The following is a 57,671-nucleotide window of genomic DNA, read 5'->3' on the forward strand; positions in this document are numbered from 1 at the left end:
CAGTTGGATGGCGGCCTCGTCAATCACACCGCGATTCTATAGGCTTCAAACCAAAAGGGAATCCCGGCGCCGCAAAAAATCCAAAGCTGCGATTCCTTTATTTATCAACAGTTCCTAAGCTCGAAATAATCCAGCAGGCCGCGTCGGTTCAGCACGCCCGTCAGCGTATCGGTAATGGAGATTGCTCGCCAGCGACGTTCGGATCGTTCCATCATCAGTCTGCCGCTGAGTGCGATTGCCGTGGTGATCAGCAGCGCGCTGCTAAGGGCGGAGTAGCTGCGATAGGTCAGAGCTTCCTCAAGGCTGGGTCGCAGGAGCGTCATCGACATGGCGGACGCGAAGCAGAGGCAGGCGAGCGCCATGAAAACGAAACCGAGCTGCCCGCGCACCCCCTCGCGTCGGCCTTCCGCGGGACGAACCGCAGAGGCGAGCAGCGTCGCGCCGACAGCGCCGGCGAGATCGTAAAGGATGACGCGATTGACGTAGCTCTCGTGAATCCAGGGCAGTTCGACGCCGGCAAACCAGATGAGCGGCGGGAACAGCGCCCGCCAGTCCAGCCTACGATTGTCCAGCCAGTAAAAGCCGGCGATCCAGGCGCTTTCGCCGAGCAGGGCAATGCCGTTGCCGACTTCGATCGACAGGAAATCCGGAATGAAGCCGCGCGCCGCCACCAACGCGAACCCGACGCCGCTGACGGTGAAGCCCATCGCCCACATCAAATAGGCGGGCGTCTGGCGATCATGCCGCCAGGCAAAGAAAAGCACGGTTGCGAGCGTAAACGCTTCGGAACACCAGATGGTGAGGCCCGTGGTGATATTGAGCACGATATGCGTTTCTCCCTTACCGTGGCGCGGATGTCGTCGGCGCAAAGGACACGGTAATGCTTGCAATGGAGGCATCATCGCCGAATAAGATGGTGAGTTCCTTAAGTCGGTTGGTAAATTTTAGCTGTGCATGGGAATGAGGCTGTGCCAACCTCGTCTGCGCTTCATCTTTCCTTCACCCTGCGGTTTGGAAAAGCGGTGGACCGCGCGCAGCGCATCATCAGATCTATTGGCATGGGGAAATCAGCGGTTAGAAACCCTTCCTCAACATCTCCTGAGCCATTAGGCCTTTTTGACGTTATCCTTTCGCGCGTCTTGAAGTGCAGGGCGGTGACACTCTATGTAGGGTAAAGGGATTTTATTCGATTCCCGGCAGTTCGCCGTCGGGGCAAGCTTGGTAAAGGACGCACATGAGAAATCCAGTCGATACAGCTATGGCTCTGGTGCCGATGGTTGTTGAGCAGACCAACCGCGGGGAACGGTCTTACGACATCTATTCTCGCCTGCTGAAGGAACGCATCATCTTCTTGACGGGCCCGGTCGAAGATCAAATGGCGACGCTGGTCTGCGCCCAGCTTCTCTTCCTCGAGGCGGAAAATCCGAAGAAAGAGATCGCGCTCTACATCAATTCGCCGGGCGGCGTCGTCACGGCAGGCATGGCAATTTATGACACCATGCAGTTCATCAAGCCCGCAGTATCGACGCTTTGCATCGGCCAGGCTGCGTCGATGGGCTCGCTGCTGCTCGCGGCTGGCGACAAGGACATGCGTTTCGCTACGCCGAATTCGCGCATCATGGTTCACCAGCCTTCCGGCGGTTTCCAGGGGCAGGCTTCGGACATCGAGCGCCACGCCCGCGACATCATCAAGATGAAGCGCCGCCTGAATGAAGTTTACGTCAAGCATTGCGGCCGAACCTACGAAGAGGTCGAGCAGACGCTCGATCGTGACCATTTCATGTCCTCCGATGAGGCCAAGGAATGGGGTCTGATCGACAAGGTGCTGACCTCCCGTACTGAAATGGAAGGTGAAACCCCCGCCTGAGTTATCCAAGGGCGGTGTCTTCTACGCCACAGTTCTATCCCATTTGTGATCGAATAGGGGTTTAATGTGGTGTAGAACACGGTAATAGTAAGCGTTAATGCTATGTAGCGATTTTATGACATAGCATTGGGCATTCGAAGGGGGATTCGTTGCCACCGCAGCCCGGGTATGTGGTCTGGGCTACGTTCAGTACCCCGAAGAGCGCCGCGATCTGCTGATGAAACGAGGGGCAGGTCCGGCGGGCGCATTGAGTGGACCGCGATTTCAATCTGGAAATCAGCGGCGTGCTGGAAGGAAAATGATATGAGCAAAGTCAGCGGCAGCAACGGCGGCGACTCCAAGAATACCCTGTATTGTTCATTCTGCGGCAAGAGCCAGCATGAAGTCCGGAAGCTTATTGCCGGACCGACCGTCTTCATCTGCGATGAATGCGTCGAGCTGTGCATGGACATCATCCGCGAGGAGAACAAATCCTCGATGGTGAAGTCCCGTGACGGCGTGCCGACACCGCAGGATATCATCAAGGTTCTCGACGAATACGTCATCGGCCAGAGGCAGGCGAAGAAGATCCTGTCGGTGGCGGTTCATAACCACTACAAGCGTCTCGCACATGCGTCCAAGAATGGCGATGTCGAATTGGCGAAGTCKAACATCATGCTCGTCGGCCCGACCGGCTGCGGCAAGACCTATCTTGCGCAGACGCTGGCCCGCATCATCGACGTGCCGTTCACCATGGCTGACGCGACGACGCTGACCGAAGCCGGCTACGTCGGTGAAGATGTTGAAAACATCATCCTGAAGCTGCTGCAGGCTGCCGACTACAATGTCGAGCGCGCCCAGCGCGGCATCGTCTACATCGACGAAGTCGACAAGATTTCGCGCAAGTCTGACAATCCGTCGATCACCCGCGACGTGTCGGGCGAAGGCGTGCAGCAGGCGCTGCTGAAGATCATGGAAGGCACGGTTGCTTCGGTTCCTCCGCAGGGTGGCCGCAAGCATCCGCAGCAGGAATTCCTGCAGGTCGACACGACGAACATCCTGTTCATCTGCGGCGGCGCTTTTGCCGGCCTCGACAAGATCATCTCCGCCCGCGGCGAAAAGACCTCGATCGGCTTCAGTGCTGCCGTCAAGGCGCCTGACGATCGTCGCGTCGGCGAAGTGCTGCGCGAACTGGAGCCGGAAGACCTGGTCAAGTTCGGCCTGATCCCGGAATTCATCGGTCGTCTGCCGGTTCTGGCGACGCTGGAAKACCTGGACGAGGATGCGCTGATCCAGATCCTGTCGGAACCGAAGAACGCGCTCGTCAAGCAGTACCAGCGCCTGTTCGAGATGGAAGACGTCGAGCTGACCTTCCACGAGGATGCGCTGCGCGAAATCGCCCGCAAGGCGATTGTTCGCAAGACCGGCGCGCGCGGCCTGCGCTCGATCATGGAAAAGATCCTGCTCGACACGATGTTCGATTTGCCGGCGCTGGAAGGCGTTCGCGAAGTGGTCATCTCCGAAGAGGTCGTTCGCGGCTCTGCCCGTCCGCTCTACATCTACGCGGACCGGCAGGAAGAAAAGGCCAACGCTACCGCCTGATCGCCAGATTTAAGGCCTAAATCCGGGGCTCGTCGTTGACGGGCCCCTTTCTATTTGAAAAATCGTACAGTTTCCTGATAAAGTCCGGGATAAGCTCACTGGAACGCCGACGAAACCGGTTGTTAAGAGCGCCTGCCGCGGCCATGATGGCGTGATTCTGGGGATCATCGGCGGATATGTGGATTTGCGTCCGGCTTCGGTCCATCGGGAACCGCATTGCCGGCGATGTTCGAGTAGCCGGGGTCCGGTGTTTGTTGTTGCGTTCCTCCTCGTGACATGCGTGTTTCGTGACCCTGCGGCGCGTTTTGCACGACTTGAAATGAATGATGTGAAGCTCCACTTCTAACCCAAGTGAGAGAGCCGGCTAATCCCTCCAAGCCGGCAGAGAGCCCGGGAACGGGACGACGGAAAGGAAATGACATGACTAAGAAAACGTCTGCGGCAAATGAGAGCATTGCCTATCCGGTATTGCCATTGCGCGACATCGTGGTTTTCCCCCACATGATCGTGCCGCTGTTCGTCGGACGGGAGAAGTCCATCCGCGCGCTGGAAGAGGTGATGGGGTCAGACAAGCAGATCATGCTCGTCACCCAGATCAACGCCAGCGACGATGATCCAGCCCCGGACGCAATCCACAGGGTCGGCACCGTAGCCAATGTGCTGCAGCTCCTGAAGCTCCCCGATGGCACCGTCAAGGTGCTGGTCGAAGGCCGGGCACGCGCAGAGATCGATTCCTACACGGCCCGCGAGGATTTTTATGAAGCCCTCGGCCATGTCCTGAATGAGCCGAGTGAAGATCCGGTCGAACTGGAAGCACTGAGCCGCTCGGTCGTTTCGGAATTCGAAAGCTATGTAAAGCTCAACAAGAAGATTTCGCCGGAAGTGGTTGGTGCAGCCAGCCAGATCGATGACTACTCGAAGCTCGCCGATACCGTTGCTTCGCACCTGTCGATCAAGATCACCGAGAAGCAGGAGATGCTGGAAACCACCAGCGTCAAGGGTCGCCTCGAAAAGGCGCTCGGCTTCATGGAAGGCGAGATTTCGGTTCTTCAGGTTGAAAAGCGCATCCGCTCGCGCGTCAAGCGCCAGATGGAGAAGACCCAGCGCGAATACTATCTGAATGAGCAGATGAAGGCGATCCAGAAGGAACTCGGCGACGGCGAGGAAGGCCGCGACGAGATGGCTGAACTGGAAGAGCGCATCTCCAAGACGAAGCTCTCCAAGGAAGCCAAGGAAAAGGCCGATGCGGAGCTGAAGAAGCTGCGTCAGATGAGCCCGATGTCGGCGGAGGCCACGGTCGTGCGCAACTATCTCGACTGGCTGCTGGGCATCCCCTGGCACAAGAAGTCGAAGATCAAGACCGATCTGAACAATGCCGAGAAGATCCTCGAAGCCGATCATTTCGGTCTCGAGAAGGTCAAGGAGCGCATCGTCGAATATCTGGCCGTCCAGGCTCGCGCGACCAAGATCAAGGGCCCGATCCTGTGCCTCGTTGGCCCTCCGGGCGTCGGCAAGACCTCGCTCGCTCAGTCGATCGCCAAGGCGACCGGCCGTGAGTACGTCCGCATGGCGCTTGGCGGCGTTCGTGACGAAGCCGAAATCCGCGGTCACCGCCGCACCTATATCGGCTCGATGCCCGGCAAGGTCATCCAGTCGATGAAGAAGGCGAAGAAGTCCAACCCGCTCTTCCTGCTCGACGAGATCGACAAGCTCGGCCAGGACTATCGCGGCGATCCGTCTTCGGCTTTGCTTGAGGTGCTGGACCCGGCGCAGAACTCGACCTTCATGGATCACTACCTGGAAGTCGAATACGACCTGTCTGACGTGATGTTCATCACGACGGCGAATACGCTGAACATCCCTGCGCCCCTGATGGACCGCATGGAGATCATCCGTATCGCCGGCTACACCGAAGACGAGAAGCGCGAAATCGCCAAGCGGCACCTGCTGCCGAAGGCCATCAAGGAACATGCGCTGCAGCCGAATGAATTTTCGGTCAGCGACGACGCCCTGATGGCGATCAGCCAGCAATATACCCGTGAAGCCGGTGTGCGTAACTTCGAGCGCGAATTGATGAAGCTCGCCCGCAAGGCGGTCACCGAGATCATCAAGGGCAAGACMAAGTCCGTCGCGGTMACCGCTGCGAATATCGACGAATATCTCGGCGTTCCGCGCTTCCGCCACGGCGAAGCCGAACGCGACGATCAGGTCGGTGTCGTAACCGGTCTCGCCTGGACGGAAGTCGGCGGCGAGCTGCTGACGATCGAAGGCGTGATGATGCCGGGCAAGGGCCGTATGACGGTCACCGGCAACCTGAAGGAAGTCATGAAGGAATCGATTTCCGCGGCGGCCTCTTATGTCCGCTCGCGTGCCGTCGATTTCGGCGTCCAGCCGCCGCTCTTCGACAAGAGCGACATCCACGTGCACGTGCCGGAAGGTGCGACACCGAAGGATGGCCCCTCGGCCGGTGTTGCCATGGCGACCGCCATCGTCTCGATCATGACCGGCATCCCGGTTTCCAAGGATGTCGCCATGACCGGTGAAATCACGCTGCGTGGCCGCGTGCTGCCGATCGGCGGCCTGAAGGAAAAGCTGCTTGCAGCGCTTCGCGGCGGCATCAAGAAGGTGCTGATTCCGGAGGAAAACGCCAAGGATCTGGCGGAGATTCCGGACAACGTGAAGAACAGCATGGAGATTGTCCCGGTATCCCGCATGGGCGAGGTCATCAAGCATGCGCTGGTGCGCAGGCCCGAGCCGATCGAGTGGGACGGCACCGTCGAAACACCCGTGATCGCAACGGTTGAAGGTGTCGACGATGTCGGGGCAACTATCGCCCACTAAGCGTGGTTGCGCCTCATTTGCGCCGAATTGACATAAAACCAGAAAAGACCGGCATTTTTGCCGGTCTTTTTTTGTGAAAAGCTTTTGACAGCGCTTGCTTTTCCTTGATTTGCAGGGCTTTTGGGGTTTGCGGCGGGCTGGAGCATTCGTATTCTACGCCCCGCTTACAAGATGAGTCGTTTCATACCAAGAAAGGGGTGGAAACATGAATAAGAATGAGCTCGTGTCGGCAGTGGCCGAGAAGGCCGGTATTACGAAGGCTGACGCTGCTTCCGCTGTTGACGCTGTTTTCGATACCGTCCAGTCTGAACTGAAGAAGGGCGGCGACATTCGTCTCGCAGGTTTCGGCAGCTTCACCGTTTCTCACCGTGCAGCCACGAAGGGTCGTAACCCGTCCACCGGCGCTGAGGTTGATATTGCGGCTCGCAACGTGCCGAAGTTCACGCCCGGCAAGGGCCTGAAGGACGCCGTCAACGGCTGATATCTCGTTTTCACCCGCCTATCGAGGCTTTAGCTCGATGGTGGAGGATATGGGGGGTTCGAAGTATTTCGGACCCCCTTTTTCGTTCTTGTCTGGCAAATGCCATCAATGACGACTTTCGGCCCGAAGCCGACTTTCATTCCTGGATTTTCGCACCAAGTACGCCGTCGAAACTTGTGCAATTGAAAACTTCCAAAGAGCGTACGGCTCATCGAATGAGGGCGACATGGGTGTCAGAAACTATCTGATCGAGGGTGTTTCCGGGACTGGCAAGACCTCGGTCGCCACCGAACTGCAGCGGCGTGGTTATCACGTCATTCATGGTGACCGTGAATTGGCCTATGAAGGCGATCCCGTGACGGGCGAACCGCTGGATAGCTCTGCATTAGACCAGAATATTCTGGATGTGGCCTTCCGGCACAGGCTCCACCTTTGGGACGTCGACAAAGTCAAATCTCTGCTGGCGGACAAAAGCCATCCGATCTCCTTCTTCTGCGGCGGCTCAAGAAATTTTCATCGCTTTATTGATCTGTTTGACGAGGTATTTGTTCTCGATGTTGACGCCGTCACTTTAAAGAGGCGGCTTGCGGAGCGACCTGAAGACGAGTTTGGCGGCAAGCCGGCCGAACAAGAGCTAGTCTTGCAACTGCACGCATCGAAGGAAGACGAGCCCAGGAACGCGAGGATCATTGATGCCACTGCACAGCTCTCCTCCGTTGTCGATGACATTCTTTCGAGCTGCGGAGAACTCAATCAAAACCGGCGATGACCGTCTGGCGCATCTAAGCCACGGGCTGTGTTCGGCCCGAAGCGCGACTCGCGATCATAAAAGGGCTTTAGGCAGGGACGCCTATTCGTCCTCGCGGGGACGATCATGACCGGACACTAGCCCGGTCGAAACCACGGTCTCGAAATACTCGACCTTCAAATCGAAGGAGCGCAAAAGCTTCTGCGTACTCGGCTTCACCACCGCATCGTCAAAATCGCCTTTGCCAAAATGACCAGCGGAAGCCATATCGGCCCAAAAGCTCATCACCACCAATTCATTGTCGTTGCCTCGAACCTTGCGGGCGAGGGTCGCCCCGAGATGGCCGGGAAGCTGCGCCATTTCAACAAAAGTGGTCGTCTCAAGATGCTTCGCATAGGCTGCCAGCACCTCGTCAGAGCCAGCGACGGCCCGCCAGGAACGAACGATCATATCAACTCCCTATTCCGCCTGGAGGGTGCTTGTAGCCCCCATCGCCCGATGTCCGATCGTGATTTATGCACCGCTTTCGTTGCCCGGCAATCTCAATTGCGTGTGTATTGGAGGCTCGAAATTCCAGAGGGTGGTCAAAGCAGCGTCCGCCCGCCATTGGACAAAAAATCTATGGCCGGATCTGCATCCGGCCACAGATTTTCCCGGAAACGCCTGCCGTTACCAGCGGTGATGGACGTGCGGGGCAATCAGGCGTTCGTAGATCTCCCGCGTTGCCGCCATGACATCGGCCGAAAGCGGTGCAAGGTCGGCGGCGGCCGCGTTGGCCTTGGCCTGCTCGGCATTGCGGGCGCCGGGGATGACGACCGTGACTGCGTCGCTCATCAAGATCCAGCGCAGTGCAAAAGCGGCCATACTAGCGCCTGCGGGGATAAGCTTGCGGACTTCTTCGACCGCCTGCAGGCCGACATCGAACGGCACGCCGGCAAAGGTCTCGCCGACATCGAAGGCTTCGCCGTGGCGGTTGAAGTTGCGATGGTCGTCGTTGGCAAACTGGGTATCGCGGGTGATCTTGCCGGAAAGCAGACCGGAGGCCAGCGGCACGCGGGCAATGACCGCGACATTCCTGCGTCTGGCTTCCTTGAAGAACAGGTGGTCGGGACGTTGACGGAAGATGTTGTAGATGATCTGGATGCTAAGCACGCCCGGATATTCGATCGCCTTGAGGGCTTCCTCGACGTTCGAGACACTGACGCCGTATCCTTTGATCTTTCCGGCCTTCTGCAGCTCATCGAGTCCGACGAAGACCTCTGGGCGGTAGAGCACCTCTGTCGGCGGGCAATGCAACTGCACCAGGTCCAGGCTGTCGACGCCGAGGTTTTTCAGGCTGCGGTCGATKAAGCCTTCGAGATTGGCCTTGGTGTAACCGTCAGCGACGTGCGGGTTGAGCCGCCGACCGGCCTTGGTCGCGACCATCGGGCGCGTGCCGCCACGAGCTTTCAGTACGTCCGCGATGATCTTTTCGGAGCGGCCATCGCCATAGACGTCGGCCGTATCGATGAAGGTCATGCCGGCGTCGAGCGCGGCGTTCAAGGCGGCGCGGCCGTCGGCCTCGCTGACATCACCCCAGGCGCCGCCGATCTGCCAGGCGCCGAAGCCGACATTCGTAACGACAAAAGGCGTGCGGACGAAAGCATCATGTTTCATGGAATTGTCTCCGTTCGTAATGAAATGCCAAGGCACTACCAGCCGCTCAGAGTGCCGACAAGCCTCAGCATGTCGCGCAAAGTGCGTAGCGGTTTTGCGATAACGACATGCGCAAAATCAAGAGCCTAAAGCGCAAGGAGCGAATCCAAGAGATCGCAATGCGCTTTAGGACGAAGTTGCAGGATCGCAATCGCGTGACATAGGAGGATGACAGGGCGTGGCAATAGACGAAAGCGTTGGATGACTTCTGCCGCACGGTATTCATCGGCTCCGTATTTCCCTAAAAGAAGATGCCAGATATCTGACGAAGACCGGAGCTTATGCCCTCTTTCAGTTTCATCCACGCCGCCGATCTGCATCTCGGCAGTCCTTTTCAGGGACTGGCGTTGAAAGATGCTTCTGTCGCCGCTGTCTTCGTGGAAGCGAGCCGCAAGGCCTTTTCGACGCTGGTGGGGCTGGCGATCGAGAAAGCGGTCGATTTCTTCCTCATTGCCGGCGATGTCTATGACGGCGATTGGAAGGACAACAAGATCGGCCTGTTCTTCAATCGGGAAATGGCGCGGCTGGAGCGGGCCGGCATCCGGGTCTATCTGCTGCGCGGCAATCACGACGCGGCGAGTGTCATCACCAAGACCATTACGCTGCCGGCCAATGTCCATGAATTCCCCACCAACAAGCCTGGCTCCGTTAAGCTGGATGCCTTGCAGGTGGCGCTGCACGGGCAGGGCTTTGCCGAACGCTCTGCCAACGACAATCTGGCGCTTGCCTATCCCGCGCCCGTGTCCGGCTGGTTCAATATCGGTATTCTCCATACCTCGCTGACCGGCCGCGAGCCGCATGCTCCCTATGCGCCGTGTTCGGTCGACGACCTGCGTTCGCGCGGTTACGATTATTGGGCGCTCGGCCATGTGCACGACTACGAGGTGGTGGCGAGCGACCCGCTGGTGGTTTTCCCCGGCAACCTGCAGGGCCGCAGCATTCGCGAGCGCGGTGCAAAGGGCGCCGTGCTGGTCACGGTCGACGAGGGCCGCGTCAGCCACGAGCGCTTGATTGTCGACGAGGCGCGGTTCGCGCAGGCCGATATCGTCGTCGATCCGGAGGATGACCAGGCCGCAATCCTGCGCCGCATCGAGCAGGCGGTGCAGCCACTTGCCGATAATATGGCGGGACGCATGACGGCGCTGCGCGTTCGGCTGTCGGGCATCACGCCATTGCAGGGCACTATTGCGGCCAATCGCCAGCAATGGCGCGACGAGGTCGAGGGGGCGTGCCATCGCGTGCATGAGGATATCTGGCTGGAGAAGCTGGAACTGCGGCTGGAGCCGCCCGTAGCGAGCGCTGTCGAGGCCAATGGCACGCTCGATCTCGGCCAATTGCTGACCGAACATGCGGGTGATGCGGATATTGTCGCGGAAGCGGAAAAGCTCGTCGGCGAGATCGCGATGCGCTTGCCATCCGGTCTGGGCGCGGCGGAGTTGCCGCTTGATGATACCGTCGAGATGTTGATCGAGGAAGCGCGGCAATTGCTGCTGGCGCGCGGGCAGAGGGCAGGCTGACCCATGCGCTTCGATCGGCTCGACATTCTCCGCTACGGCGCGCTGACCGAGCGCACGCTCGATTTTCGCGTTGGCGCCAAGCTGCATGTCATTTACGGGCCAAACGAGGCGGGCAAGTCCTCGGCGCTCAGCGCCATTTCCGATCTGCTTTTCGGCTTTCCCGTTGCGGCCGAACAAAGCTTCCTGCATGAGCCGACGAGCCTGCGTGTCGGCGCGGCAATCAGCGCGCGGGATGGTGCGACGCTCGCTTTCCGACGCCGCCGCGGGCGCAAGAACACTCTGCTCGCTCCCGATGACAAGGAGGCGCCGCTTGCCGAAGATGCCCTGGCACTGTTTCTCGGCAATTTGAGCCGCGACGTCTTCGAGCGCGCTTTCGGCCTCGATTCTCTCCGATTGCGGCAGGGAGCAACCGCCATGCTGCATAGCGGCGGAGAGATTGGTAGCCTGCTGTTTTCCGCCGCCTCCGGCCTCACCGGCCTCTCTCGCTTGCGGCAGTCTCTTGACGGTGAAGCGGACGGCATCTACGCGCCGCGTCGGTCGAAGGATCGCAGCTTCTACCGGGCACTGGACCGCCATGACGAGGCCCGCAAGGCCGAACGCGACAATGAGCTCAAATCGGGTGACTGGAAGAAGCTGCTGGCCGAAGCCACGGAACTGGAAACGGAACTGGAGCGCCTGCAGGACCAGCGCCGCGAGACGCGGCAGGCGCTCGATCGGCTGCAAAGGTTGAAGACGCTGCAGCCGCTGCTGGCCGAAATCGACGGCGAGATCGCGGCGCTCGACCGCCTCGTCGATCTCTCGGCGATAGCGGACAGTTTTGCGGACCGGCTGGAGCAAAGCCTGAGCGATAAGCGCGCCGCCGAAGACGAGCTGCGCCGTGCCCAGCAATTGGCCACGCGCACCGGTGAAGAACTGTCGTCGATTGAGATAGACGAAACTCTGCTGCAGATATCGGGCGACATTACGCAGCTCTTTGCTGATACCGGCAACTATCGCAGCCAGCGCCAGGATCTGCCGCGCGTCGATCAGGAATTGGCCGGCTATGACGCGGCGCTCATACAGCTTGGCCGCCGCCTCGGCTTTTCAGATGTTGCGCAGTTGGAAAAACGGCAGCCGAGCGATGCCGACTGCGCCCGGCTCTCCGAACTGGTGGAAGAGGGCAGGCGATCGCTGCTCCGGGCTCAGGCCATTGCGGAGCAATTGGAGAGCGAGCGCGGGCAGCTCGCGGCGTTGGAAAAGGATGGCCTCGCCGGTCGTTTGATCGATCCCCGGCCTCATATCGACCAACTGGAGTCTCTGGGCGGTGACTTGGCTTCCCTTGCCCGTCTCGATGCGTTGGAGACACAGATCCGCCGCGCCGAGACGAACCTTCACGAGGCCGCTGCCCGCCTGCGTCCTCCCGTCGCCGATGTCGAGGCGCTATTCACCGCACCGCTGCCKGACACAGCCGAGATCGCCACGCATCGCGAGACGATTGATGCCGCCCGCGGCAGCCTGCGCGAGGCATCGGACAAGGTACGTGTCTATGATGAGCAGTTGGCCGAGATCGAGCGGGCGCTGGAGGATGCCGAGCGTACAGGCCCGATCGTCACGCGTGAACAGATCGCCGACGCTCGGGACGCGCGCAATGTCCTATGGCAATCGATCCGCGATGGATTGGCGGATGGTGGCCGTGCTCTCGAAGGCAAAGCGATCGCCAGTTTCACGACGAGCCTTGCGGAAGCGGATCGCCTGGCCGATGCGGCACTGAGCGATGCAGACCGGGTTTCGCGCCATGCGGACAATCTTTTGCGTCAGGCGCGGCTGCGACAAGAGCGCGAGGCCGCTGTAAGGCGACTGCGGCAGCACGAGGAAACATCGGCGCAGGCGCTCGCCGCCTTTGCGGCGCTTTTCGAGCCCTGCGCTATCGCGGCGCTCGATCCGGCGGCCATGCTGGAATGGCGGCGCGCGGTCGAAGGGCTGTTGCGGGAGTGCCGGGCCCTGCACGATCTGGTGGACGAGCGGGATGAAGCCACCCTTGCTGAAGCGCGCGTTGCTCCGGCACTAAAAGATCTCGCTGACGCCACAGGCTATAAAAGCGCTCGCCTGCCGTCAGGCGCCATGGCGGAAGGATTGCGAAAACATCTTCGCCTGCTCTCGGAGCGCTGGAATGAAAGCCGCACGCGCGAAGGTGAGATCGCTTCGGCACGCGACCGGCTGACGCGTCTTGGCGAACAGCAGCAAGATATCGAGCGGCGCCAGACCGCTTGGAGCGACGCGTTCGGCAAAGCTGTCCTGCCGTTCGGTCTTCCTGCAGATGCGACGCTGGAAATGGCTGCMGCTGCCTTGAAGGCATGGACGGAGCTTCCGGATGTCTTGGCGGAGCATGACAACCGTCGACGCCGTGTCAGCKGCATGCGCCGCGACATGGCCGATTTCGAGCGCCGGCTTGCCACGCTTGCCGCAACTGCCGGCTATGAACTCGATCACCTGCCGCCGGATGCCGCAGCCGAAGCGCTGCACGCCCGCGTCAATGCGGCGCGCGGTGACCAAAAGAAGCGCGATCAACTCGACGAGGAGCGCCAGCGTGCCGAGGCGCAGGCTATCCGTTGCGATGACGCCGTTGCAAAAGTGATGGCCGATCTTGCCCGTCTGACCGCCGATCTGCCTGAGGATACCGATCTGTCGGCATTGCTCTCACGCCTGCGCGAACGTGCCCGGCTGAACACGAGGCTGATGGAAAGCTGCGACCGTTTCCGCCAGCAGGCCGACGGCGACAGCGAAGATGAAACCCGCACCCAGCTCGCCGGCTTCGAGCGCGTTGCCGCGGAGCTGGAAATCKAGCGGCTGACCGCCGAAGATCTCCGGCAATTCACTGCGCATGGCGAACTGATCGCGCGTTTGTCGGAAAACCAGCGCCAGCGGCGCGCCCTGGAGACCGGCGTCAGCGCTGAACATGCCGTGTTCGAGAAGCTCTCCGCCGAGCAGGAGGCCAAGGAACTGGCACGGCAATGGGTGGTGCTGAAACTCGCGGCACGGATGTTGGCAAGCTCGATGGAGGCCTATCGCGAGCAGCAGGCCGATCCCGTCATCACGCGGGCAGGGGATTTGTTCTCGTTGCTGACCGGCCAGCGCTTTGCGCGATTGGTCGAAGAACATGACGAAAGGGATGCTCTGCAACTGCTGGCGGAGCGCTCCGGCGGCGAGCGTGTGCCGCTGGATGGCTTGAGCGAGGGTACTGGCGACCAGCTTTACCTCGCGCTGCGGCTCGCCTTCCTCGAAGATTATTCGTCCCGCAACGAGCCCGCGCCGCTGATTGTCGACGATATCTTCCAAACCTTCGACGATGATCGCGTCAGCGCCGGCCTGAAGGCGCTCGCCGGCACGGCGGAGCGTTTCCAAACCATTCTTTTCACCCATGAAATGAGTCTGGTCGAGATTGCCAAACGGGAGATCGGCAAGGATTTGGATCTGATCCAATTGTAGAGCGTTAGCGTCGGTGTTGTCGCTTGGATGACGTCATCGAATGGCATAGGCTGGCAGCAGAGAAAGAGGCGCGGCAAGCGTCGCGCTGGCAGAAGCAGGAGAAACGCCGTGGAGATCAAGCCCAAGGGATCGCGCCCGTCCTTCGATGCGCCGGCCGAATATTTTACCGGTGGCGTGCGTCAGGAACCATTGATGCAGGCAGAGGCGCCGGCACGCGTCCAGGTGGTCAATGTCAGCTTCGACCCGGGCGCCCGCACGGCCTGGCACACGCATCCCTTCGGCCAGACACTGGTCGTCACCTCCGGCAAGGGACTCGCGCAAAGCTGGGGCGGCGAAATCCGGGAGATCAATACCGGCGACGTTCTCTGGTTCGCTCCGGGCGAAAAGCATTGGCACGGCGCTGGGCCGGACACCGCGCTGACGCACATCGCCATTCAGGAGATGCAGGACGGCAAGGCCGCCGACTGGATGGAATATGTAACCGAAGAGCAGTATCGCGGGTAAAACAACGCGACGGTTCCCTTAGGTGGGATAGCTGCCGAAACTTACATCGATGGAATACGCAGCTTTGTTGGCATCAAGATCTTCGGGTCCGATTTGTCTCGGCTGTATGCCGGATTGATCGCCGGGTCCTCGAAAGTCTGCGTCGCGTGCAGCCGGCGCAGATTGTCTTTTTCCCGCTCAAATCGCTTTTTCCGTTCTCCCGATTTGTCCGATCCCCGTGAAAGCGATTCATGATGGTAGAGACAGGCAAATGGCGTCCATATGATGCGAAACCCCGCCTTGTGGGCGCGCAGGCAATAGTCGACGTCATTATAGGCGACGGCGAAATTTTCTTCGTCGAACGTGTCGATGGCTTCGGCGCAGTCGCCGGAAATCAGCATGACCGCCCCGGTCACGCAGGTCATCGAATTGCGGACGTGCAGCCTGTTCATCGGCCCGCCGAAATCCTTGGGCTTGTTCATATACCAATGACCCGCCAACCCGCCGAAGCCGATAATAACGCCGGCATGTTGGATCTTGTCGTTCGGATAAAGAAGCTTGGCGCCGACGATGCCGGTCCCTTCATAGGCAAGACAGGCCACCATCTCCTTCAGCCAGTCGGGCTCGATAATCTCGACGTCATTGTTGAGGATCAGATAGTGCTCACCTTTGGCGGCGCGCAAACCGCGATTGATCGACCGGGAAAAATTGAAGGGTTCAGGCGTGATCGAGGCCGAAAACTCTGGCCGCGTTTCGCGGTAGTGCGCGTAGAGATCCAGGACGGCCTTGTCCGAAGAGCCGTTGTCGATGACGAGCACTTCGAAATCGGCATAGTCCGTTCGCTCGAAGATATCCTTCAACACCCTGGAGATCAGGTCGAAGCTATCCTTGCTGGGAATGATGATGGATATCTTCGGCCATGACATCTTCGGACGCTCGAACATCACGCGATGCAGGGTATTCGTCAGCGCGCCCTCAACGCGGACGGGCTGCCGTTGACGCTCAAATCGTTCGACAAGCGCCTTTCTGGCGTTGGCCGTCGCGGCATCCATGAATTTCCGCGAATAGGTGCGGCCATTGCGCCGCCACCAATAGGCTGGGTAGGGCAGGTGAAGGATGGTATTGTCGGGCAGTCCTTCCAGATAGCGCAGCAGGAGATCATAATCCTGCGATCCGTCATATCCGGTGCGGATATAGCCGATCTCCTGAAGCCGGCTACGGCGGTAGATGGAGAAATGATTGATGTAGTTGACGCCTGTCAGAAGAACGGGGTCATAGGCCGGTTTCAACATCAGCCCCTTGGGCTTCAGCATGTCGTCGACAACCAGTTCATCGGTATAAAGGAAATTGGCATCCGGATTCTGCTCCAACGTGTGCCGCACGACCTTGAAGGCATGAGGGGCGATTACGTCGTCATGGTCGAGGAAAGCGACCCATAGGCCGCGCGCATGCGAAAGTCCGGCGTTGGTAGCGGCTGCTATGCCACCGTTCTTCTCGTTCAGAACAAAATGGACATTGTCTCTCGGTCTCTGCGTCTCAAACCATCGCCGTGTTTCCAGCGAGGTCGATCCGTCGTCGCTTAGAATGAGTTCCGTACCCTCTTGGTTTTGTGCCTCGAAGGATTTCAGGAGATCGTCGAGATACCGTGCCGGAGCGTTATAGACGGGAACGACAACGCTGAGCCATAGCCCAGCCGTCGAGGAAACAGGGGAGGCAGCGAGATCGGCGGCAAGCCGGTAACTTGTTTCCGCATATTCTATCGCAGCATTCTTAGAACGTTTTCCGAAGGGCAGTTTTGGCAGCTTCGTCCAATACTGCGCCAGTTTGCCGAGATCGACCCGTTCCGCTTGCCCATGGGGGCCGAGTAGCGTTGAAATATGCTTCTCGGCCGATTTCACCGAAGAAAAAGCCGCAACGTTGAAGCTGAACGTCGTCGGGAAAGTTGCGGGATCGGCGCGGAGCGAGCAGATGGTGCCGACGGCTCCCACATCGGCCGTAATAATGAAGCGACGCCCTGCCGACAGCGTGACCGCATCCTTTTCCCGAAAGCCGCGACCGCGATTGACGTAGAACTTCGGGTCGATCGGCTCATCGGTGCCGGCAATATGAACGACGACAAGCCTCTTTCTGACGGGCGCAAAGCGAATTTCGAAAGCAGGATCGTCGCCAAGGGATGTCCATAAATTGGCATCCGCACCGGAAATCTGGCGTCGAAGATCGTTATTGGGAAAAATCTTAAGTGTCATTGATTTCTTAATATCCAAATCCCGGCCACAGAGAGCGTCTCCATGGCTGGCCATCAAGCCATATCACCAAGCCCGTCAAAACATATGCCTGGAAATGCCGGCGTCGCGCTCTGGCGCATTTTTTCTATGGATTGCAGTGTTGCATTGCGCGCGGCAATTCGCTGGTCTCGATCCTCCACAAGCTGATCGATGGCCATCAGCCATTCCTCCGGCGCGTTCCCGATGTGAATCTCGCCAGAGACGGCGCAGCGTGCAAACGTCGCGCATTGCGAAAATATGGCGGCGGCTCCCATGCGGCTTATATCGATCCGCTTGGTGTCGGCGCGGCTGTCGTTGGTCCTTCCCGCCAAGAGCGGCACCAGGGCAATGTCGGAACCATGGTCCGTGGTCCTTGCGAGGTAGGACGACCACGGCAATTGCGGGTGTATCGTCATTCTAGCCGGCTCGATGCTCTGACGACACCATCGACGCGCAAGGTAGCCATCGGCAAAGACCTCGAAATGCAAATTCCCATGCTTGTTCATCGCAGATCTGACGATCGGCATCAGGAACTCGTGCTCGTGACGGTGAATACCGGTCGCATGATAGACCATCTTCAGCGACGCCGCAGTTTCATCCTTCCTCTCGACCGATCCGCGGGTGAGGGGTGATGGCATCGGCGCGAGGATGTCGACCTTATGGCCCGACTTTGCCAGCGTGCCGGCCAGGTGCTCGGTCGAGGCCCACAAATGGGTAAGCAATCGGTTGAGGCGCGGGAGCGGCCGGATAGCGAAATTGAGCAGTCGGAATTTATAGAGCCAATTGGCTTCGTCGCCCGCGATGACGGCGGGAATATCGTCGTCGACGAAATAGGCTATCCCCGCCAGACGCTTTTGCCGGTGCTCCAGCCAGCGCAGTTGCGGCTTCTTGATGTAGCGGCAGATGATGACGAACAGTCCTTCGCAATCGACGTCATCCAATCCGTCATCGAGCCCCTTCACGATAACGGGAATATCGGCAAGGGCTTTGCTCCGCTCCTCCAGATAGTAGCTGACGCTGGGGTTGGGATATCGCGACAGGACGAGCAGTCGTTTCGCGGGCGGGCGAATACCGTCGATAGGCGCAGCGGAAGGTTGCGGCCTGGGTATTGATCCATAGATGGTGTCGCGCAGACTTTGCATGGGTGATTGACGGAGCGTGATCACGCCAGGCGGTTTCGCAGGCTTGTCAGCAGGCCGACGACAATGCCCCAAATTGCCAGGGTCAGTGCCAAGATACCGCCGATCCAGAGTCCTCGTTTGGGATATTCCGCTTCGTCCGGCAGGTCCGGCGCAAGAAATGTGTCGAGATAGAGGAGCTGCTGCTTACTGACGAACTGCACTTGCTCCAGCGTTTTCATGCTGGTGGCGAATTGCTGTTCGGCCAGGCTTTGCTCCAATTGTCGTTGGGACATGTCGACCGACACGTCGGCAAGGTTCTGCGCAGATTTATTCTGCCCTGCCACCTGGCTGTTCAGATCGTCCAGTTGCTTTTGCTTGCTGTCGATTTCGCGCTTCAGAACCTTCATTTGCGGCGCATTGGGCGCCACCGTCCCGAGCAAGGCATCGTATTTCTGCTGCAGATTGATCTTGTCCGTCTGAACGCTGGCTATCAAGCCAGAGAGGATTGCAGATGATCCCTCGACACTGAGGACGCCCGTTTGGTTGCGGGCAAGCTGAAGCTGCTCTCGCGCTTTCTGCAGTTGATTCTTGGCATTATCCAAATTGGTTTGAGCTGTCGTGATGACATCGCGCCAGATGCGGTTGTTGACGTCGTTGACCACGGCTTCGGAGGCAGCAACGACCTCCTGCAATATCTTTTGCGCATCGGCGGCGGAAAAGGCACGGACCTTGACCGTCACGATACCGCTGTTGGCATCGATTTTGACTGAGACCATGTCCTTCCAGTAGTCGAGCATCTTCTCCGAAGTCGCATCCTGCTTGAGTCTCGCCAGCGGATCGATCGCCGGGTTTCCATAGAGTTTTTGGAAGTCGACTTTGGCCCGGAGTGCGGCCACCATGTCCTTGCTGGCAATGAAATTGGTAACGATCAGCGTATCCTGAACGATCTGCGCCGATGGCAGGCCGGTTACCTTGGCCAGTTGGTCCTTGCCGAGCGCCGGCGTCGACGACCGGACGGTAAAGCGCGTTTCGGACTGAAATTGATCCGAAGCCATTCGTGAGAAGTAATAGATCGAAACGGCGTTCGGAATAACCAGAAACAACACCGTAAAAGCCAATATGGCCCTTCCGAGAATTTGTTCCATCGGGCGGGGGCGCAATCCAACTGCTTTGTAAAATTGGCTTCGCTTCGATGTCGAAAAGCGCAATTTGCGCGCAGTCACCGACAGTTTCGCGGCAACGTCGCGGCTGTGCTGGATCGCACTGAGCTGAACAGTTTCAGATGTCTTTCCGGTATCGTGAGCCATATGGGACCTAGTTGAAAACCCGTCGCATCTTATCTGTTCAATCTGTAGTAGGCTTCGATGGCCTGCTCGACCTGATCGAAAAATATGAGCCTGCCGTCGACGAGCACCATTCCCTTGTCGCAATGCGATTTGATCATGCTCATGCTGTGCGAGATCATGATGATGTCGGAATGTTTCCGTCGGCTGTCAAATGCGACGCGGCAGCGCTCTTGAAACCGGGCATCGCCGACGGCCAGAACCTCGTCGACGAGATAGCACTCGAATTCGATCGCCATGGAAAGCCCAAAAGCCAATCGGGCCGCCATGCCGGAAGAATAGGTGCGTACCGGCGCGTTGATATAGTCGCCGAGTTCCGCGAACTCTTCGACAAAACGGGAGACGCGCCTGACATCCTCCCCATAGGCGCGGGCGACGAAGTGAAGATTCGCGCGGCCGGTCATATAGGGATTGAAGCCGCTGGAAAGGCCCAACGGCCAGGACACCCGAACGTCCTTGGTGATCTTGCCCGAATTTGCCAGCATGGTGCCGGCGATCATCCGCATCGTCGTGGACTTTCCGGCGCCGTTCACGCCGAGCAGGCCATAGGAATAGCCGGACATGAACTCGCAGCTCACGCGATCCAGGATTACTTTCTTGGTATTCTGGGTCTTGAAGTGTTTCGATACGTTCTTGAAGCGGATCATCGCGCATGTCGCCTATATCTGATGATCCTGCACCGACGCCCAGATCAACGAAAGCGTTGCCCAGAGAACGGCTAAGCCAAGCAATATAATCAGCGGTGTCGTGATCCGGTGCGGAAAGATAGCTTCGTCCGGAAGCGCCGGTTTTACGAACACCGCCAAATAAAGCGTCTTTCGAAGCGCTTCCGCGAGCACCGCATCGTAGTTCTTCTGGGAAGCCTCGTAGAGCTTCTCCGCAATCATCCGGTTTGTGTCGAGCTTGGAGTATTCCAGCAGCGCTTTGGCAAGACTGGCATTTTCCGGCCCGGTCAGCTCCGCTTTCTTCTTGTCGATCTGAGCGTCAAGGCTCTGCAGGGCGAGCGTGAGCTGCTGATAGGTCGGAGAACCCTTGGCATGTGACTGCTTCATTACGAACAGGCGCGTTTCGAATTCGAGCTTCTGCGCAAGCAGTCCTGTCAGCAGCGTGCTACTGTCCTTGGCCTGAGCCTCCGGGCTGAGAAGCCCGGATTGATGCTGAAATTGGTTGAGCGCGGTCAGGGTGTCGTTATAGGCCTTGCCGCTTTTCTCAACATCCGCCTGCATGCTTTGCACAATATCATTGCGCGCGCGCTGCGAGAGTTCGTTGATCAACGATTCGCTCTCCTGAATGATGGCGTCGGAGAGCTTTACCGAATCATCGGGCGTGAACGCGCGCACCTTCAAAGTGATGATACCGGAAGAGACGTCAATATAGGCGCTGACGTGATTTTCCCAATAGTTCAGGAACTTCTCATCGGATTGCGTGGAGCGGAATCGAGATAGAAAATCCGCATCCTGCCGCGCGAACATGGATCGATAGTCGAGTTTCTCGCCGATCCGTTTCAGGATCTCGGTCGAGTGAATGAAGCTCGTGACGACATAGGCATCCTGTGATGCAGAACGCATGTTGAGAAGGCCTGCTGCGCCGCCGCTATTTTCGGACCCGCCGCTGCCGTCGCCCTTATCATCCGAACTGGTGCCGGAGAGTGCGCGGACGGCGAAACGGGCTTCGGCAACATACTGATCCGAGGCGATGAAGACGTAATAGATCAAGCTCGCCAGAAACGGCAGGATAACGATCAACAGAAAGCTGAGGAGCCGCAGTGGCGGTTTGCCACCGGCTTGGGGTGCTGGTTCGTGCGTGCCGGGTACCGGCAAATATTCGATGTCTTCCAGATCATCGTGCCGGTGCCGTTCCGGTAGCCGTCGCCGAAACAATGACGGCAAGATCTGCCGTGCCGGTTTTGCCCGCGGATATTGCTGATCGATCGTCTCTTCAATGGCTATTTTGGGCATGTCGGCTTGTATTCGCTTTCCGCAATTCCGGCGCGGTGGGTTTCATCGCCTCACGCACATAATGATCAAAAATCAAATCTTCTTCGAGTATCAGTTCGGCAATATGCAACGTGCGTAATCTCGTAGCAACGTCCTCCAGAGCGGTATGCCGCGACGGCAGCGGAAGATCGCCGATGGAAATGCCAAGCAGCTCACCGATCGCGTCCTGAAAATGAAAACTGTCGGCATCGTGCCCGACAATGGTGAATCGTGAAAGCAGGTCGATCGCCGCGGCGACGTCGCTACGCTTGACGAGTTGCTCCGGAGTGCTGGCGACCAATTGGCGGGTCACGGGTGACAGCAGAACGTTTCTGACATTCTGCGACGCTTTCTTGAGCGCGGATTTAAGGGATGCCTCGCTTTCGAGATCAACCTCGGCGAAGTGTTCCGCCGCCGGCGCCAGGATGATCTTGTCCCGGTCGCCAAAGAAAGAGATCTGGGTCTTTGCCATGCGTTTCAAAAGGAAAATGCGCAGCGCCAATTCGTAATAGGGGTCCGTGAGCAGAACGATGGCCTTGAATCCCTTGTCGAGAAACTCCTCGTAGTTCCGCAGCAGCAGCCGTCCGCTGATGTAGATCGACTGGATGGCATTGAGATGAAAGGCCTGGAGCGCGGTTTCATGGCCGAAGCGCTCCACGGACGACAGCTCATATTGGAAATGGCGGCCGCAGCGATAGTCGAATTTGGCCATGGGCAGGAGCTGCGTTTCCAGCCGCAGGATCTTCAGCGGAACCGGCTGCGACACCTGCGGCCGCCGGTAAATCAGCAATCCAGACTTGGCATCATGGATCATGAGCGTATGTCGCTCGGCAATATCCGGAATGATCGATGTGTCCAGCTTGAAGCCTACCCGCCCGTTCTCATGTCGGCCCGAAGCGACAACCGCCTCCTTGATCTGGTCGCAAGGTAAGACCATTAGCTCGCCGTCCGCATCGGACACCCTGATATGCGGCAGATCAGAAAATCCGTCCGGAATGAGATAGCCTTCCAGGACCGTGCCCCGATCATATTCGAGATTAAACAGCACGGATGCCCTCCGGCGTCTCAAGCTTGCCGGCAGGGAAGGAATGGGGGCCTTCAAGAACCGTCAAATTGTCGTAGGTGCCTTCAAACACGTTAAGATTATCCAAAATACTCTCGGGCGCCGAGCTTCGGCCCACGTATCAATCACGGAGCCGCATGCGCTTTGCGGGCCAAGAAAGAAAAGCAAGGTCCGCCGGAATGGCTGAGGTCCTGATCCTTGATTACGATGTCGCTGAATCCAAGCTTTTCCAGCAGCGTTAAAATATCGTCTCTGTGCATCCAAAAATGGCGATCCTTCATTCCACCGCAGAAGGATGCGTTCGAGTTGGCATGCTGATAGCTGCGTTCGTAGTAGCGTACCGGAACGCCCTCGATCATCTTCGTTTCGACTTTTCCGCTGAAGGGATTGCGGCGCACATCGCCCGCCGGCATCGCTTCTTCGAGAAAAAAATGCGTCCAGATAAAAATGGCATTCGCGCGGCTGGCCAACAGTCTCAAAAACTCTCCGGGATCGGCCATGTGATAGAGGACGCCCGAAGCTATGGCGAAATCATAGATCTCGTCGTGTTCGGTAAGCCATGCCTGAATATCGCCCAACAAAAACGAAGCGGTGTTGATATCGAGAATCTGCCTTGTCACCAGGCATCGCAGGAAACAAAGCCGATTTGCCTCAATCGCATCGATTCGCGCCGGACGCTCGCGGTGGAGCATATAGGTATGCATCCCCTCCAATGGTCCGACTTCCAAAATCGTCTTTCCCGCAATCGAGCCAAATGACCGTAGAGCCCAATCTATTCGGTCGTCCGCATAAAGATGATGTTTTCCGGCATTCAAATTAAGGGCGACGGGAAAGGCGCTATTCCAGCCGGGAAGGGCATCAATCGCATTCTGATGATCGGGTTTGCCCTGCTCGTATTGGTCAAATATCGCTTCCAGAGAATTCTCGGACACCTTTTTTCTGGATCGCTTTGCAAAACCGAGCATCGACAGCACTTTCATTTCCATCGGTATTTGGGTCCGGTTTTGGGCACGCCTCTAAGCCGGAGGAAGAGGTCAAATCACCACAGCATCCTGTTGGACGGCGCAATCCACATTGCGGTTTCTTTCGAGACCCTTTGAGTAACGACGAAAACTTGCGCCTAACTTCCCTGCTATCATGGCAATCCCGCGAAGGATGAATTCACCGTTTTAACAATCTTGGATTGCTTTATTTGACCCGCAATATTGGCCACGGTTTAGAGCGCAAGGCTATGATAAGCAAGGGTGCCCTCATGAAAAGGAAGAGATGCTTGCTCCGATTCGTCGTATAGGACGCAGAGGCTTTAAGATATATCTTGATGTCGTTATTTAACGGATTCCTTTATCATTCAGTGACTATTAATTTAATTTGCTTAGATATTTCTCGTATAAATTGCCTTGTTTCTGCTTTCAGTCTATATCGCAAAGAGTGTGCTGCCGTAACGTGAGTTTAGAAATATGCTCATAGGATCGCACACAGATTTTTTCGCGGCACCCGTGCAGAATCGGCTTGTTGAGGGGCTCCCATTATGCTTTTCAGGGCGCCGACGGATTTTATGAATAATGCGCTGTCCTGACCTGAGTCGGTGAGGCCAGCCGATATTGATTTTGAGGTTATTCAATTGATTCGCGTAGGGGCGGCGTTGCTGGTTTGCGTGGTTCTGGCGGGATGTAATTCCGTCTCGAGCGAAGGGCCGCTGGCCGGTGCGATAGACGGTGATGCCGGGCAATCGGGCGCAGAACTTGGGCGCAAGAATGTGGCCGTCTTCGATGTCGTCGACATCAACAGCCGTACGGCGCGCTTTGTCTCGGATTACGTTTCTAGCGCGCTCAATCGTCGGTTCGGGATCGGCGGCCCTGTCGGGCGGGTCGTGATCGGCGTCGGCGATTCGCTGAAGGTGACCATCTTCGAGGCAGGCGCCGACGGCCTGTTTTCGACGGCCCAATCGAAACAGGTGTCCCTCGATATTATCGTCCAACCGGATGGGACCGCGGCCATTCCCTATGCCGGCACGGTCAAATTTGCGGGCAAGACGTTGGAACAGGCCCGTCAGGCGATTCTGGCGGCGCTGGCGAGCAAGGCAGTCGAACCCGACGTCATCGTGACGAGCATGGGCACATCGTCACGCACGGTGACTGTTTCCGGTGCTGTCGGCCGTCCGTCGCTGGTTCCCTTGGATTTGACCGGCGAAAAAATCACGCAGGTGATTGCCAAGGCGGGCGGACCCGTCACTCAGCCTTATGAGACATACGTAACGTTGGTTCGCGGCAACAGGACCGGGACAGTTCTTCTAAAAATCGATCATCGAACATCCCACTGAAGATATTTATGTTCAGCCTGGCGACCAGATTTTCCTCGTGCGTGATCCCAGGACCTTTACTCTTCTTGGTGCCGTCAAGGGCGATGGCCGTCTTGAGTTCGGGGCCAATGACCTGAATCTGCTGGAGGCTGTCGCTTTGGGCCATGGCGCGGTCGATGAAGCCGCCAATGCGCAAGGATTCTTCCTGTTCCGTTACGAAGAGCCGGAAATCGTTCAAAACCTGCTCGGCGCCGCTCGCTTCCAGGAGCTCGAGCGCAAGGGAATGGTGGCGGATTCTAAGGGGCGCTATCCGATCGTCTATAAATTCGACATGTCGCATCCCGACAGCCTCATCGTCGGCCAGACCTTCCCCATCAAGAGCCGCGACGTCATCTATGTATCGCGCCATCCCTCGGTCGATATCAGGAAATTCCTGACGCTTGTCGGCGCACCGCTCAACATAGCCTCCCAGGGCGCTGCGACGGCCGCCAACTTGGGACAATGACGTTGGCTTGATCGTCAGGTGGCGCTGAATAGCTTTGCCGGGAGTTTCAAGGGCCGCGTCAACATACCCATCGTCGAAAGACGGGAATTTATTGATCGACAGTGAATGATCGGAACTGGCAAGCTGCTCCGTATATTTGAAATTCCGATGCTGGTTCTTCTATAAGGGGTTGTGGCCGGCTAGGCTTATTCCGTCCCGGATCATGTTAGTGTTGTTTGTCAATATGGTGTTCTGAACCCGGTTTTTTGCAGGTGACAACCGCAGGCAATTATGGTGTGAACGGTTGATAAGCAAATATGGCTACTTTCATCCCATGCAATTTTAAAGACGACGCCGAGAGATTATGACGGTTGAAATTATCGGGCGGGCGAGCATTGCCCCGGGGGCAGATTCGATCGAAGAGCTGCAGCTCGTCCTCAAGGAAGGACGTTGCACGGTCACCCGGATACCCGATGAACGCTGGGATCTCGCGCGTTTTTGGCATCCCGTCGTCGGCACGCAAGGAAAGACTTATAGCTACGCCGCCGGTGTCATGGCGGACATCTACTCCTTTGATCCAGCGGTCTTCGGCCTTTCGCAGCGCGAGGCGATGCAGATGGATCCGCAGCAGCGCATCCTTCTGAACCTCGTCTGGCGGGCTTTGGAAGATGCGAATTTGCCGGTCGACGGCTTCGAGGGTGAAAGGGTCGGCGTCTATGTCGGCGCTTCGTCGCTTGACCATGGCAATCTCACTGCCGAAGATCCGGCCGCCGGCAGCCCATATTTCATGGCGGGCAACACGCTCTCGATCGTCTCCAACCGCATTTCGCATATTTTCGGCCTGCGTGGTCCGAGTATGACGATCGATACGGCCTGTTCATCGTCGCTCGTGGCGCTCGATCAGGCAGTGAGGGCGCTGGAATGCGCCGATATCGATACGGCGATTGTCGGCGGCATCAACCTTCTGGTCCATCCGCTATCCTTCGTCGGCTTTTCGCAGGCGCGCATGCTGTCGCCGGAAGGGCTTTGCCGCGCCTATGACGACAATGGCCGCGGCTACGTTCGCGCCGAAGGCGGCGCTGCCATCGTCCTGCGCAGAACGGATCGCGCTCTGCGCGAGAAGGATCGCAGTTACGCGCGGATTCATGCGGTCGGGGTGAACTCCTCTGGCCGTACGAATGGGATTTCCTTGCCCTCGCGCGATGCGCAAGCAGCTTTGCTGCGTTCGATCTATGAAGGGCAAAACATCGACGTCAATCGCGTCGCCTTCGTCGAAGGCCATGGTACGGGAACCAAGGTGGGCGATCCCGCCGAGATTTGGGCGATCGGCGATGTCATCGGCCGGAATCGCCGGGCGCCGGTGCCGGTCGGCTCGATCAAGTCCAATATCGGCCATACCGAGCCTGCATCTGGTCTCTTCGGTCTGCTGAAGGCGATGATTGCGCTGGAGAACAATTTCCTGCCGGCATCGCTGCATTTCCAGCAGCCGAATGAAACCATCGATTTCGAAGGCTTGAACGTTCGGGTCAACACATCGGCCGTCGAGCTTCTTCCGGCCAAACGCCCACGCTTTGCCGGCATCAATTCCTTCGGCTTCGGCGGCACGAACGCCCATGTCGTCATCAGCGACCCTGATCCGGTGGCTCCGCCCGAGCCGCAGTTGCGCGGCGAAGGCACGACATTCATTGCAAGCGCCCACACGGCTTCGGCGCTCTCGAAGCTGCTTGAAGACTACAAGAGCMGGCTCGAGCGCGCAGAGCCCAAGGAAGCCCGGCAAATCATCGCGTCCGCGGCTGCCAATCGCGAGCCGATGCGCCACCGCTTCGCGGCCAAGGCCAAAGACAGCGCCGCAGTGCTTGCGGCGATCGATGCGCATCTCGGCGGTGAGAATTCCGCCGGTGAAGTGGGCGAAGTGCCGGGTCAGGCGGTTAAGATCGCTTTCGTGTTTTCCGGCAACGGCTCGCAATGGGCGGGCATGGGCATCGAGGCCTATCGGGAAAATAGCCATTTCCGGCAATGTTTTCAGTCGTTCAGCGCACTCTTCGAATATTATCTCGGCCAGAAGCTGACGGATATTCTGGTTTCTCCCGATCTATCCCTGCAGATCGCCGACACCAAGATCGCACAGCCTCTGCTTTTTGCAATTCAAGCGTCCCTGTCGGACTGTTTCTCGGCGCTGGGCGTGAAGCCCGATGCCGTCCTCGGCCACTCCGTGGGTGAAATCGCCGCCGCCTACGCGGCCAAAGCGCTGACGGCTGCGGAGGCGGTCGCGATCGTCGCCAAGCGTTCGCTGCATCAGGATCTTCTTGCCGGAGAAGGCAAGATGGCAGCGGTCGTTCTCAACGAGGACGCAGCACTCGCCTTCGCCAAATCGCACGGTCTCCACAATATCTGCATCGCGGCGATCAACGCGCCGAATTCGATAACGATTTCTGGTCCCGTCGACGAGATCGAAGCTTTCAGGGAGGCCGCCCGCAAGTCGCAGATCGTCGCTCATATCCTCGACATCAACTATCCCTTCCATCATCCGATCATCGATCGGGCGAAGGATGCCTTTCTGGCCGATCTGCCTGATGTTGCGCCGGATGCGGGCCTCGGTACCTTCATTTCGACGGTGACCGGCGCTGCCTGTGACGGCCATCTGCTGGACGCAGAATATTGGTGGCGAAACGTCCGCGATCCCGTGCTTTTCAAGGCCGCCTGTCAGGCGGCGATGGCGATGGGGTGCAACCTGTTCATTGAAATTGCCCCGCGTCCGATCCTGTCGAATTATGTGACGGAGATCGCCAAACAGGCGTCCGTCCAGGCGATTGCTATACCGACATTGCTGCGGGAGCCGGCGCTCTCCGGCCGCGATCCGGTTTCGCAGGCCTTTGCGCGCGCTGTCGCGCATGGTGCGCCGGCGCAGCGTTCGCGCGGCAGCGCCACGCGCAATGCCTTCGTCAAGCTGCCGCCTTTGCCGTTCGAACCAGTGGGGCTGCGTTCGCAGCCGACAACGGACGAAATCGACATTTTCGGCCGCGACGGCAAGAGCCCTTATACTCTGCTCGGCTGGCGTACGGACCCTAACGCGTCCACCTGGAAGAACCATCTGGATGCACATCTCTTCGCCGACCTTGCGGAACATGTCGTCGACGGCAAATCGATCCTGCCAGGCAGCGGTTTTATCGAGATCGCGGTCATCGCTGTTCAGCGATATTACCAGACGGATGCGGTTGAGATCGGCAATCTCGAAATCGTCAGACCCTTGGAGCTGCGCCAGGATCGGATGGTGGAACTGTCGACCATCCTTTCCCCGGAGACCGGTGATATCGAGATCCGCTCGCGTGAGCGGCTGAGCAACGACGACTGGACCGTTCATGCAGTCGCCCGCGGCCGCAAGCCGACCGGCAATGGCAGCGCCGAGGACCAGGCCGCGCGGCGGTTCGAGGAACAGAAATCCGTCCTGACGTCCGAGAAGACCTATGAGACGGCGGAGCGTTTCGGGCTGCAATATGGTCCGCATTTCCAGCTTCTGTCGAAAGCTGTCGCCTTCGGGCGCAATATCATTGAAGTGGACCTCAAGCCGGCTGCCGCGCCCACCCATCCGTTCGTGACCTACAACCTCAATCCAATGTCGATCGATGCGGCATTTCACGGTCTTGTCGCGCTCTTCGATCAACTGTCCGGCGACGAGGCCGGGGCTCCCTATATTCCGGTTCGTTTCGGCACCGTGCGAGTTGCGGGCAAGAGAAAACCCGTTGTCAAAGCGATCATAGAGATCGATCGGTTCAGCAATAATTCGATCAAGGCCCGCTTCCGCATGTTCGGGGGCGATGGCGATGAGATTGCCGTTTTCGACGATTGCCGCTTCCGCCGCACCTATCTGCGCCGGCACACGACGCTCGATTCCGTCGCCTTCCACTATGAGACCGTGCCATCGACGATATTTAGGCGTCGGTCCGTGTCGAACATGGTCGTGCCGGATGCTTCGCCGCTGCGCCGCCTCGATGGAAATCATTCGCTCAATAATGCGACCCTGCTTCTCGATGCGGCGATCTACCGGGCATGCCACGAGATCGCGCTCACGGTCGCAGGCAGAGACGGAGCGGTCTCGCTTTCAAACCTTCCCGGCGATCCGGAATTCCGGCCGTTTCTGATCAACTGCCTCTATATTCTCGAGGATGCGGGGATTGCTTCGGGTGTCGATGGCGGATGGCATATTCCGCTCGATTTTACCTTGCCGACGGTGAGCGAAGCCCTGCAGGAGCTTTATCGCGAGGATGCCGGCCGGGTTGCCGAAGCCATTCTCGTCAACAATGCCTATCGCGAGGCCCTGGAGCGTCTGGCCGCTGTCCATAAATATGTGCTTGGCCAACAGCAGGCCGAGGCCGCAGTTCATGCGGCTGGAGGAGCGACGCTGGAGCATGTGCTTGTTCATTCGCCCTTGAGCGGCAAGCGGCTTTCGTTGATTGCTGAGGCGCTGGTGGCTGCCGTCGAGGCCAATCCCGGCAGCATCGGCCACATTTTGGAAGCTGGTTCGACATCCACCGCCTTCAGCCAGCGGTTGGCAGCGGTCGCCGCCAACGCTGGTGCGTGCCTGATCATCGCCGAACCGCGAGAGCAGATGCGCCGCGCGCTTGAAATCGCTTTTGAGGGCGCTGCACATGTCATCGTCACGGAGCCCGGCAGGCTTGGCGATCAACCGCTCGCCGACGTCATCATTGCCTGTGGCGATCAGAGCCAGCTTCTTCTATCGCATGATGATGGGCTGAAAGCCGCCATCCGCAGCGCTGCCGCGCGTGGTGCACAACTCCTGTTTGCCGATCGCGCACCGAGCGTCTTCAACGATTTTGCCTTTGGCCTGTCGGAAGGATGGTTCGCCGGCAGTCAATCGTCTGAATTCCCTGTCGGCCAATTGGGGACCTTGCAGCAGGTCGAGGATATTCTTGCGGTGCTCGGTTTCAGCAAGGTACAGCTCGAGGAGCAGGTTTTCCCGGAAGGCGGGCTGATCACCGCGGCGGCTGCATCCGAAGGTCAGGTCGAAGACGAGCCTGCTTTATCAAGCGCCGACGCGCCGCTTTTGGTTCTGTCCGAGCGCGGAGAGGGTATCGGCTTTTCCGATATGCAGGTGATCGCTGTCGACGTTGGGGCAGGGTCTTCGAACCTCGCCGGTGTCATGACGTCCCATCATCCGCGCCGCATTCTCTATGTGGCGGAACGGGAGGGCGCCCGCGGCGCGTCCGATCCGTCGCAGATGCGGCTTGAGGTGTTCAAAGAGCTGGCCGATACACTTATCAGATATGCAGAGGGCGACAGGCCGCGCCTTGTCATCATGGCTCCGGGCGGTTCGCCGCTTGCCAAGGAGCGGATTGATAGCGCCAATGCCGGACTGTGGGCCTTCGCGCGCGTGCTGCAGAACGAATATGACGGCTTCGACGTGCATCTCCTTGATGCCGAAACGGACGACAAGTGGGCGATTGCGGCCATTGAGACCGTTCTTTTCGCTGAGACTAATAACCGGGAGTGGGCGCTCGACAGGGTAACCGGCGAGATCCGCGAAATCCGGGCCGTTGCGGGTCCGTTTGCGGTGACCGAGATGAACCGCCGCGACGTTGTCGCGGCGACGATCCGGCAACATTCGAGCGGCCGCTTGGACAGCGTCGTTTGGGAAGCGTCGGATTTGCCGGCACCGTCGGACGACGAGGTCATTATTGCCGTCGAAGCGACCGGCCTCAATTTCCGCGACGTCATGTGGGCCATGGGCTTGTTGCCGGAAGAGGCGCTGGAGGATGGGTTTGCTGGCGCAACGATCGGCATGGAGTTCGCCGGTCGCGTGCTGCAAACCGGCTCTGGTGTCGGCGATCTCCAGCCGGGCGACAAAGTCATGGGCATCGGTCCCGCTGCGTTTTCGACCCATGTGCGCGTGCGCCGCGACGGCGTCACCAAGCTGCCGGAGACGATGGACACGCTCGCCGCGGCCACGGTGCCCGTTGCCTTCCTGACGGCCTATTACGCCATGGTCGAGCTTGGGCGCATCCAGCCGGGCGAAACCATCCTGATCCATGGTGCCGCTGGCGGCGTCGGTCTTGCCGCGCTGCAGATCGCCAAGTTCAAAGGGGCAAAGGTGATCGCCACCGCCGGCACGATCGAGAAGCGCCGTTTCCTGCAAATGCTCGGCGCCGACCATGTGCTCGACTCCCGCTCGCTCGATTTCGTTGCGGGCGTGCGCCATGTGACCGGAGGCGAAGGCGTCGATCTCGTGCTGAATTCGCTGTTTTCCGAAGCGATGGAGCGGAGCATCGAGCTGGTCAAGCCGTTCGGGCGGTTCCTGGAACTGGGTAAGCGCGACTATTATTCCGACCGCAAGATCGGGCTGCGCCCTTTCCGCCGCAATATCAGCTATTTCGGCATCGACGCCGACCAGTTGCTGGTCAACGCTCCCGCCTTGACGAAGCGGATCTTCGCGGAAATCGGTCAGCTCTTTGCCGATCACAAGCTCACGCCGCTGCCCTATCGTGCCTTCGGCTATGACGAAATCGGCAGCGCTTTCCGCTTGATGCAAAATGCCGGTCATATCGGCAAGATCGTCGTTCGTCCGCCCGTTCTTGGTGTCGATCATCTCTTGCCGGCGCCGGCCAAGTCCCTGCGGCTCGATCCCGCCGGTATTTTCCTTGTGGCTGGCGGCATCGGCGGTTTCGGTCTTGCGGCGGCCGACTGGCTGGTGTCCAAGGGCGCGCGCCGCATTGCGCTGTGCTCGCGCCGGGGCGTCGCCGATGAGGAGACGGAGAAGGCCGTTGGCGAATGGGAGAAGAAAGGCGTCGTGGCAACACTGCACGTCTGCGATATCACCGATGAGGTCGCTGTCGAGGCACTGCTTGGCTCACTTCGTTCCGAGGGTGCGCTGAAGGGCATCATCCATGCTGCCATGGTCCTGGATGATGCGCTGCTCGCCAACCTGACGCCGGAACGCAATCGGCCAGTCATCGACGTGAAAGTCCGAGGCGCCGACAATCTTCATCGATTGACTCAGCATGACCGCCTTGATCTGTTCCTGCTGTTTTCGTCAGCGACGACGATGCTCGGCAATCCGGGGCAGGCGAACTATGTCGCCGCAAACGGCTATCTCGAAGGTTTGGCGCGTGCACGCCGTGCTGCCGGACTGCCGGCGCTTGCCATCGGCTTCGGCGCTATTGCGGACAAGGGATTTCTTGCCCGCAATATCGAGGTCAACGAGCTCCTATCCAAGCGAATCGGCAAGGCCGCCCTAAAGGCGCGCGATGCGTTGGAGCAGGTCGAACGCTACATGCTTGCCGATACCGGCAAGATCGATGCCGCGGCCGTCATGATCGCCGAGATCGATTGGAGTGCCGCACGCATGCTGCCGATTGCCGCCCGGTCGCTGTTCGAGCCGCTGATGCGCCACGCGCGCGATCACAACTCCCTGAACGATGGCGATATCATCGATCTGGGCGAGCTGATCAAAGGCAAATCCGAGGACGAGGCGCAGGCTGCTTTGCACATTGTCGTCGCCTCGGAAATTGCTGCGATCCTGCGTGTGACCGAAGATACGATCACACCCGACAAGGTGCTGAAAGATATCGGCCTCGACAGCCTGATGGCGATGGAGCTCGGCATCAGTTTCCAGCAGAAGACCGGTTTTGACATTCCCTTGAGCGGAATCGGGGAGGGGACGACGGTCAGCGACGTCGTCAGCCGCTTGCGTGATCGGGTCATGAACCGCAGTGGCGGGGGGGGCGAGGTTTCGGCGGCGAGCGAGGATCAGGTGGTCAGCCGGTTGGTCCAAAGCCACTCCCTGCAATCGCCGCAGAAGAGAGCCGCACAGTCATGACGCAGGATGCCAATGACGACATGCCGCCCGGCGATAAGAAAAGCAGCTTGCTGGAGCAGATGCGCCGCGCCAATGAATCCTCCGGACGCAACCGGGTGGAGCGGCTGAACAGACAACCGCAACAGCCGGTTCGCCAAGCCCTGCGCTTCGAGGATTTGCCGGAGTACAAGCGCGTCATGACGCAGAAGATTGCCGGCGAGATGGCCGGCATCGTCAATCCCTTCTACCGCTCGCATGATACCGCCGCCGGCGCGACGACGAAGATGGGCGGGCGGGAATTCGTCAATTTCGCCTCCTATGACTATCTGGCCACCAACACCGACCCACTCGTGGCAGCCCGTGCCAAGGAGGCTATCGACCGCTTTGGCATCTCCGCTTCCGCCAGCCGCCTTGTCGCCGGCGAGCGGCCGGTGCATGTCGAGCTGGAGCAACAGCTCGCCAGGCTCTATGGCGTCGATGCCGCTGTCTACTTCGTCAGCGGCTACCTGACCAACGTTGCGACCATCGGCTGTCTGCTGGGGCCACAGGATCTCGTCATCCACGATGAGTTCATCCACAACAGCGCCCTTGCCGGCATCAAGCTTTCCGGCGCGGCGCGGCGCCTGTTCAAGCACAATGACGTCGAAAATCTCGAAAGCATCCTGAAAACGCTGTCTTCCGATTTTCGCCGTATCCTCGTCATTGTCGAAGGCATCTATTCCATGGACGGCGATGTCGCCGATCTCCCGGCGCTGCTGGAGCTGAAGGCCCGTTACGGTTTCTGGCTGATGGTGGACGAGGCCCATGCGCTCGGCATCCTCGGCGAAAGGGGCCGCGGCACGTTCGAGCATTTCGGCCTCGATCCGCGCGATGTCGACATCTGGATGGGAACGCTTTCGAAGACGACATCGAGCTGCGGCGGCTATATCGCCGGCAGTAGCGCGCTCGCCGATATCCTGAAGGCGGAGGCCGGTGGCTTTGTCTATAGTGTCGGTCTTGCCCCCGTTCTGGCGACGGCGGCCATGGCTGGCCTGCAAATCCTGGAATCCGAACCGGACAGGGCAGCCCGGCTCAGGCGCAACGGCAGCCTCTTTCTGCGATGCGCTAGGGAGGCGGGCCTCGATACCGGTTTGAGCATGGGCTTTTCCGTCGTTCCTGTCATCGTCGGCGATTCGCTGCGAGCGGTGCAGCTCTCCAACGATCTGCTGAGCGAAGGCATCAATGTGCTGCCTATCATTCATCCGGCCGTGCCGGAAGGCATGGCGCGTCTGCGCTTCTTCATCACCTGCAACCATACCGAAGAGCAAATCCGCCGTTCTGTTGCTGTCACTGCTCGGAGACTTCAAGATTTGAAGGATCGGAATTTCGGCCTGGCCTCCATCGACATGGACAAGGTGATGCAGTTGCTGCCGATGCGTCAGGCCGTCGGTAAGCCATAACCTTAAGGCGCTCAGCTCATGCATGTCATCGTCACCGGAGGCTCAAGCGGGATCGGTTTGGCGATCGCCAAGCTCTATGCCACCAGGGGCGCCAAGGTTTCTCTTTTCGCGCGCCACCCCGGGCGTCTGGAACAGGCGCGTATCGAGATTGCGGCCATGCCGGGTGCCGATCTTTCTCGCATCCAGATCGCCCCTGTCGATGTCGCATCCGCCAATCGAGTTTCGGAGGCCGTTGATATCTGCGAACGCGCTTTCGGGCCTTGCGACCTCCTGATCGCGTCGGCCGGGATCGTAGAGCCTTCTGCTTTCGATAGCATGCCGGCTACGGTTTTCGACGAGCAGATTGCCACTAATCTCCTGGGAACGGCAAATGTCGTGCGCGCCGTCTACAAGGGTATGAAGACCCGCCGTGGCGGCAAGATCATGATGATCTCCTCCGGCGCCGCTTTGATCGGCATTTACGGCTATACCGCCTATTGCGCCTCGAAATCGGCACTGATCGGCTTTGCAGAGGCATTGAGCGCCGAAGCGGCCGTTTCGGGAGTGGATGTCTCCATCTGCTTTCCGCCGGATACGCTCACCCCGCAATATAGCCATGAAATGTCGATGCGGCCTGCGGAAGCGGAGCTTCTGATGGGCACGGTCAAGCCGTGGAGTGCCGAAGCCGTGGCCGCAAAAATCGTCCGCGGCCTCGACCGCGGCAGGACCCGAATCCATTTTGGATTGTCGCTAACCGCACTCGGTTATTTCGGCCCGTTGATAAAGCCGCTGTTGATGTGGTGGTATTTCCGCAAGCTTCGAAAAATAATTGAAGAAGGGCGAGATGAAAGCCTTGCCCGCTCGACCGACAAAGGCTTTGGTTGAGCGCAGTTTCCATAATTCGCGTGATGCTTCAGCGCGCCTGATGGGATGCGCGTAAAAAACGATAGAATTGAGAATTGGCGGCTTTTTCCGGTTTTTGAGGGAAGCCGCCGCAGACTATGACATTTGGACGGTATTGTTTTGAAACTTCATGATTTTCCGGCTCTTTTGACGGTTGCGTGCTTCGCTTTTTCCTGTGTCGTCATTTTCCTGACCGATCCTTTTGCGATGCCTCCTGCAGTCAACAAGCAAAATCATACAGAGAGAAGTTTGAAGCGGCTGGCGTTCGAGTGGGCGGCAAGAATTCCCGTCATCGCTCTCATCTACGCCCTATTCTTCGCGATTTCCTGGCGTCCGATTTACGGTGCGCAGGGCGTGATCAGTTTCTTCGTCATCTTCACCGGAATTTCGCGTGCAAAATTCGAGTTCATCCGTGAGCCCTTAGTCTTCTCCGATATCGCCCTGGTGGTCGACGTTTTCAAATACAAAGAGATTTTCTACGCGACGTCTCTGAACATCGTCTTCTGGATCATCGCGCTTTCCTATGTGTTCGGCGTCAGCGCTCTCTATATGTATTTCGAGCCGTCGATCCTGCCCGACCACAACGGTTTCCTTTGGGTTCTCGTTATGCTGGCGGTTGCCTTCGGTCCCTGGCTCGCTTTGTTCAGCAGGACCGTCAGCGGACCCGTCTGCCGTTTCACGCAGAATGTTCTCGGCAAGGTCGACGTCAAGAAGGATACGGTCAGGTTCGGTACCTTTGAATCCGTCGTCTTTCATTTCGTCATATGGGTTGGCGTCAGGCGCGAGGCCATTGTCACCCAGCTATCGGAACGCTTCATCTCCGCCCTTCATGATCTATGGGAACATGGCGACGACGAGCCGTTGATCGTCATATGGCAATCCGAATCCTTCATCGACCTCCGGCATTTTGGTGCGGAAAACGTCAAGCTTCCCAATCTGGACCGGCTGCGGGATCAGGCAGCGCAGTGGGGCCGGATGACGAGCGTCTTCGAAGGTGGCTATACGCTGCGCACCGAATTTGCGGTGCTGAGCGGTTTGTTGCCTGAGAACGTCCATATCGACGCGAGCTACCCTTATCTGCGCGCCAGCCACTACAAGGATGTCGTATGGCCGCAACGGCTGCGGAAGGCGGGTTGGAAGACGCAGTTCATCCACCCTTACGACAAGACTTTTTTCCTGCGCCACAAGGCCATGCCGCAGCTCGGTTTCGATCGGATGATGATGCTGGACGAATTCGATCACCGGCCGGAACGCGATGGCCCTTATGTCAGCGACCTGTCGCTGACGAAAAGCGTGATTCGAGCGATCGACGGGGAAGGCGCCGGCAAAAACTTCGTTTTCGTGGCTTCCATGGCGAATCATGGACCCTGGGAACCTGGCCGTTGCGGCGACCTGACGAATCCAGTGGATATCTATAGTGAGCTGCTGATGCGCGCCGACCATGCGCTCGGCAATCTCGCGCATCACCTGGACCGGCTCGACCGCCCCGTGTGGCTGTTGTTCTACGGCGATCATGCGCCGCTGTTGAAGGCCTTTGCCGATCCCTTTCCGGATCCGCGCACGGACTACATCATCGTTCCGCTCGGCCGTGCGCGGTCGCACTCGCAAAAGCCGGTGCCGCCGCAGGAAGAAGCGCCGTGGAACCTTATCGGCACGCTGCTGCGCTATGCTGGCCTCAGCACCGAGGTGCCGGAGTGACGGCTGACGGGCAGGGGGATGCAGCGGCTTCCCAGCGCGTCTTTCTTTTCCTGCAGGGGCCGTCCTCACCGCTTTTCATGGAGATCGCCAGAAGGCTGGAGACCGCGGGCCATCGCTGCATCCGCATCAACCTGAACCCGGGCGATTGGATATTCTGGCGCCGTCGCGGAGCCTACAATTATCGCGGCGGCTTTGCCGGCTGGCGCAGCTATGTTCGCCGCCGAATCGAGGCAGATAAGGTCACGGATGTGATTCTTCTCGGCGAGGAGCGTCCGTATCATCAGGTCGCCATCGAAGAGGCGAGGCGGCGAGCCGCCAGTATCAGCGTCGTCGAGATGGGATACCTGCGGCCGGATTGGGTGACGCTCGAGCGTGACGGAATGTCATCCAATTCGCATTTTCCCGTCGATCCACTTTATATAGTCCAGGCTGCGGCGAGCCTTGCCGAGCCGGATTGGACCCGCCGGTTCAGTCACAGCTTCCTGGCGGAGGCGACATACGATCTCCTCTACAATCTTCCCAGTGCTTTTCTTTGGTTTCTCTACCCCGGCTATCGGCGCCATGCGCTCTATCATCCGCTGGTGGAATATGCGGGCTGGCTCCGCCGGCTGCCGTCGAGCGGCAGGCGTGCGCGGGAATCGGAGGCTACGATCGAGCGGTTGATCGCCGCTGAAACGCGATTCTTCGTCTACCCCCTGCAGCTTCAGACGGATTATCAACTGCGCGCGCACTCGCCCTTCCATCGGCAGCAGGATGCAATCAGGCAGGTCATGCAGTCGTTTGCCTTGCACGCAGCGCTGGACAGGCATTTGGTGATAAAGCTTCATCCGCTCGACAATGGGCTTGTCGACTGGAAAGGCTATATCCACGGCATAGGCGCAAAGCTTGCCCTGTCCTCCCGCATCCATTTCATCGACGGCGGTAATCTCGAAAAATTGATCTCGGCAAGCCAGGGCATGGTGACGGTCAATTCCACTGCCGCACTTTCCGCCCTGCAGGCTGAAAGGCCGGTGAAAGTCCTTGGAGCGGCTATCTACGATATCCAAGGCTTGACCGATCAAAAGCCGCTGGACCTGTTCTGGGACAATCCGGCGACGCCATCGGTGGACATTCGCAGTGCATTTCTGAAACTGCTTGCCGCATCCATACAGGTGCGCGGGAATTTCTACTCCCGAGTCGGCGCACGGGCGGCGGCGGATGAGATCGCCGAACGCCTGCTATCGCAGAGCGTCAACCTGCCGGCCGCCTTTATCGACCCGCCGCCACGGCAAAGGCCGACAAAGATCAATATTCCTTAGTCGCCGGTCAGCAGTTTTGATCAATCTCGGAGGGTGACGGTGTTCATCTGCCGCTCACAAGAGCGACCGTTTTGACTGTTGATCCCAAAATTGACATGCCGTCCGCCTATGCGAGATTCGCACTGGATTTGACGCAGCGATTCGATGCTGGGACAAAGAACGAATACGCAGTTTGCAGGGGGAGCAAACGCCATGGATGGCAGCAAGATGCAACGTTTTATGCTGAAGGAGCTGCTGGCGATCATCGCAGCTCTCGTGCTTGTCTCAGCGGTACTTCTGACGATCGTGATTACCGGGAATTATTGAGAGGGGCGCTGAAGAGCGCATCGGCATCAATAGCTACGCAGAAAGCGCTGCCAAGTAGCCGGAAAGCCGCTATTTCAATCAATCAGTTATATCTCTGAAAAATGGTGGGCGATGAGAGACTCGAACTCCCGACATCCTCGGTGTAAACGAGGCGCTCTACCAACTGAGCTAATCGCCCTTGCAGCAAGCGGTGCGTTGGACCGCTGCGTTTCGGTGGCCGTGATCTATGCGGAACGACAAAAAACCGCAAGAGTGTTTGTGAAGATTTTTTGATTTTTTTGATGGCGCGGCATCAGTGGACGATATCGCCACATGCGACTGCTGCGAAAGCCAGGCCTGGCCGGGGCGGGTTTATGAGCCGTTTTTGAAATGCGTGGGGCGCGAACCTGCCATGCCAAATCGACGGAGCCGAAACATGTCGGCGGCGGTCGCGAAAACAATTCGTGCTCTGTCATGGATTTGTATTTAAACCTGCTTGACACCCAAACGCGAACCCCGTAGTTAGCCGCTCATCGAACGGCGAGGCCGCTTTGATGGGTGCGAAAGCATCCGGAATGCTTGAAATGAAGTGCGGGTGTAGCTCAGTCGGTTAGAGTGCCGGCCTGTCACGCCGGAGGTCGCGGGTTCGAGCCCCGTCACTCGCGCCATTTCAAAGCATAATGCCGGATTTCGCACGACCGAAAGGTCAAACGATGCGCGGGTGTAGCTCAGTCGGTTAGAGTGCCGGCCTGTCACGCCGGAGGTCGCGGGTTCGAGCCCCGTCACTCGCGCCATTTGCTTCAAGCCATTACAATCAATCATCAATTTGCTGCGACTGCGAGAAAGCCGTTTTGCCTTTGCGCGGATTTGTCGCGATATCGTTACAGCCTGTTGATAAGTCCGGTTCGGTAGTGCTTGAAACGACATATTCAAAAGGCTTGCGCCCGCGCTCCGGCTGCGCTAACCACGGCTCTGTTGCAACGCTCTTTCGCTTGGCTTGGGCATTTGCTCAGAGGCGCCGCCCCGGCGCACATGGCAAGCAGGGATGGACATGATGACTGGACTGCTCAGTTCCTATATTCCGATAGCGATTTTCATTGGTATTGCCGTGGTGATCGGCCTAGCGTTGTTGATCACGCCGTTTGCCGTCGCCTTCAAGGCGCCTGATTCGGAAAAGCTGTCGGCCTACGAGTGCGGCTTCAACGCATTCGACGACGCCCGCATGAAGTTCGACATCCGCTTCTACCTCGTGTCGATTCTCTTCATCATCTTTGACCTGGAAGTCGCCTTCCTTTTCCCCTGGGCCGTATCCTTCGGTGCGATCGGCTGGTTTGGGTTCTGGTCGATGATGGTGTTCCTGGCGGTGCTKACCATCGGCTTTATTTATGAATGGAAGAAGGGAGCGCTCGAATGGGAGTAGCTCAAGGCAACACGACACTCGTTGCGTCGCAGCCGAAAGGGATCATCGATCCCGCAACCGGCAAGCCTGTCGGCAGCAACGATCCGTTCTTCGGCGAGATCAACAATGAACTCGCCGACAAGGGTTTTCTGGTCACCTCGACCGACGAGCTGATCAACTGGGCCCGTACCGGCTCGCTGATGTGGATGACCTTCGGTCTCGCCTGCTGCGCCGTCGAAATGATGCAGGTTTCCATGCCGCGTTACGACGTCGAGCGCTTCGGCTTCGCGCCGCGCGCCTCGCCGCGTCAGTCCGACGTCATGATCGTCGCCGGCACGCTGACCAACAAGATGGCTCCGGCTCTGCGCAAGGTCTATGACCAGATGCCGGAACCGCGTTACGTCATCTCGATGGGCTCCTGCGCCAATGGCGGCGGCTACTATCACTATTCCTATTCGGTTGTGCGCGGCTGCGACCGCATCGTGCCGATCGACATCTACATACCGGGCTGTCCTCCCACGGCGGAGGCGCTGCTCTATGGCGTGCTTCTGCTGCAGAAGAAAATCCGGCGCACCGGCACGATCGAACGGTAAGGCAGGGGACAAGGCAATATGAGTGAAGCCCTGAACGAGCTAGTCACCTATCTCACGGAAGTTCGCGGTGCTCTGATTTCGTCGTCCGAGATCAAGTACGGCGAGCTGAACGTGACGACGACAGCCGCAAATGTCGTCGCGCTGCTGACGTTCCTGCGTGATGATGCCAAGTGCGGCTTCGTCAACTTGATCGATATTTGCGGTGTCGACTGGCCGCAGCGTCCCGATCGTTTCGACGTCGTCTACCACCTGCTGTCGCCGAAGAAGAACCTGCGCATCCGCATCAAGGTTCCGGTCGCCGAAGATCAGCCTGTTCCGTCGGCCTGCAGCGTCTATCCCGGCGCTGATTGGTTCGAGCGCGAGACCTGGGACATGTACGGTGTTCTCTTCACCGGCCACCCGGACCTGCGTCGCTTGCTGACCGACTACGGCTTCGAAGGCCATCCGCTACGCAAGGACTTTCCGACGACCGGTTTCGTCGAAGTTCGCTATGACGACGCCGCCAAGCGCGTGGTTTACGAACCCGTCGAGCTGAAGCAGGAATTCCGTAACTTCGACTTCTTGTCCCCATGGGAAGGCACGGATTACGTGCTCCCGGGTGACGAGAAGGCGAAGGCATAATTTGATGGCGTGTGGCGGGCGGAAGCCTGCCATTCTCTGAATATCTGAAAACGCGAGCATCGCCGCCATGACAGAACACAACGTTCGCAACTTCAACATCAATTTCGGTCCGCAGCACCCGGCTGCGCACGGCGTTTTGCGTCTTGTCCTCGAATTGGACGGCGAAATTGTGGAACGCGTCGATCCCCATATCGGCCTGCTGCATCGCGGCACGGAAAAGCTGATCGAGACGAAGACCTATCTGCAGGCCGTTCCTTATTTCGATCGCCTCGATTACGTGGCGCCGATGAACCAGGAGCATGCCTATGCGCTGGCCGTCGAAAAGCTGCTCGGCATCGAAATTCCGATCCGCGGTCAGCTGATCCGCGTGCTCTATTCCGAAATCGGCCGCATCCTTTCGCATCTGCTGAACGTCACGACGCAGGCCATGGACGTTGGCGCGCTGACGCCGCCGCTCTGGGGCTTTGAAGAGCGCGAAAAGCTGATGGTGTTTTATGAGCGCGCCTCTGGCTCGCGCATGCATGCTGCCTATTTCCGTCCGGGCGGCGTTCACCAGGACCTGCCGGAAAAGCTGGTGCAGGACATTGGCGACTGGTGCGATCCTTTCCTGAAGGCGCTCGACGATATCGATGAGCTGCTTACGGGCAACCGCATCTTCAAGCAGCGCAACGTCGACATCGGCGTCGTCTCGCTCGAAGACTGTTGGGCCTGGGGCTTCTCCGGCGTCATGGTCCGCGGCTCGGGTGCCGCCTGGGACTTGCGTCGCGCGCAGCCCTATGAGTGCTATTCTGATCTCGAATTCGATATTCCGATCGGCAAGAACGGTGACTGCTATGACCGCTACCTGATCCGCATGATCGAGATGCGCCAGTCCGTCCGCATCATGAAGCAGTGCGTCAATCGCCTGCTCGGCGATGCCAAGACCGGCCCGGTCTCTTCGCTCGATGGTAAGGTCGTGCCGCCGAAGCGTGGTGAGATGAAGCGCTCGATGGAAGCGTTGATCCATCACTTCAAGCTCTACACCGAAGGTTACCATGTGCCCGCCGGCGAGGTTTATGCCGCCGTCGAAGCGCCGAAGGGCGAGTTCGGCGTCTACCTCGTCTCCGATGGTTCGAACAAGCCGTACCGATGCAAGATCCGCGCTCCGGGCTATGCGCATCTGCAGGCCATGGATTTCATGTGCCGCGGTCACCTGCTTGCCGACGTCGCGGCCGTGCTCGGTTCGCTCGACATCGTGTTCGGTGAGGTGGACCGCTGATGCAGTTTTGGCCGGTCATCGCTATTGCGCTTCTCGTTGCTTCCGGAGCCTCGGCTCAGCAGGCCGGTAAGGCGCAGGCGCTGCCCAGCATCTCCGTGCAAGGTTCGAATGCGAAAAGCTCGAATGTTGCGAAGAGCGGAAATACGGCTACGCAGAGCGCGGTATCGACCATGGGCGATCTCGTGTCGCGTGGCTATGAAATAAAGGCCGCCGTGCCGAACGGCGGCAAATTCGTTGTGTTTATGCAGAAAGACCAGTCGGCCTATGCCTGCGAATTTTCGTCCCTGACGGATACGCGGTGTGGGTCCTTAAACTGAGATAAGGCGTGAAAGATGTCCGTTCGTCGACTAGCCGAAGATCAATTCCAGCCTGCCGCCTTCGCCTTTAACCAGGAGAACACGGCTTGGGCTGAAAAGACGATCAAGAAATATCCCGAGGGCCGCCAGCAATCCGCGATCATCCCGCTGATGATGCGTGCGCAGGAGCAGGATGGCTGGGTCACCAAGGCGGCCATCGAAAAGATCGCCGATATGCTTGATATGGCTTATATCCGGGCGCTCGAAGTCGCCACCTTCTACACGCAGTTCCAACTGCATCCGGTTGGCAGCCGCGCCCATATCCAGGTCTGCGGCACGACGCCCTGCATGTTGCGCGGCGCCGAAGGCCTGGTGAAGGTCTGCAAGAGCCGGATCGCCGACCACGCGCTGGAACGCAACGCCGAAGGCACGCTCTCCTGGGAAGAGGTCGAATGTCAGGGCGCCTGCGTCAACGCACCGATGGTCGTGATCGGCAAGGATACCTATGAGGATCTGACGCCGGAACGTCTCGAAGAGATCATCGACGCATTTGTCGCAGGCAAGGGCAGCGAAGTGCAGACCGGTCCGCAGATTGATCGTGTTTTCTCCGCACCGGAAGGTGGTTTGACGTCGCTTCTGGATTCGCCGGCGACGAAGACGAAGAAGAAGGCTGGTGCTAAGGTTGCCGCCGAAACGGTTGTGCTGCCGCCATCCGAGGCAGCCAAGCCCGTTAGCAGCGATGCTGAGACCAATCCGGCGCTGAAGAGCCCGGCCGATGGCAAGACCGCGCTGCCCGCCGAGCATCCGAAGGCGGCTCCGGCCAAAGAAGACAATACGGCTGTCGGCGACAAGGCTGAGTAAGAGGTAAGGTATGTTACAGGATCAGGATCGCATCTTTACCAATATCTACGGTCTCAAGGACAAGTCCCTGAAAGGCGCGATGAGCCGCGGCCACTGGGACGGCACCAAGCAGATCCTCGAAAAGGGCCGGGACTGGATCGTCAACGAGATGAAGGCATCGGGCCTGCGCGGCCGCGGTGGCGCCGGCTTCCCGACCGGGCTCAAGTGGTCCTTCATGCCAAAGGAAAGCGATGGCCGTCCGCATTACCTCGTCGTCAATGCCGACGAGTCCGAGCCCGGCACCTGCAAAGACCGCGACATCATGCGCCACGATCCGCATACGCTGATCGAAGGCTGCGTCATCGCCGGTTTCGCCATGGGTGCGAACACGGCGTACATCTATGTCCGCGGCGAATATATGCGCGAGCGCGAAGCCCTGCAGGCCGCGATCGACGAATGCTACGATGCCGGTCTTCTCGGCAAAAACAATAAGCTCGGTTGGGATTTTGATGTTTTTGTTCATCATGGCGCCGGTGCCTACATCTGCGGCGAAGAAACCGCGCTGCTCGAAAGCCTGGAAGGCAAGAAGGGCCAGCCGCGCCTGAAGCCGCCATTCCCGGCCAATATGGGTCTCTATGGCTGCCCGACAACCGTMAACAACGTCGAGTCGATCGCCGTTGCGCCGACGATCCTGCGCCGCGGTGCCGGTTGGTTCTCCTCCTTCGGCCGTCCGAACAATGTCGGCACGAAGCTGTTCATGCTTTCCGGCCACGTCAATCGTCCGTGCACGGTCGAAGAAACGATGGGCATCACCTTCCGCGAACTGGTMGAGAAGCACGGCGGTGGCATTCGTGGCGGCTGGGACAATCTGCTCGCTGTCATTCCCGGCGGTGCGTCGTGCCCGGTCGTTCCGGCGGCCGACATCATCGATTGTCCGATGGATTTCGACGGTCTGCGCGAAGTCAAGTCGTCCTTCGGTACGGCGGCTGCGATCGTCATGGACAAGTCGACCGACATCATCAAGGCGATCGCCCGTATCTCGGCCTTTTTCAAGCATGAGAGCTGCGGCCAGTGCACGCCGTGCCGTGAAGGCACCGGCTGGATGTGGCGCGTGCTGGAGCGTATGGCTCGGGGCAATGCGCAGAAGCGCGAAATCGACATGCTGTTCCAGGTGACGAAGCAGATCGAAGGCCACACCATCTGTGCGCTCGGCGACGCCGCCGCATGGCCGGTACAGGGTCTGATCCGCAACTTCCGCCCGGAAATCGAAAAGCGCATTGACCAATACACGGCCAATGCCACAAGCCACGGCGCGGTGCTGGAAGCGGCCGAGTAAGGACGATGATGGCGAAGACCACGGATACAAGGCAGAACAGCGGAGTGGCCGATGCATCGGCTGATCTCGGCCGTATTGCTGCGGATATGCTGCGGAATTCGCCAGTCTTGTCGATCAATCCGCTAATGGCACATCCGGCTGCTGCATTTGCTGCGGCGACCGCAATCGGGTTCGGCTTCTCGTCGCAAATGGCCGGTGCATTCTTCGGCGCGCTGCAAAGCGCGGTCGAGGCGACCAACAAGTTCGCTGGTTCGCTGGACGAGAAGAACAATGTCGCTGTGGAAGAAAAGCCGGCGGCAAAGAGCGAAGTGGCAGGGGAGGCGACGCCGGTGAAGGCATCGCCTGCTGCCAAACCGGTGACAGTAAAGCCGGCGAGGGTGCAGAAGGCCGAGCCGAAACCCGTTGCTGTGAAGGTGGAGCCGGCAAAGGCGCCCACGAAGGCCCCAGTCAAGGCCAAGGTTGTTGCCGTAAAGCCGGTTGCGGCAAAGCCGACCACGGCGCCTGCACGCAGCAGCAAAGTCGCCGTGAAGACGGATGACCTGAAGCGGATTTCGGGCATCGGTCCGAAGCTGGAGCAGGTTTTGAACGGGCGCGGTATTCTGCGCTTTGCCGATATCGCCGCCTGGAACGAGGCGGATGTCGAGCGGATCGATGCGGAACTCGGTTTCGATGGCCGTATCCGACGCGACGATTGGGTTGGCCAGGCGATGGCGCTACAGCCGAAAGGCCGGAGTTGAGAGTTTCTTCGGCTGCGTCCCGAGCGGCCGAGGGTGTGAATGAGGCGGTGAGCATCTTGCGGGCGCGGCCTGTGATGTCTCAGCCAAGATGCTGATCTTGTGGGGCAAGGTTCGGCAAAGGTGATTGTGAGCAAGACCGGTGCCACGCGGCTCAAATGCCGCGCCGGTGGCGAGACGGTGTTGCGATCATGAAATTGTCTGCGGCCATATACGGCGGCAGACGTGACATAGGACTGAGTGGACGATGGCAAAACTGAAGATTGACGGTAAAGAGATCGAAGTTCCGGATCACTACACGCTTATCCAGGCGTGCGAGGAAGCCGGCGCCGAAGTCCCGCGCTTCTGCTTCCATGAACGACTGTCGGTGGCCGGCAATTGCCGCATGTGCCTCGTCGAGGTAAAGGGCGGCCCGCCGAAGCCGCAGGCTTCTTGCGCCATGGGCGTGCGCGATATCCGCGGCGGCCCGAATGGCGAGCTTCCGGAAGTCTTCACCAACACGCCGATGGTCAAGAAGGCCCGAGAAGGCGTGATGGAATTCCTGCTGATCAACCACCCGCTGGATTGCCCGATCTGCGACCAGGGCGGCGAATGCGACCTGCAGGACCAGGCCATGGCCTTCGGCATCGACTCGTCGCGCTATCAGGAAGACAAGCGCGCCGTTGAAGACAAATATATCGGCCCGCTCGTCAAGACCGTGATGAACCGCTGCATCCACTGCACGCGCTGCGTCCGCTTCACGACGGAAGTCGCCGGCATTTCCGAACTCGGCCTGATCGGCCGCGGCGAAGACGCCGAGATCACCACCTATCTCGAGCAGGCAATGACCTCCGAGCTGCAGGGCAATGTCGTCGACCTCTGCCCGGTCGGCGCGCTGACCTCGAAGCCTTTCGCCTTCACGGCCCGTCCGTGGGAACTGAACAAGACCGAATCGATCGACGTCATGGACGCGCTCGGCTCGGCCATCCGCGTCGACACCCGCGGCCGCGAAGTCATGCGCGTTCTGCCGCGCGTCAACGAGCAGATCAACGAAGAGTGGATCTCCGACAAGACCCGCTTCATTTGGGACGGCCTGAAGACGCAGCGCCTGGACAAGCCCTATGTCCGCAAGGACGGCCGCCTGCAGGCTGCGACCTGGAGCGATGCTTTCGCCGCCATCAAGTCCGCGGTTGCCGCCACCAGCGGCGACAAGATCGGCGCGATCGCCGGCGATCTTGCTTCCGTCGAGGAAATGTACGCGCTCTCGGAGCTGCTGAAGTCGCTGGGATCGGAAAATCTCGACTGTCGCCAGGACGGGACGGCGCTTGATCCGTCGCTTGGCCGCGCAAGCTACATCTTCAATCCGACCATCGAAGGCATCGAAGCTGCCGACGCGCTGCTGATCATCGGCGCCACGCCGCGCTTCGAAGCGGCCGTGTTGAACTCGCGCATCCGCAAGCGCTGGCGCAAGGGCAAGTTCCCGATCGGCGTGATCGGCGAACATGCCGACCTGCGCTACTCCTATGACTATCTCGGCGCTGGTCCGGATACGCTGGCTGATGTCGTCAGCGGTTCGCATGGCTTCGCCGACGTTCTGAAGAATGCACAGAAGCCGATGATCATCATTGGCCAGGGTGCTCTCATTCGCGAAGACGGCGCCGAAGTGCTGGCGAATGCCGCCAAGCTCGCTGCCGCTGTCGGCGTCGTGACGGATGGCTGGAACGGCTTTGCTGTACTGCATACGGCAGCGTCCCGCGTTGGCGGCCTCGATCTCGGCTTCGTACCGGGGGCAAAGGGCGTCAACGCTGCGGCGATGCTGTCCTCGATGGACGTCCTCTTCCTGCTTGGCGCTGACGAGCTCGACTTCACCCGCAAGGGCGCGAAGTTCACCGTCTACATCGGCTCGCATGGCGACAACGGCGCACACAATGCCGACGTCATTCTGCCGGCCGCCACCTACACCGAAAAGTCGGGTACCTGGGTCAACACCGAAGGCCGCGTTCAGATGGGCAACCGCGCCGGTTTCGCACCGGGCGATGCTCGCGAAGACTGGGCCATCATCCGCGCCCTTTCCGATGTACTCGGCAAGAAGCTTCCCTTTGATTCGCTGAGAGAATTGCGTGCCAAGCTCTATGCTGCGTTCCCGCATTTCGCAGGCATCGACGAGATCGCCGAAGGCGATAGCGCCCAAATTGCCGCACTCGCGAAAAAAGCTGGCGCGATGGGTAAATCCGGGTTTGCTTCGCCGATCAAAGACTTCTATTTGACGAACCCGATAGCGCGTGCCTCGGCTGTTATGGCCGAGTGCTCGGCATTGGCCCGCAACAATTTCCAGGCTGCGGCAGAGTAAGGGCAGAGGACTATGGATTCATTCGTTTCGACCTATCTTTGGCCGGCGCTGATTATCATCGGTCAGTCCGTGTTGCTCCTGGTCTGCCTACTGATCTTCATCGCCTATATCCTTCTTGCCGACCGCAAGATCTGGGCGGCGGTTCAGTTGCGCCGCGGCCCGAACGTCGTCGGTCCTTTCGGCCTGTTCCAGTCCTTCGCCGACCTTTTGAAGTTCATGGTCAAGGAGCCGATCATCCCGGCCGGCGCCAACAAGACCGTCTTCCTGCTGGCACCGCTCGTCTCCGTGGTCCTGGCGCTCTCCACCTGGGCCGTCGTGCCGGTGGCGCATGGCTGGGTTATCGCCGACATCAATGTCGGCATTCTCTACATTCTGGCGATTTCGTCGCTCGAAGTGTACGGCATCATCATGGGCGGCTGGGCTTCGAACTCGAAGTATCCGTTCCTCGGCGCGCTGCGCTCCGCCGCGCAGATGGTGTCCTATGAAGTCTCGATCGGCTTCGTCATCGTTACCGTGTTGCTCTGCGTCGGCTCGCTGAACCTGACCGATATCGTCATGTCGCAGCAGACCGGCCTCGGTACCAAGCTCGGCCTGCCGGCTTCGTTCCTCGACTGGCATTGGCTGTCGCTGTTCCCGATGTTCATCGTGTTCTTCATTTCGGCGCTCGCCGAAACGAACCGTCCGCCCTTCGACCTTCCGGAAGCGGAATCGGAGCTGGTTGCCGGCTTCATGGTTGAATATGGCTCTTCGCCCTACATGATGTTCATGCTCGGCGAATATGCTGCCGTCGTTCTGATGTGCTCGCTGACTACGATCCTTTTCCTCGGTGGCTGGCTGCCGCCGGTGGATATCTGGATCCTCAACTGGGTCCCGGGCATCATCTGGTTCCTGCTGAAGTCGTGCCTCGTCTTCTTCATGTTCGCGATGGTCAAGGCATTCGTGCCGCGCTACCGCTACGACCAGCTCATGCGCCTCGGCTGGAAGGTGTTCCTGCCTCTGTCGCTTGCCATGGTCATTATCGTTGCATTCGTGCTGAAGCTGACGGGATGGGCATGATGATGTCGTTCCTCGCTTCAAGCAGATTTGGAGGTTGAAGATGGCCGGAATTTCCAACGCCGTCAGCTCGCTGTTCCTCAAGGAATTCGTCGGCGCATTCTTTTTGTCGATGCGTTATTTCTTCAAGCAGAAGGCGACGATCAATTATCCCTTCGAAAAGGGGCCGGTCAGCCCGCGCTTCCGTGGCGAACATGCGCTGCGCCGTTATCCGAACGGCGAAGAGCGTTGCATCGCCTGCAAGCTCTGCGAAGCCATCTGTCCTGCTCAGGCCATCACCATCGAAGCCGGGCCGCGCCGCAACGACGGCACCCGCCGCACGGTGCGCTATGACATCGATATGGTGAAGTGCATCTATTGCGGCTTCTGCCAGGAGGCTTGCCCGGTCGACGCCATCGTCGAAGGGCCGAACTTCGAATTCGCCACCGAAACCCGCGAAGAGCTTTATTTCGATAAGGCGCGGCTTCTGGAAAATGGCGACCGCTGGGAACGCGAAATCGCGCGCAACATCGCGATCGACTCGCCGTACCGCTGAGCGGAATTTTGAATATGCCGTGACGGGCGGCTGAGATTGTCGCCGTCGCGGTGGAATAGAGACCGGGGCTTTGGCGGACGCATGTCCAGCCAAGTCCCATCGGGCAGGGACACTCCCGGCTGCCCGGGGGAAGACGAAAAAGGCACCAACATGGGTCTGCAGGCTCTTTTTTTCTATATCTTCGCCTTTGTCGCGGTGGCGTCGGCGTTCATGGTTATCTCGGCGCGGAATCCGGTCCATTCGGTCCTGTTCCTCATCCTGGTATTCTTTAATGCCGCCGGCCTCTTCCTCCTGATGGGGGCGGAATTCCTGGCAATGATCCTGCTGGTCGTCTATGTCGGCGCCGTCGCGGTTCTCTTCCTCTTCGTCGTCATGATGCTCGACATCGACTTCTCCGAGCTCAGGGCCGGCATTCTGGAATATGCGCCGATCGGCGCGCTGATCGGCATCATTCTCGCCGCCGAGCTGATCGTCGTCATCGGCGGCAGCGTGATTTCGCCTGTTGTCGCCAAGTCGGTTGCCATGCCGATCCCGGCAGTGACGACCCGCACGAACACCGCCGCACTCGGCGACGTGCTCTATACCAACTACGTTTATTTCTTCGAGATCGCCGGTCTTGTGCTGCTGGTCGCGATGATCGGCGCGATCGTGCTGACGCTGCGGCATCGCACCCACGTCAGACGCCAGAGCATTCCGCAACAGGTCGCCCGCACGCCCGCGACCGCCGTCGAGGTGGTCAAGGTCAAGCCGGGGCAGGGCGTCTAAGGCGCGGCACGAGGGTCAAAGGAACAAGAATATGGTCATCGGACTTTCCCACTACCTGACGGTCAGCGCCATCCTTTTCGTACTCGGCGTTTTCGGCATCTTCCTGAACCGTAAGAACGTCATCATCATCCTGATGTCGATCGAGCTCATCCTGCTTGCGGTCAACATCAACATGGTCGCCTTCTCGTCGTTCCTCAACGATATCGTCGGCCAGGTCTTCGCTTTGTTCATTCTGACCGTCGCTGCTGCCGAAGCGGCCATCGGTCTTGCAATTCTCGTCGTCTTCTACCGTAACCGCGGTTCCATCGCGGTCGAAGACGTCAACGTGATGAAGGGCTGATACAGCTATGTTTTTATATAAGGCTATCGTCTTTCTTCCCCTGATCGGCGCGATCATTGCCGGCCTCTTCGGCCGTGGGATCGGCGCCAAGGCCTCGGAATACGTCACCACCGGCTTGATGATCATCGCCGCGGTTTTGTCCTGGATCGTCTTCTTCACGGTCGCGCTTGGTCACACCGACGAACCGATCAAGGTGGAAGTGCTGCGCTGGATCCAGTCCGGCGGCATCGACGTCTCCTGGATGTTGCGCATCGATACGCTGACCTCGGTGATGCTGATCGTCGTGAACACGGTTTCGACCCTCGTTCACGTCTACTCGATCGGATACATGCATCACGATCCGCATCGTCCGCGCTTCTTCGCCTATCTCTCGCTCTTCACCTTCGCCATGCTGATGCTGGTGACGTCAGACAACCTTGCCCAGATGTTCTTTGGCTGGGAAGGCGTCGGTCTGGCTTCCTATCTGCTCATCGGTTTCTGGTTCAAGAAGCCTTCGGCGTCCGCGGCTGCGATCAAGGCCTTCATCGTCAACCGCGTCGGCGACTTCGGTTTCGTGCTCGGCATCGCCGGTGTCTTCGTTCTCTTCGGCTCGATCAACTTCGATGTCATCTTCGGCAACGCCCAGAGCTTTGCCGCAGGGCAGGGTGGTCAGCCGGGCGATATCGTGCTCAACCTCTTCGGCATGCATCTTGATCGTGCGCATGCACTGACCGGCGTCTGCCTGCTGCTCTTCATGGGCGCCATGGGTAAGTCGGCACAATTCCTGCTGCACACTTGGCTGCCGGACGCAATGGAAGGCCCGACCCCGGTGTCGGCGCTCATCCATGCCGCGACCATGGTCACCGCCGGTGTCTTCCTCGTCGCCCGCATGTCGCCGATCTTCGAACTTTCGCCTGACGCCCTGACCTTCGTTACCGTCATAGGTGCGATCACCGCCTTCTTCGCTGCGACGGTCGGTCTGGTGCAGAACGATATCAAGCGCGTCATCGCCTATTCGACCTGTTCGCAGCTCGGCTATATGTTCGTCGCCCTTGGCGTCGGCGCTTACGGCGCGGCTATCTTCCATCTGTTCACGCACGCCTTCTTCAAGGCTCTGCTCTTCCTCTGCGCCGGCTCGGTCATCCACGCCGTCGATGGCGAGCAAGACATGCGTTACATGGGTGGCCTGCGCCCGCATATCCAGAAGACCTTCTGGATGATGATTATCGGCACGGTGGCGATCACCGGTGTTGGCATTCCCTTCACCCATTTCGGTTTTGCCGGCTTTATCTCGAAGGACGCGATCATCGAGGCTGCCTATGCTTCGCACAGCTCGGTCGCTGGCTTCGCCTTCACGCTCTTGGTCATCGCCGCGCTGTTCACCAGCTTCTACTCCTGGCGCCTGATCTTCATGACCTTCTTCGGCAAGCCCCGCGCTTCGCACGAGGTCATGCATCACGTGCATGAATCGCCGAACGTTATGCTGATCCCGCTCTATCTGCTGGCGCTTGGCGCTGTCCTCGCCGGTATGGTCTACAGAAGCGATTTCGTCGGCGAGGCTTATGGCGAGTTCTGGAAGACCGCGCTGTTCACATTGCCCACGAACCACATCTTCGAAGAGATGGAACATGTTCCGGCTTGGGTGAGCATCAGCCCGTTCATCGCCATGCTGCTCGGCTTCGTGCTGGCCTGGTACATGTACATCAAGTCGCCGGAGACCCCGAAGGTCCTCGCACGGCAGCATCGCGTTCTCTATGAGTTCCTCTTGAACAAGTGGTACTTCGACGAGCTCTATGACTTCCTCTTCGTCCGTACCGCCAAGGCGCTTGGTCGCTTCCTCTGGCAGAAGGGCGATATCGGGGTCATCGATACCCTCGGCCCGAACGGTGTTGCTGCCCGCGTCGTCGATGTCACCAACCGCGTCGTCCGCCTGCAGACCGGTTACCTCTATCACTATGCCTTCGCGATGCTGCTCGGTATTGCGGCCCTCGTTACCTGGATGATGCTCGGGAGTTCCCTCTGATGACCGATTGGCCTATTCTTTCAACGGTCACCTTCCTGCCGCTGGTGGGCGTCCTTCTCCTGCTGTTCATGCGGGATGACGGACCCAACGGCCGCCGCAACATCCTGAACGTATCGCTGCTGACCACGGTCTTCACCTTCGTCGTGTCGCTGTATGTCTGGATTGGCTTCGACAACGCCAATCCGGGCTTCCAGATGATCGAGAAGCATGGCTGGCTGAGCTCCGGCATCAGCTATCACATGGGCGTCGACGGCATTTCCATGCTGTTCGTCATCCTGACGACCTTCCTGATGCCCTTCTGCGTGCTGGCGAGCTGGCTCTCGGTCGAGAAACGCCTGAAGGACTACATGATCGCCTTCCTCGTCCTCGAGACGATGATGGTCGGCGTGTTCACGTCGCTGGATATCGTGCTGTTCTACGTCTTCTTCGAAGCCGGCCTGATCCCGATGTTCCTGATCATCGGCGTCTGGGGCGGCAAGGATCGCGTCTACGCTAGCTACAAGTTCTTCCTCTATACGCTGCTCGGCTCGGTGCTGATGCTGCTCGCCATCATGGCGATGTACTGGCAGGCCGGCACGACGGACATCCCGACGCTGCTCGCCTACAAGTTCCCGCCGCAGATGCAGACATGGCTATGGCTGGCTTTCTTCGCTTCCTTCGCGGTGAAAATGCCGATGTGGCCGGTTCACACCTGGTTGCCCGACGCACACGTTCAGGCGCCGACGGCGGGCTCGGTCATCCTGGCTGGTATTCTTCTGAAGCTCGGCGGCTACGGTCTCATCCGCTTCTCGATCGGCATGTTCCCGAATGCGTCGGAATATTTCGCGCCGCTCGTCTACGCTCTGTCCGTCATCGCCATCATCTACACCTCGCTCGTGGCGATGATGCAGGAAGACATCAAGAAGCTGATCGCCTACTCTTCGGTCGCGCACATGGGCTATGTCACCATGGGCATTTTCGCGGCCAACCAGCAGGGTGTTCAGGGTGCGATCTTCCAGATGCTGTCGCACGGCATTGTCTCCGGCGCGCTCTTCCTTTGCGTCGGCGTGGTCTACGACCGCACCCATACCCGCGAGATCGCGGCGTATGGCGGCCTGGTCAACAACATGCCGAAATATGCCGTCGCGATGATGGTCTTCACCATGGCCAATGTCGGTCTGCCCGGCACCTCCGGCTTCATCGGTGAATTCCTGACCCTGATCGGCGTCTTCCGTGCCAACACCTGGGTTGCACTCTTCGCTGCCACCGGCGTCATTCTTTCAGCCGCTTACGCGCTCTGGCTCTACCGCCGCGTCATTTTCGGCGCGCTGGAAAAGGAAAACCTGAAGAAGCTGCTGGATCTGTCGCCTCGCGAACAGCTCATCCTTTATCCGCTGATCGCGCTGACCATCTTCTTCGGCGTCTATCCGGCTCCGATCTTCGATGCGACGGCCGCTTCGGTTGATCTGCTCGTGAACAACTACACCGCAGCCCTGCACGCCGCGCAGAATGTTGCGCTGTCGATGAATTGATGACGGGACTTATTCGACATGACTGCTGACACAATTCTTGCAAGCCTGCATCTTTCCATCCCGGAGCTCATCCTCGCGGTCGGTGCGCTTGTGCTGCTCATGATTGGCGTCTTCTCGGGCGAACGGTCGGGACCGACGGTAACCGGTCTTGCCATTGCGGTTCTTGCGGTGGCCGGTCTCTGGATCATCTTCGTGCCCGGCGAAGGCCTGGCTTACGGCGGCGCCTACCTCGCCGACGGCTTCTCGCGCTTCATGAAGATCGTCGCCCTAGTGGGCTCGATCGTCGCCATGTTCATGAGCATGGGGCATGCGCGCGAGCAGCAGCTCGATCGTTTCGAATTCCCCGTGCTGCTGCTGCTGGCGACCCTCGGCATCCTGCTGATGATCTCGGCACATGACCTGATCTCGCTCTATCTGTCGCTGGAGCTGCAGTCCCTGGCGCTCTACGTCGTTGCTGCCATCAACCGCGACAGCGTCAAGTCGACGGAAGCCGGTCTGAAGTATTTCGTTCTCGGCGCGCTGTCCTCGGGCATGCTGCTTTACGGCATGTCGCTGGTCTATGGCTTCACCGGTCACACGACCTTCGATGCCATCGCCACCGCGCTCAGCGCTGAGACCCGTTMGCTCGGCCTCGTCTTCGGTCTGGTCTTCGTGCTCGCCGGCCTGGCCTTCAAGATTTCCGCCGTGCCGTTCCACATGTGGACGCCGGACGTCTATGAAGGTGCGCCGACCCCGGTCACCGCCTTCTTTGCCGCTGCCCCGAAGGTTGCGGCCATGGCGATCCTGACCCGTATCGTGGTCACCGCTTTTCATCCGGTGCTTGCCGACTGGCAGCAGATCATCGTCTTCATCTCGATCGCCTCGATGCTGCTCGGCTCCTTCGCCGCAATCGGTCAGCGCAACTTCAAGCGACTGATGGCTTATTCCTCCATCGGTCACATGGGCTATGCGCTGGTCGGCCTTGCTGCCGGCAACAAGACCGGCGTCTCCGGTGTCATGCTTTACATGGTCATCTACATGGTCATGACGCTCGGCTCCTTCGCCATCATCATGGCGATGCGCCGCAAGGATGGTCGCCAGGTTGAGAACGTCGACGACCTCGCCGGCCTTTCCACGACGAATCCGTTCATGGCGGTCGTGTTGACGGCGCTGATGTTCTCGCTTGCCGGCATCCCGCCGCTCGCCGGCTTCTTCGGAAAGTACTTTGTCTTCGTCGCAGCCATCCAGGCCCATCTCTATGCGCTCGCCATCATCGGCGTTCTCGCATCGGTCGTCGGCGCCTACTATTATCTGCGCGTCATCAAGGTGATGTGGTTCGATGAAGCCAAGGACGAGTTTACCCGCACTGCCGGTTCGCTGCGTCTGGTCTTCGGCCTTTCGGGTCTCTTCGTCGTCACCTACGTCTTCTTCGGCGGTGCTATCGGCGGTGCGGCCGATCTCGCTGCCGCGACGCTGTTTTGATGGCGTCTGACATGAACAGCCGGAAGTCGCTCGCCGACTTCCGGCACGATGCCCTTTCAGTGACCGCGTCCACCAACAGCGAATGCCTGGAGCGGGCGCGGGCAGGCGATGCCGGCAATCTCTGGGTGACAGCGGACCGCCAGACAGGCGGCCGCGGACGCCGCGGGCGCCCTTGGGTGTCCGAACGCGGCAATCTCTATGCTTCCCTTCTTCTGATCGATCCGGCCCCCATGGACCGCCTCGGCTCCCTGCCGCTGGCTGTCGCAATTGGCGTGCATCAGGCGGTGCGTGGCGTGCTGCCTCTGGCCGCGGAGCCCGTCGAGGTCAAATGGCCGAACGATATCCTGATCGGCCGCAAGAAGACCTGCGGCATTCTGATCGAGGGAGAGGCCCTTGCGGATGGACGGTATGCGCTGGTGATCGGCATCGGGATCAATATTGCCGTCAAACCGGAAAACCCGCTCTATCCGGTCACCTACCTGCATGAGCATGGCTCGACCGTATCGCCGGAGGAACTGTTTGCGCATCTCTACGCGTCCATGGCCGAGGCATTGGCCGTTTGGAACAGCGGCAAAGGCGTTCGCGAGGTGACCGCACGCTGGCGTGAGGTCGCTTGTGGCATCGGCGAAAAGATCACCGTGAATCTGCCGGACCGTTCGATTTCCGGCCATTTCGCCGGAATCGATGATAATGGCTTATTGATGCTCGATATCGGCGGCAAGATTTTGCCGATCGCCGCKGGCGACGTTTTTTTCAGATCGTAGGTAAAAGATAGATATGGCAAACCAAGACKAACTGGTGTTTTTGCCACTCGGCGGCGTCGGCGAGATCGGCATGAATCTCGCGCTTTACGGCTATGGCGCGCCTGAGCATCGCCAGTGGATCATGGTCGATTGCGGCGTCACCTTTCCCGGTCCGGACCTTCCGGGCGTCGATCTTGTGCTCCCCGATATTCGTTTCCTCGCCAAGGAACGCAAGAACCTCAAGGGCATCTTCATCACGCATGCGCATGAGGATCACTATGGCGCGCTGAACGATCTCTGGCCGGGCCTGAACGTTCCGGTCTACGCGTCCGCCTTCACTGCCGGCCTGCTGGAAGCCAAGCGCGACTACGAAAAGTCGATGGGCGAGATCCCGATCACGCCGTTCAAGGCTGGCGATCGCATCAATGTCGGCCCCTTCAGCATCGAGGGTGTCGGCGTCAATCACTCCATTCCCGAACCGATGTCGCTGATGATCCGCACGCCGGTCGGCAATGTCATCCACACCGGCGACTGGAAGATCGATCACGAGCCGTCGCTCGGGCCACTGACCGACGAGGCGCGTTTCCGCCAGCTCGGTGATGAAGGCGTGCTGGCGCTGATGTGCGATTCCACCAATGCGCTGCGAGACGGCGTATCTCCCTCGGAAAAGGATGTTTCCGAAAGCCTGCGCAAGATCATCGAGGACGCAGAGGGTCGAGTAGCGATCACGACTTTCTCCTCGAATGTCGGCCGTATTCGCACCATCGCCGAGGCTGCCGAGGCTGCGGGCCGCGAGATTTTGCTGCTCGGCAGTTCGCTGAAGCGTGTCGTCGATGTCGCGCGCGACATCGGCATCATGGAAGGCATCAAGCCGTTCATCGCTGAAGATGAATATGGCTATATCCCGCGCGACAAGGTCGTCGTCATCCTGACCGGCAGCCAGGGCGAGCCGCGCGCGGCGCTTGCCAAGCTTTCGCGTGACGAGATGCGCAACGTCGCGCTCGCCGCCGGCGATATCGTCGTTTTCTCATCGCGCGCTATTCCCGGCAATGAGAAGGCCATCCAGGATATCAAGAACGGCCTCACCGAGCAGGGCGTGCATGTCGTGACGGATGCCGAAGCACTGGTACATGTCTCCGGCCATCCGCGCCGCAACGAGCTGCAGCGGATGTATGAATGGACGCGGCCGAAGGTCGTTGTGCCGGTGCATGGCGA

40 protein-coding genes, 3 tRNA genes and 2 pseudogenes (1 of these 45 running past the window's edge) are annotated in these 57,671 nt (G+C 59.1%); 34 read left to right on the top strand and 11 right to left on the bottom strand.

Going from position 1 to position 57,671, the window contains the following annotated elements:
• Positions 1 to 104: 104 nt before the first annotated feature.
• Entirely contained in the window at positions 105 to 824 is a 720-nt protein-coding gene (locus tag QD357_RS24550; RefSeq protein ID WP_414125229.1) for a hypothetical protein, read from the bottom strand.
• A gap of 410 nt (positions 825 to 1,234) precedes the next feature.
• Here QD357_RS24550 and clpP point away from each other — a divergent pair, with 410 nt between their 5' ends.
• The 5 genes from clpP to QD357_RS24575 all read left to right on the top strand — a co-directional run bounded on the left by clpP (position 1,235) and on the right by QD357_RS24575 (position 7,539).
• The gene (gene clpP, locus QD357_RS24555; protein WP_104822662.1) at positions 1,235 to 1,867 is read left to right on the top strand and encodes an ATP-dependent Clp endopeptidase proteolytic subunit ClpP; all 633 of its coding nucleotides are present in this window, start codon (positions 1,235 to 1,237) and stop codon (positions 1,865 to 1,867) included.
• A gap of 303 nt (positions 1,868 to 2,170) precedes the next feature.
• On the top strand, positions 2,171 to 3,448 hold the full coding sequence (gene clpX, locus QD357_RS24560; protein ID WP_414125230.1) for an ATP-dependent Clp protease ATP-binding subunit ClpX: 1,278 nt from the start codon (positions 2,171 to 2,173) through the stop codon (positions 3,446 to 3,448).
• 420 nt (positions 3,449 to 3,868) lie between these two features.
• Entirely contained in the window at positions 3,869 to 6,289 is a 2,421-nt protein-coding gene (gene lon / locus QD357_RS24565) for an endopeptidase La (protein ID WP_107107719.1), read from the top strand.
• A 205-nt stretch (positions 6,290 to 6,494) separates the two neighbouring features.
• Positions 6,495 to 6,770 carry a DNA-binding protein HupB gene (hupB, locus tag QD357_RS24570; protein WP_104822664.1) on the top strand — a complete coding sequence of 92 codons (276 nt, stop codon included), beginning with the start codon at positions 6,495 to 6,497 and terminating at the stop codon, positions 6,768 to 6,770.
• Between the two features lie 226 nt (positions 6,771 to 6,996).
• Entirely contained in the window at positions 6,997 to 7,539 is a 543-nt protein-coding gene (locus QD357_RS24575; protein WP_107107720.1) for an AAA family ATPase, read from the top strand.
• Between the two features lie 81 nt (positions 7,540 to 7,620).
• Here QD357_RS24575 and QD357_RS24580 read toward each other — a convergent pair whose 3' ends face one another.
• Together QD357_RS24580 and QD357_RS24585 are read right to left on the bottom strand one after the other, a co-directional pair.
• A complete protein-coding gene (locus QD357_RS24580; protein WP_107107721.1) occupies positions 7,621 to 7,968 on the bottom strand; it encodes an antibiotic biosynthesis monooxygenase in 348 nt (115 codons plus the stop codon).
• A gap of 219 nt (positions 7,969 to 8,187) precedes the next feature.
• A complete protein-coding gene (locus QD357_RS24585; protein WP_414125231.1) occupies positions 8,188 to 9,174 on the bottom strand; it encodes an aldo/keto reductase in 987 nt (328 codons plus the stop codon).
• A gap of 320 nt (positions 9,175 to 9,494) precedes the next feature.
• Here QD357_RS24585 and QD357_RS24590 point away from each other — a divergent pair, with 320 nt between their 5' ends.
• The 3 genes from QD357_RS24590 to QD357_RS24600 all read left to right on the top strand — a co-directional run bounded on the left by QD357_RS24590 (position 9,495) and on the right by QD357_RS24600 (position 14,699).
• Positions 9,495 to 10,730, top strand: a complete 1,236-nt coding sequence (locus QD357_RS24590) for a metallophosphoesterase family protein (protein WP_107107723.1) — start codon at positions 9,495 to 9,497, stop codon at positions 10,728 to 10,730.
• Positions 10,731 to 10,733: 3 nt separating this feature from the next.
• Entirely contained in the window at positions 10,734 to 14,195 is a 3,462-nt protein-coding gene (locus QD357_RS24595) for an AAA family ATPase (protein WP_414125232.1), read from the top strand.
• A 108-nt stretch (positions 14,196 to 14,303) separates the two neighbouring features.
• Entirely contained in the window at positions 14,304 to 14,699 is a 396-nt protein-coding gene (locus tag QD357_RS24600) for a cupin domain-containing protein (protein ID WP_107107725.1), read from the top strand.
• 41 nt (positions 14,700 to 14,740) lie between these two features.
• Here QD357_RS24600 and QD357_RS24605 read toward each other — a convergent pair whose 3' ends face one another.
• The 7 genes from QD357_RS24605 to QD357_RS24635 all read right to left on the bottom strand — a co-directional run bounded on the left by QD357_RS24605 (position 14,741) and on the right by QD357_RS24635 (position 23,431).
• Positions 14,741 to 16,924 carry a glycosyltransferase family 2 protein gene (locus QD357_RS24605; RefSeq protein WP_107107726.1) on the bottom strand — a complete coding sequence of 728 codons (2,184 nt, stop codon included), beginning with the start codon at positions 16,922 to 16,924 and terminating at the stop codon, positions 14,741 to 14,743.
• Positions 16,925 to 16,977: 53 nt separating this feature from the next.
• Positions 16,978 to 18,108, bottom strand: coding sequence for a hypothetical protein (locus QD357_RS24610; RefSeq protein WP_245407445.1), 1,131 nt, complete (start codon positions 18,106 to 18,108; stop codon positions 16,978 to 16,980).
• Complete coding sequence (locus QD357_RS24615; protein WP_246451043.1) at positions 18,105 to 19,181, bottom strand: capsule biosynthesis protein; 1,077 nt, start codon at positions 19,179 to 19,181, stop codon at positions 18,105 to 18,107. Before QD357_RS24615 ends, QD357_RS24610 begins: the two co-directional genes overlap by 4 nt.
• Before the next feature lie 218 nt (positions 19,182 to 19,399).
• On the bottom strand, positions 19,400 to 20,053 hold the full coding sequence (locus QD357_RS24620) for an ABC transporter ATP-binding protein (RefSeq protein WP_107107729.1): 654 nt from the start codon (positions 20,051 to 20,053) through the stop codon (positions 19,400 to 19,402).
• A gap of 12 nt (positions 20,054 to 20,065) precedes the next feature.
• Positions 20,066 to 21,364 carry a capsule biosynthesis protein gene (locus tag QD357_RS24625; RefSeq protein WP_107107730.1) on the bottom strand — a complete coding sequence of 433 codons (1,299 nt, stop codon included), beginning with the start codon at positions 21,362 to 21,364 and terminating at the stop codon, positions 20,066 to 20,068.
• Entirely contained in the window at positions 21,345 to 22,430 is a 1,086-nt protein-coding gene (locus tag QD357_RS24630; protein ID WP_107107731.1) for a hypothetical protein, read from the bottom strand. Before QD357_RS24630 ends, QD357_RS24625 begins: the two co-directional genes overlap by 20 nt.
• A 140-nt stretch (positions 22,431 to 22,570) precedes the next feature.
• Entirely contained in the window at positions 22,571 to 23,431 is an 861-nt protein-coding gene (locus QD357_RS24635; protein WP_245407447.1) for a class I SAM-dependent methyltransferase, read from the bottom strand.
• Positions 23,432 to 24,069: 638 nt separating this feature from the next.
• On the opposite strand from QD357_RS24635, the pseudogene QD357_RS24640 reads away from it, so the two are divergent.
• From QD357_RS24640 to QD357_RS24665, 6 genes and pseudogenes are all read left to right on the top strand, one after another.
• Positions 24,070 to 25,249 (top strand): annotated as a pseudogene (locus QD357_RS24640) (polysaccharide biosynthesis/export family protein).
• Positions 25,250 to 25,592: 343 nt separating this feature from the next.
• The gene (locus QD357_RS24645; RefSeq protein ID WP_107107732.1) at positions 25,593 to 33,059 is read left to right on the top strand and encodes a type I polyketide synthase; all 7,467 of its coding nucleotides are present in this window, start codon (positions 25,593 to 25,595) and stop codon (positions 33,057 to 33,059) included.
• Positions 33,056 to 34,477: an aminotransferase class I/II-fold pyridoxal phosphate-dependent enzyme gene (locus tag QD357_RS24650; protein ID WP_414125233.1), complete on the top strand. Its 1,422-nt coding sequence runs from the start codon at positions 33,056 to 33,058 to the stop codon at positions 34,475 to 34,477. The genes QD357_RS24645 and QD357_RS24650 overlap by 4 nt, the downstream gene beginning before the upstream one ends.
• Before the next feature lie 18 nt (positions 34,478 to 34,495).
• The gene (locus tag QD357_RS24655) at positions 34,496 to 35,341 is read left to right on the top strand and encodes an SDR family oxidoreductase (RefSeq protein ID WP_107107734.1); all 846 of its coding nucleotides are present in this window, start codon (positions 34,496 to 34,498) and stop codon (positions 35,339 to 35,341) included.
• A 138-nt stretch (positions 35,342 to 35,479) separates the two neighbouring features.
• The gene (locus QD357_RS24660) at positions 35,480 to 37,057 is read left to right on the top strand and encodes an LTA synthase family protein (protein WP_107108113.1); all 1,578 of its coding nucleotides are present in this window, start codon (positions 35,480 to 35,482) and stop codon (positions 37,055 to 37,057) included.
• Positions 37,054 to 38,355 (top strand): capsule biosynthesis protein, encoded by a 1,302-nt coding sequence (locus QD357_RS24665; RefSeq protein WP_181316031.1) that lies wholly within the window; start codon positions 37,054 to 37,056, stop codon positions 38,353 to 38,355. Before QD357_RS24660 ends, QD357_RS24665 begins: the two co-directional genes overlap by 4 nt.
• A gap of 408 nt (positions 38,356 to 38,763) precedes the next feature.
• Here QD357_RS24665 and QD357_RS24670 read toward each other — a convergent pair.
• A tRNA-Val gene (locus tag QD357_RS24670) sits at positions 38,764 to 38,839 on the bottom strand.
• A gap of 392 nt (positions 38,840 to 39,231) precedes the next feature.
• On the opposite strand from QD357_RS24670, the gene QD357_RS24675 reads away from it, so the two are divergent.
• The 20 genes and pseudogenes from QD357_RS24675 to QD357_RS24770 form a co-directional block, all read left to right on the top strand.
• A tRNA-Asp gene (locus tag QD357_RS24675) sits at positions 39,232 to 39,308 on the top strand.
• A gap of 49 nt (positions 39,309 to 39,357) precedes the next feature.
• Positions 39,358 to 39,434: transfer RNA gene (locus QD357_RS24680), tRNA-Asp, on the top strand.
• 260 nt (positions 39,435 to 39,694) lie between these two features.
• Positions 39,695 to 40,060: an NADH-quinone oxidoreductase subunit A gene (locus tag QD357_RS24685; protein ID WP_028754004.1), complete on the top strand. Its 366-nt coding sequence runs from the start codon at positions 39,695 to 39,697 to the stop codon at positions 40,058 to 40,060.
• Complete coding sequence (locus tag QD357_RS24690; protein WP_107107735.1) at positions 40,051 to 40,632, top strand: NuoB/complex I 20 kDa subunit family protein; 582 nt, start codon at positions 40,051 to 40,053, stop codon at positions 40,630 to 40,632. Before QD357_RS24685 ends, QD357_RS24690 begins: the two co-directional genes overlap by 10 nt.
• Positions 40,633 to 40,650: 18 nt before the next feature.
• On the top strand, positions 40,651 to 41,253 hold the full coding sequence (locus QD357_RS24695; protein WP_107107736.1) for an NADH-quinone oxidoreductase subunit C: 603 nt from the start codon (positions 40,651 to 40,653) through the stop codon (positions 41,251 to 41,253).
• A 67-nt stretch (positions 41,254 to 41,320) separates the two neighbouring features.
• On the top strand, positions 41,321 to 42,511 hold the full coding sequence (locus QD357_RS24700; RefSeq protein WP_107107737.1) for an NADH-quinone oxidoreductase subunit D: 1,191 nt from the start codon (positions 41,321 to 41,323) through the stop codon (positions 42,509 to 42,511).
• Entirely contained in the window at positions 42,511 to 42,828 is a 318-nt protein-coding gene (locus QD357_RS24705) for a hypothetical protein (RefSeq protein ID WP_107107738.1), read from the top strand. Before QD357_RS24700 ends, QD357_RS24705 begins: the two co-directional genes overlap by 1 nt.
• A gap of 15 nt (positions 42,829 to 42,843) precedes the next feature.
• Positions 42,844 to 43,623: pseudogene (gene nuoE / locus QD357_RS24710) on the top strand (NADH-quinone oxidoreductase subunit NuoE); the annotation flags it as partial.
• 55 nt (positions 43,624 to 43,678) lie between these two features.
• Positions 43,679 to 44,983 carry an NADH-quinone oxidoreductase subunit NuoF gene (gene nuoF, locus QD357_RS24715; RefSeq protein WP_028754009.1) on the top strand — a complete coding sequence of 435 codons (1,305 nt, stop codon included), beginning with the start codon at positions 43,679 to 43,681 and terminating at the stop codon, positions 44,981 to 44,983.
• An 8-nt stretch (positions 44,984 to 44,991) separates the two neighbouring features.
• On the top strand, positions 44,992 to 45,720 hold the full coding sequence (locus QD357_RS24720; RefSeq protein ID WP_107108115.1) for a 5' DNA nuclease: 729 nt from the start codon (positions 44,992 to 44,994) through the stop codon (positions 45,718 to 45,720).
• Between the two features lie 244 nt (positions 45,721 to 45,964).
• Positions 45,965 to 48,046: an NADH-quinone oxidoreductase subunit NuoG gene (nuoG, locus tag QD357_RS24725; RefSeq protein ID WP_414125234.1), complete on the top strand. Its 2,082-nt coding sequence runs from the start codon at positions 45,965 to 45,967 to the stop codon at positions 48,044 to 48,046.
• Positions 48,047 to 48,058: 12 nt separating this feature from the next.
• Positions 48,059 to 49,102 (top strand): NADH-quinone oxidoreductase subunit NuoH, encoded by a 1,044-nt coding sequence (gene nuoH, locus QD357_RS24730; RefSeq protein WP_107107741.1) that lies wholly within the window; start codon positions 48,059 to 48,061, stop codon positions 49,100 to 49,102.
• Between the two features lie 40 nt (positions 49,103 to 49,142).
• Positions 49,143 to 49,634, top strand: a complete 492-nt coding sequence (nuoI, locus tag QD357_RS24735) for an NADH-quinone oxidoreductase subunit NuoI (RefSeq protein WP_092710917.1) — start codon at positions 49,143 to 49,145, stop codon at positions 49,632 to 49,634.
• Positions 49,635 to 49,784: 150 nt separating this feature from the next.
• Entirely contained in the window at positions 49,785 to 50,399 is a 615-nt protein-coding gene (locus QD357_RS24740; protein WP_104822690.1) for an NADH-quinone oxidoreductase subunit J, read from the top strand.
• Between the two features lie 31 nt (positions 50,400 to 50,430).
• Positions 50,431 to 50,739, top strand: coding sequence for an NADH-quinone oxidoreductase subunit NuoK (gene nuoK / locus QD357_RS24745; protein WP_004122490.1), 309 nt, complete (start codon positions 50,431 to 50,433; stop codon positions 50,737 to 50,739).
• 7 nt (positions 50,740 to 50,746) lie between these two features.
• Complete coding sequence (nuoL, locus tag QD357_RS24750) at positions 50,747 to 52,741, top strand: NADH-quinone oxidoreductase subunit L (RefSeq protein ID WP_414125235.1); 1,995 nt, start codon at positions 50,747 to 50,749, stop codon at positions 52,739 to 52,741.
• A complete protein-coding gene (locus tag QD357_RS24755) occupies positions 52,741 to 54,252 on the top strand; it encodes an NADH-quinone oxidoreductase subunit M (RefSeq protein ID WP_107107743.1) in 1,512 nt (503 codons plus the stop codon). The genes nuoL and QD357_RS24755 overlap by 1 nt, the downstream gene beginning before the upstream one ends.
• A gap of 18 nt (positions 54,253 to 54,270) precedes the next feature.
• Entirely contained in the window at positions 54,271 to 55,713 is a 1,443-nt protein-coding gene (gene nuoN, locus QD357_RS24760) for an NADH-quinone oxidoreductase subunit NuoN (RefSeq protein ID WP_414125236.1), read from the top strand.
• Positions 55,713 to 56,477, top strand: a complete 765-nt coding sequence (locus tag QD357_RS24765) for a biotin--[acetyl-CoA-carboxylase] ligase (protein WP_107107745.1) — start codon at positions 55,713 to 55,715, stop codon at positions 56,475 to 56,477. Before nuoN ends, QD357_RS24765 begins: the two co-directional genes overlap by 1 nt.
• Before the next feature lie 13 nt (positions 56,478 to 56,490).
• A protein-coding gene (locus QD357_RS24770; protein WP_414125237.1) for a ribonuclease J crosses the window boundary here: on the top strand, positions 56,491 to 57,671 show its 5' portion. It continues 496 nt past the right edge of the window; only the first 1,181 of its 1,677 coding nucleotides appear in the window; the start codon lies at positions 56,491 to 56,493; the stop codon falls past the right edge of the window.

The sequence above is a fragment of the Rhizobium sp. BR 317 genome, assembly GCF_047445835.1.
GTDB lineage: Bacteria > Pseudomonadota > Alphaproteobacteria > Rhizobiales > Rhizobiaceae > Rhizobium > Rhizobium paranaense.

What these genes read in the sequence shown, in the direction of transcription:
- QD357_RS24635 (WP_245407447.1), bottom strand. Translation starts at nt 23,431, where the DNA reads ATGGAAATGAAAGTGCTGTCGATGCTCGGTTTTGCAAAGCGATCCAGA.
- nuoI (WP_092710917.1), top strand. Translation starts at nt 49,143, where the DNA reads ATGGCCGGAATTTCCAACGCCGTCAGCTCGCTGTTCCTCAAGGAATTC.
- nuoK (WP_004122490.1), top strand. Translation starts at nt 50,431, where the DNA reads ATGGTCATCGGACTTTCCCACTACCTGACGGTCAGCGCCATCCTTTTC.
- QD357_RS24740 (WP_104822690.1), top strand. Translation starts at nt 49,785, where the DNA reads ATGGGTCTGCAGGCTCTTTTTTTCTATATCTTCGCCTTTGTCGCGGTG.
- QD357_RS24720 (WP_107108115.1), top strand. Translation starts at nt 44,992, where the DNA reads ATGGCGAAGACCACGGATACAAGGCAGAACAGCGGAGTGGCCGATGCA.
- QD357_RS24700 (WP_107107737.1), top strand. Translation starts at nt 41,321, where the DNA reads ATGACAGAACACAACGTTCGCAACTTCAACATCAATTTCGGTCCGCAG.
- QD357_RS24590 (WP_107107723.1), top strand. Translation starts at nt 9,495, where the DNA reads ATGCCCTCTTTCAGTTTCATCCACGCCGCCGATCTGCATCTCGGCAGT.
- QD357_RS24705 (WP_107107738.1), top strand. Translation starts at nt 42,511, where the DNA reads ATGCAGTTTTGGCCGGTCATCGCTATTGCGCTTCTCGTTGCTTCCGGA.
- QD357_RS24655 (WP_107107734.1), top strand. Translation starts at nt 34,496, where the DNA reads ATGCATGTCATCGTCACCGGAGGCTCAAGCGGGATCGGTTTGGCGATC.
- hupB (WP_104822664.1), top strand. Translation starts at nt 6,495, where the DNA reads ATGAATAAGAATGAGCTCGTGTCGGCAGTGGCCGAGAAGGCCGGTATT.
- QD357_RS24575 (WP_107107720.1), top strand. Translation starts at nt 6,997, where the DNA reads ATGGGTGTCAGAAACTATCTGATCGAGGGTGTTTCCGGGACTGGCAAG.
- QD357_RS24605 (WP_107107726.1), bottom strand. Translation starts at nt 16,924, where the DNA reads ATGACACTTAAGATTTTTCCCAATAACGATCTTCGACGCCAGATTTCC.
- QD357_RS24625 (WP_107107730.1), bottom strand. Translation starts at nt 21,364, where the DNA reads ATGCCCAAAATAGCCATTGAAGAGACGATCGATCAGCAATATCCGCGG.
- QD357_RS24695 (WP_107107736.1), top strand. Translation starts at nt 40,651, where the DNA reads ATGAGTGAAGCCCTGAACGAGCTAGTCACCTATCTCACGGAAGTTCGC.
- QD357_RS24620 (WP_107107729.1), bottom strand. Translation starts at nt 20,053, where the DNA reads ATGATCCGCTTCAAGAACGTATCGAAACACTTCAAGACCCAGAATACC.
- QD357_RS24755 (WP_107107743.1), top strand. Translation starts at nt 52,741, where the DNA reads ATGACCGATTGGCCTATTCTTTCAACGGTCACCTTCCTGCCGCTGGTG.
- clpP (WP_104822662.1), top strand. Translation starts at nt 1,235, where the DNA reads ATGAGAAATCCAGTCGATACAGCTATGGCTCTGGTGCCGATGGTTGTT.
- nuoL (WP_414125235.1), top strand. Translation starts at nt 50,747, where the DNA reads ATGTTTTTATATAAGGCTATCGTCTTTCTTCCCCTGATCGGCGCGATC.
- QD357_RS24650 (WP_414125233.1), top strand. Translation starts at nt 33,056, where the DNA reads ATGACGCAGGATGCCAATGACGACATGCCGCCCGGCGATAAGAAAAGC.
- QD357_RS24690 (WP_107107735.1), top strand. Translation starts at nt 40,051, where the DNA reads ATGGGAGTAGCTCAAGGCAACACGACACTCGTTGCGTCGCAGCCGAAA.
- QD357_RS24580 (WP_107107721.1), bottom strand. Translation starts at nt 7,968, where the DNA reads ATGATCGTTCGTTCCTGGCGGGCCGTCGCTGGCTCTGACGAGGTGCTG.
- nuoG (WP_414125234.1), top strand. Translation starts at nt 45,965, where the DNA reads ATGGCAAAACTGAAGATTGACGGTAAAGAGATCGAAGTTCCGGATCAC.
- nuoH (WP_107107741.1), top strand. Translation starts at nt 48,059, where the DNA reads ATGGATTCATTCGTTTCGACCTATCTTTGGCCGGCGCTGATTATCATC.